The 57671-nt window shown below is 62.9% G+C and carries 53 protein-coding genes and 1 tRNA gene (1 of these 54 running past the window's edge); 30 read left to right on the top strand and 24 right to left on the bottom strand.

The window, feature by feature from the left end; genetic code table 11:
• From H2509_RS01950 to H2509_RS01925, 6 genes are all read left to right on the top strand, one after another.
• Positions 1–97: the end of a response regulator gene (locus H2509_RS01950; protein ID WP_182161749.1), read on the top strand. Its footprint begins 1019 nt before the window's first position; only the last 97 of its 1116 coding nucleotides appear in the window; its start codon lies beyond the left edge, outside the window; its stop codon occupies positions 95–97.
• A gap of 163 nt (positions 98–260) precedes the next feature.
• The gene (locus H2509_RS01945; RefSeq protein ID WP_182161747.1) at positions 261–773 is read left to right on the top strand and encodes a hypothetical protein; all 513 of its coding nucleotides are present in this window, start codon (positions 261–263) and stop codon (positions 771–773) included.
• Positions 774–810: 37 nt separating this feature from the next.
• On the top strand, positions 811–2085 hold the full coding sequence (locus H2509_RS01940; RefSeq protein ID WP_182161745.1) for an imelysin family protein: 1275 nt from the start codon (positions 811–813) through the stop codon (positions 2083–2085).
• 106 nt (positions 2086–2191) lie between these two features.
• The gene (locus H2509_RS01935; RefSeq protein WP_182161934.1) at positions 2192–3721 is read left to right on the top strand and encodes a di-heme oxidoreductase family protein; all 1530 of its coding nucleotides are present in this window, start codon (positions 2192–2194) and stop codon (positions 3719–3721) included.
• Positions 3722–3728: 7 nt separating this feature from the next.
• Entirely contained in the window at positions 3729–4835 is a 1107-nt protein-coding gene (locus H2509_RS01930; RefSeq protein ID WP_182161743.1) for an imelysin family protein, read from the top strand.
• The gene (locus H2509_RS01925; RefSeq protein ID WP_182161741.1) at positions 4816–5961 is read left to right on the top strand and encodes a DUF1513 domain-containing protein; all 1146 of its coding nucleotides are present in this window, start codon (positions 4816–4818) and stop codon (positions 5959–5961) included. The genes H2509_RS01930 and H2509_RS01925 overlap by 20 nt, the downstream gene beginning before the upstream one ends.
• Before the next feature lies 1 nt (position 5962).
• On the opposite strand, the gene H2509_RS01920 is transcribed toward H2509_RS01925, so the two are convergent.
• Entirely contained in the window at positions 5963–6769 is an 807-nt protein-coding gene (locus H2509_RS01920; RefSeq protein ID WP_182161739.1) for a 2-keto-4-pentenoate hydratase, read from the bottom strand.
• 258 nt (positions 6770–7027) lie between these two features.
• Here H2509_RS01920 and H2509_RS01915 point away from each other — a divergent pair, with 258 nt between their 5' ends.
• The 6 genes from H2509_RS01915 (at position 7028) to H2509_RS01890 (ending at position 14563) form a co-directional block, all read left to right on the top strand.
• On the top strand, positions 7028–7738 hold the full coding sequence (locus H2509_RS01915) for a Tll0287-like domain-containing protein (protein WP_235974611.1): 711 nt from the start codon (positions 7028–7030) through the stop codon (positions 7736–7738).
• Positions 7739–10459: a response regulator gene (locus H2509_RS01910; RefSeq protein WP_182161735.1), complete on the top strand. Its 2721-nt coding sequence runs from the start codon at positions 7739–7741 to the stop codon at positions 10457–10459. It begins immediately after the preceding gene.
• A 14-nt stretch (positions 10460–10473) separates the two neighbouring features.
• Positions 10474–10839: a response regulator gene (locus H2509_RS01905; RefSeq protein ID WP_182161732.1), complete on the top strand. Its 366-nt coding sequence runs from the start codon at positions 10474–10476 to the stop codon at positions 10837–10839.
• 6 nt (positions 10840–10845) lie between these two features.
• On the top strand, positions 10846–12381 hold the full coding sequence (locus H2509_RS01900; protein ID WP_182161730.1) for an adenylate/guanylate cyclase domain-containing protein: 1536 nt from the start codon (positions 10846–10848) through the stop codon (positions 12379–12381).
• Positions 12382–12429: 48 nt separating this feature from the next.
• Positions 12430–13200, top strand: a complete 771-nt coding sequence (locus tag H2509_RS01895; RefSeq protein ID WP_182161728.1) for an SDR family oxidoreductase — start codon at positions 12430–12432, stop codon at positions 13198–13200.
• Positions 13201–13393: 193 nt separating this feature from the next.
• On the top strand, positions 13394–14563 hold the full coding sequence (locus H2509_RS01890) for an SH3 domain-containing protein (RefSeq protein ID WP_182161726.1): 1170 nt from the start codon (positions 13394–13396) through the stop codon (positions 14561–14563).
• Between the two features lie 21 nt (positions 14564–14584).
• On the opposite strand, the gene H2509_RS01885 is transcribed toward H2509_RS01890, so the two are convergent.
• Entirely contained in the window at positions 14585–15358 is a 774-nt protein-coding gene (locus H2509_RS01885) for an HpcH/HpaI aldolase family protein (RefSeq protein ID WP_182161724.1), read from the bottom strand.
• Between the two features lie 231 nt (positions 15359–15589).
• Between H2509_RS01885 and H2509_RS01880 the strand changes: the two genes are divergently transcribed.
• From H2509_RS01880 to H2509_RS01870, 3 genes are read left to right on the top strand one after another with little or no spacing between them, the layout of a single operon-like run.
• Complete coding sequence (locus H2509_RS01880) at positions 15590–16585, top strand: sialic acid TRAP transporter substrate-binding protein SiaP (RefSeq protein WP_182161722.1); 996 nt, start codon at positions 15590–15592, stop codon at positions 16583–16585.
• A 25-nt stretch (positions 16586–16610) separates the two neighbouring features.
• The gene (locus H2509_RS01875) at positions 16611–17117 is read left to right on the top strand and encodes a TRAP transporter small permease (RefSeq protein WP_182161720.1); all 507 of its coding nucleotides are present in this window, start codon (positions 16611–16613) and stop codon (positions 17115–17117) included.
• Positions 17114–18409, top strand: coding sequence for a TRAP transporter large permease (locus H2509_RS01870; protein ID WP_182161718.1), 1296 nt, complete (start codon positions 17114–17116; stop codon positions 18407–18409). The genes H2509_RS01875 and H2509_RS01870 overlap by 4 nt, the downstream gene beginning before the upstream one ends.
• A 66-nt stretch (positions 18410–18475) precedes the next feature.
• On the opposite strand, the gene H2509_RS01865 is transcribed toward H2509_RS01870, so the two are convergent.
• Entirely contained in the window at positions 18476–19213 is a 738-nt protein-coding gene (locus tag H2509_RS01865) for a helix-turn-helix transcriptional regulator (RefSeq protein ID WP_209001747.1), read from the bottom strand.
• 9 nt (positions 19214–19222) lie between these two features.
• Here H2509_RS01865 and H2509_RS01860 point away from each other — a divergent pair, with 9 nt between their 5' ends.
• On the top strand, positions 19223–19615 hold the full coding sequence (locus tag H2509_RS01860) for a hypothetical protein (protein WP_182161716.1): 393 nt from the start codon (positions 19223–19225) through the stop codon (positions 19613–19615).
• Positions 19616–19619: 4 nt separating this feature from the next.
• Positions 19620–20741, top strand: a complete 1122-nt coding sequence (locus tag H2509_RS01855; RefSeq protein ID WP_182161714.1) for a DNA alkylation repair protein — start codon at positions 19620–19622, stop codon at positions 20739–20741.
• Between the two features lie 296 nt (positions 20742–21037).
• Here H2509_RS01855 and H2509_RS01850 read toward each other — a convergent pair whose 3' ends face one another.
• Both H2509_RS01850 and H2509_RS01845 read right to left on the bottom strand, forming a co-directional pair.
• Entirely contained in the window at positions 21038–21445 is a 408-nt protein-coding gene (locus tag H2509_RS01850) for a hypothetical protein (RefSeq protein WP_182161712.1), read from the bottom strand.
• Between the two features lie 250 nt (positions 21446–21695).
• A tRNA-Ser gene (locus H2509_RS01845) sits at positions 21696–21785 on the bottom strand.
• 313 nt (positions 21786–22098) lie between these two features.
• Here H2509_RS01845 and H2509_RS01840 point away from each other — a divergent pair.
• The 4 genes from H2509_RS01840 (at position 22099) to pabB (ending at position 26387) form a co-directional block, all read left to right on the top strand.
• The gene (locus H2509_RS01840; RefSeq protein WP_209001746.1) at positions 22099–22416 is read left to right on the top strand and encodes a hypothetical protein; all 318 of its coding nucleotides are present in this window, start codon (positions 22099–22101) and stop codon (positions 22414–22416) included.
• 298 nt (positions 22417–22714) lie between these two features.
• On the top strand, positions 22715–23374 hold the full coding sequence (msrA, locus tag H2509_RS01835; protein WP_209001753.1) for a peptide-methionine (S)-S-oxide reductase MsrA: 660 nt from the start codon (positions 22715–22717) through the stop codon (positions 23372–23374).
• 122 nt (positions 23375–23496) lie between these two features.
• Entirely contained in the window at positions 23497–24474 is a 978-nt protein-coding gene (locus tag H2509_RS01830) for a zinc metalloprotease HtpX (RefSeq protein ID WP_182161708.1), read from the top strand.
• Positions 24475–24566: 92 nt separating this feature from the next.
• The gene (gene pabB, locus H2509_RS01825; protein ID WP_182161706.1) at positions 24567–26387 is read left to right on the top strand and encodes an aminodeoxychorismate synthase component I; all 1821 of its coding nucleotides are present in this window, start codon (positions 24567–24569) and stop codon (positions 26385–26387) included.
• Positions 26388–26396: 9 nt separating this feature from the next.
• Here pabB and H2509_RS01820 read toward each other — a convergent pair whose 3' ends face one another.
• The 10 genes from H2509_RS01820 to H2509_RS01780 form a co-directional block, all read right to left on the bottom strand.
• Positions 26397–27056, bottom strand: a complete 660-nt coding sequence (locus H2509_RS01820; RefSeq protein ID WP_182161704.1) for a nucleotidyltransferase family protein — start codon at positions 27054–27056, stop codon at positions 26397–26399.
• A gap of 67 nt (positions 27057–27123) precedes the next feature.
• Positions 27124–29541, bottom strand: a complete 2418-nt coding sequence (pheT, locus tag H2509_RS01815) for a phenylalanine--tRNA ligase subunit beta (RefSeq protein ID WP_182161928.1) — start codon at positions 29539–29541, stop codon at positions 27124–27126.
• A gap of 77 nt (positions 29542–29618) precedes the next feature.
• Positions 29619–30284, bottom strand: coding sequence for a hypothetical protein (locus tag H2509_RS01810; RefSeq protein WP_209001745.1), 666 nt, complete (start codon positions 30282–30284; stop codon positions 29619–29621).
• A gap of 30 nt (positions 30285–30314) precedes the next feature.
• Positions 30315–31397, bottom strand: coding sequence for a phenylalanine--tRNA ligase subunit alpha (pheS, locus tag H2509_RS01805; RefSeq protein WP_182161702.1), 1083 nt, complete (start codon positions 31395–31397; stop codon positions 30315–30317).
• Between the two features lie 118 nt (positions 31398–31515).
• Positions 31516–31638, bottom strand: a complete 123-nt coding sequence (locus H2509_RS21065) for a hypothetical protein (protein ID WP_268925751.1) — start codon at positions 31636–31638, stop codon at positions 31516–31518.
• Positions 31639–31715: 77 nt separating this feature from the next.
• On the bottom strand, positions 31716–32774 hold the full coding sequence (locus H2509_RS01800; RefSeq protein ID WP_182161700.1) for an aromatic ring-hydroxylating oxygenase subunit alpha: 1059 nt from the start codon (positions 32772–32774) through the stop codon (positions 31716–31718).
• A 161-nt stretch (positions 32775–32935) separates the two neighbouring features.
• Positions 32936–33295, bottom strand: coding sequence for a 50S ribosomal protein L20 (rplT, locus tag H2509_RS01795; protein ID WP_182161698.1), 360 nt, complete (start codon positions 33293–33295; stop codon positions 32936–32938).
• 38 nt (positions 33296–33333) lie between these two features.
• Positions 33334–33531 (bottom strand): 50S ribosomal protein L35, encoded by a 198-nt coding sequence (gene rpmI / locus H2509_RS01790; RefSeq protein WP_182161696.1) that lies wholly within the window; start codon positions 33529–33531, stop codon positions 33334–33336.
• 244 nt (positions 33532–33775) lie between these two features.
• On the bottom strand, positions 33776–34318 hold the full coding sequence (gene infC / locus H2509_RS01785) for a translation initiation factor IF-3 (RefSeq protein ID WP_182161924.1): 543 nt from the start codon (positions 34316–34318) through the stop codon (positions 33776–33778).
• 222 nt (positions 34319–34540) lie between these two features.
• A complete protein-coding gene (locus H2509_RS01780) occupies positions 34541–35800 on the bottom strand; it encodes a glycosyltransferase family 4 protein (protein ID WP_182161694.1) in 1260 nt (419 codons plus the stop codon).
• A gap of 3 nt (positions 35801–35803) precedes the next feature.
• On the opposite strand from H2509_RS01780, the gene H2509_RS01775 reads away from it, so the two are divergent.
• The 4 genes from H2509_RS01775 to lepA all read left to right on the top strand — a co-directional run bounded on the left by H2509_RS01775 (position 35804) and on the right by lepA (position 40818).
• The gene (locus H2509_RS01775; RefSeq protein ID WP_182161692.1) at positions 35804–36604 is read left to right on the top strand and encodes an alpha/beta hydrolase; all 801 of its coding nucleotides are present in this window, start codon (positions 35804–35806) and stop codon (positions 36602–36604) included.
• A gap of 101 nt (positions 36605–36705) precedes the next feature.
• Complete coding sequence (locus H2509_RS01770; RefSeq protein WP_182161690.1) at positions 36706–37740, top strand: patatin-like phospholipase family protein; 1035 nt, start codon at positions 36706–36708, stop codon at positions 37738–37740.
• A gap of 132 nt (positions 37741–37872) precedes the next feature.
• Positions 37873–38868, top strand: coding sequence for a penicillin-insensitive murein endopeptidase (gene mepA / locus H2509_RS01765; RefSeq protein WP_235974609.1), 996 nt, complete (start codon positions 37873–37875; stop codon positions 38866–38868).
• A 144-nt stretch (positions 38869–39012) separates the two neighbouring features.
• Positions 39013–40818 carry a translation elongation factor 4 gene (lepA, locus tag H2509_RS01760; protein ID WP_182161688.1) on the top strand — a complete coding sequence of 602 codons (1806 nt, stop codon included), beginning with the start codon at positions 39013–39015 and terminating at the stop codon, positions 40816–40818.
• A 120-nt stretch (positions 40819–40938) separates the two neighbouring features.
• Here lepA and H2509_RS01755 read toward each other — a convergent pair whose 3' ends face one another.
• The 7 genes from H2509_RS01755 to H2509_RS01725 form a co-directional block, all read right to left on the bottom strand.
• Positions 40939–41601 (bottom strand): peroxiredoxin, encoded by a 663-nt coding sequence (locus H2509_RS01755; RefSeq protein WP_182161686.1) that lies wholly within the window; start codon positions 41599–41601, stop codon positions 40939–40941.
• A 144-nt stretch (positions 41602–41745) separates the two neighbouring features.
• On the bottom strand, positions 41746–43242 hold the full coding sequence (gene glpK, locus H2509_RS01750; RefSeq protein ID WP_182161684.1) for a glycerol kinase GlpK: 1497 nt from the start codon (positions 43240–43242) through the stop codon (positions 41746–41748).
• 162 nt (positions 43243–43404) lie between these two features.
• Positions 43405–44172, bottom strand: coding sequence for a DeoR/GlpR family DNA-binding transcription regulator (locus tag H2509_RS01745; RefSeq protein WP_182161682.1), 768 nt, complete (start codon positions 44170–44172; stop codon positions 43405–43407).
• Between the two features lie 147 nt (positions 44173–44319).
• On the bottom strand, positions 44320–44520 hold the full coding sequence (locus tag H2509_RS01740) for a cold-shock protein (RefSeq protein ID WP_182161680.1): 201 nt from the start codon (positions 44518–44520) through the stop codon (positions 44320–44322).
• 257 nt (positions 44521–44777) lie between these two features.
• Entirely contained in the window at positions 44778–45659 is an 882-nt protein-coding gene (locus H2509_RS01735; RefSeq protein ID WP_182161678.1) for an SDR family oxidoreductase, read from the bottom strand.
• Between the two features lie 8 nt (positions 45660–45667).
• Complete coding sequence (locus H2509_RS01730) at positions 45668–46510, bottom strand: TrmH family RNA methyltransferase (RefSeq protein WP_182161676.1); 843 nt, start codon at positions 46508–46510, stop codon at positions 45668–45670.
• Entirely contained in the window at positions 46507–47481 is a 975-nt protein-coding gene (locus H2509_RS01725) for a class I SAM-dependent methyltransferase (protein ID WP_408022657.1), read from the bottom strand. Before H2509_RS01725 ends, H2509_RS01730 begins: the two co-directional genes overlap by 4 nt.
• 218 nt (positions 47482–47699) lie before the next feature.
• Here H2509_RS01725 and H2509_RS01720 point away from each other — a divergent pair, with 218 nt between their 5' ends.
• The 5 genes from H2509_RS01720 (at position 47700) to H2509_RS01700 (ending at position 53724) form a co-directional block, all read left to right on the top strand.
• Positions 47700–48671 (top strand): GAF domain-containing protein, encoded by a 972-nt coding sequence (locus H2509_RS01720; protein WP_182161672.1) that lies wholly within the window; start codon positions 47700–47702, stop codon positions 48669–48671.
• A 360-nt stretch (positions 48672–49031) separates the two neighbouring features.
• A complete protein-coding gene (locus tag H2509_RS01715) occupies positions 49032–49718 on the top strand; it encodes an SRPBCC family protein (protein WP_182161670.1) in 687 nt (228 codons plus the stop codon).
• 127 nt (positions 49719–49845) lie between these two features.
• The gene (locus tag H2509_RS01710; protein ID WP_182161668.1) at positions 49846–50334 is read left to right on the top strand and encodes a (2Fe-2S)-binding protein; all 489 of its coding nucleotides are present in this window, start codon (positions 49846–49848) and stop codon (positions 50332–50334) included.
• Positions 50335–50487: 153 nt separating this feature from the next.
• On the top strand, positions 50488–52851 hold the full coding sequence (locus H2509_RS01705; RefSeq protein ID WP_182161666.1) for a xanthine dehydrogenase family protein molybdopterin-binding subunit: 2364 nt from the start codon (positions 50488–50490) through the stop codon (positions 52849–52851).
• Positions 52852–52920: 69 nt separating this feature from the next.
• On the top strand, positions 52921–53724 hold the full coding sequence (locus tag H2509_RS01700) for an FAD binding domain-containing protein (protein ID WP_182161664.1): 804 nt from the start codon (positions 52921–52923) through the stop codon (positions 53722–53724).
• A gap of 518 nt (positions 53725–54242) precedes the next feature.
• Here H2509_RS01700 and H2509_RS01695 read toward each other — a convergent pair.
• The gene (locus H2509_RS01695; RefSeq protein WP_209001743.1) at positions 54243–56513 is read right to left on the bottom strand and encodes a methyl-accepting chemotaxis protein; all 2271 of its coding nucleotides are present in this window, start codon (positions 56511–56513) and stop codon (positions 54243–54245) included.
• 477 nt (positions 56514–56990) lie between these two features.
• A partial coding sequence (locus tag H2509_RS01690; protein WP_235974607.1) for a methyl-accepting chemotaxis protein occupies positions 56991–57671 on the bottom strand: 681 nt, incomplete at its 5' end.

Below are 57671 nucleotides of genomic sequence, written 5' to 3'. Positions count from 1 at the left end.
CGATTCCCTCGCCGATACGGATCCGGCGGGCGACATCGCGCTGAAGGGCATGCGCCGCCGGGTTTCGGCTTTCCTGCTGCAGGGCCTGCGGAATTGATCGTCCGCCATTTCACCTTAGAATCATTTCACTTTAGAATTCTTATAAGGTATTGATTTATCGGGATTTTAAACTTGACTGTTTGCCTCAAGTATATTTTCTTGCCGACACCCTTTGATGACCGGATCTTGACCCCGGCCGATTGGAGGATGCCTTGTCATCTATGAACGCTTCCCGGTCCGGCGGGGGCGGGCGCGGCGATTTCGCCGACAGCCCCGTTACCGAGGACCTTGTGGTCGACGGCCTGCGCCATTGGCTGTCCGGCTATGCCACCGGCAGTATCGAATGCTGGGAACTGGCCTGGAACCTCTTCGCGACGAAGCTGGGGCCGGCGCGGGCGCGTCCCGCAGTTGCGGCGCTTTCCTGCTATGCGCGGGCGATCAACGGCCATTTCCGGGGCAACTTCTGTCTCTTCCCGCATGGCTGTCCGCGCCGCTGCGCCGACGAATGCCTGGCGCTGGAACTTCTCGCCGCCGTCCAGTCCGGCGACCGGCCGCGCGCAGCCGCACTTGCCGACCGGCTCGTGCGGGCTGACGGCCTCACCCTGACGCTCGATGCGGCGGCGGCGCTCGGCGCCGCCCTCAGCGCGCTGGGCCTCACCCTGTCTTCCCGTTCGTCCGACGATGCGCTGCAAGGCGCCGCGGATGTCGATGCTGCCAATTCCACCCGGCACTGAGCCGGACAATCTCGTTTCGAACTTGAAAGGACCCGGGATGAACCTGAAGAGAATGCTTGCGGCGGGTACCGCGATCCTGCTGACGACGGCGGCTTTCGCCCACGATGGCAATGTGCATGACGAAGACGTGCTGAAGACCTATGGCGACATCGCCGCCGCCGCCTATGGCGAGGCGCTGACGACCGCCAAAGACCTGGAAGCCGCCGCCGACAGGCTGATCGCCGAGCCGACCGAGGAAAACCTCGCCGCCGCCCGCGCCGCCTGGAAGGTTGCCCGCCGTCCGTACCAGCAGACGGAAGTCTATCGCTTCGGCAATGCCATCGTCGACGACTGGGAAGGCAAGGTGAACGCCTGGCCGCTCGACGAGGGCCTGATCGACTATGTCGATGCTTCCTATGGCTCGGAGTCGCCGGAAAACCCGTTCTACACGGCCAATATCATTGCTCATCCCAGCCTGACGCTCGGCGGCGAGACCATTGACGCGAGCGTTATCACGCCGGAGCTTCTGTCCTCCAAATTGCAGGAGGCCGGCGAGATCGAGGCCAATGTCGCCACCGGCTATCATGCCATCGAATTCCTGCTTTGGGGCCAGGATCTCAACTTCACCGACGCGGGCGCAGGCGCGCGTCCGGCCACGGACTTCGATCCGAAGGCCTGCACCGGCGGCAACTGCGAACGCCGCGCGGCTTATCTGAAGGCTGCGACCGGACTGCTCGTCGCCGATCTTGAAGAGATGGCCGCGGCCTGGAAGGCGGACGGCGCTGCCCGCAAGGAGCTCGACGAGTTGGGCGAGGATGCCGGTCTTGCCGCAATTCTCACAGGCATGGGGTCGCTTTCCTATGGCGAGCTCGCCGGCGAGCGCATGAAGCTCGGCCTGCTGCTGCACGATCCGGAAGAGGAGCATGACTGCTTCTCCGACAATACGCATATGTCCCATCTCGACGACGTTCTCGGTATTCGCAATGTCTGGCTCGGCCGTTACGAGGGCTTCGGCGGCGCCAAGGTCGAAGGCGTTTCGCTGAAGGATCTCGTCGCCGAGCATGATCAGGCCGTCGCCGATGAGGTGAGCGCGAAGATCGAGGCGACGGTCGAGAAGGCGCTCGCGATGAAGGCGCGCGCGGAGACCGTCGAGGCCTATGACCAGATGATCGGCGAGGGCAACGCGGAAGGAAACGCCACCGTCCAGGCGGTGATCGACGCGCTGGTCGAACAGACCCGGGCGATCGAGCGCGCGGTCGCGGTCTTGAAGCTCGACGGCATCGCCTTCGAAGGGTCCGACAGCCTCGACAATCCGGGGTCGGTTTTTCAATGAGCTGCAATCGTCATCCCGGACCAGCTTCGCTTCTCTGGTCCGGGATGGCGCCTGCGCGGCACAAAAGATACCGGAATGGCGGGGAATCCGAATTGATGGGCGAATGATGCACAAGACTTGTCCAATCCTGCTGTCCGGTTTTTTCGTGCTCGGGCTTTTTGTCGTTCAGGCCCATGCAGGCGAAGGCGCGCCGCTTTCCTGGCGCGACGACCTGAGCCCGAAAGACCGCGCGCGTGTCGCGGCTGTACTGAAACCCTCGTCCGACAGGGCCGCGGCCGAAGCCTTCGAGCGCATGAGCGCGGGTGCCGCGACCTCGCAGAAATACGTCAACGCCAACGCCTTTTCGCAGCCCTCGGCCAATCTCTCCTTCGAGGAGCAGCAGAAATTCGCGGTCGGCAACGGCCTGTTCCGCAAGCTCTGGGTCTCGGCTCCGTCTTCCACGCAGGCGTCCGACGGTCTCGGGCCGCTGTTCAACGCACGCTCCTGCCAGGGCTGCCACCTGAAGGATGGCCGCGGCCACCCGCCCCGCGAGGGCGAGGAGGCAGTCGCCCTGTTCCTGCGCCTTTCCGTGCCGCCAAGGACGGAAGAGGAGCGCAAGGCGCTGGCCGACGGGCAAATCCTGTCGCTGCCCGAGCCGACCTATGGCGGCCAGTTCCAGACCTTCGCCGTGCCCGGCCTGAAGGCGGAAGGACGCCTTGCGGTCGACTACGAGGAGATCGAAACCGCCTTTGCCGACGGCACCACGGTCAGCCTGCGCAAGCCGGCCTACCGGATGACCGACCTGGCCTACGGGCCGATGGCCGCGGATGTGCTGACCTCGCCGCGCGTCGCGCCGCAGATGATCGGTCTCGGCCTCATTCAGGCGATCCATCCGGGCGATATCCTGGCGCAGGCCGACCCGGAGGACGCCGATGGCGACGGCATTTCCGGCCGCGTCAGCTGGGTGTCGGACCCTGCGACGGGCGAGAAGGCCATTGGCCGCTACGGCTGGAAGGCCTCCACGCCTTCGGTGCGCGCGCAATCGGCCGGTGCCTTCGCCGGTGATATCGGCCTGTCGACGCCCGACGTGCCCCATAATTACGGCGACTGCACGAAGGCGCAGTCGGCCTGCTTCGCCATGGCCAATGGCGAGCAGGAGCATCTCGGTGTTTCCGAGGCGCCGGACCCGGTTATGGACCTGGTCGACTTCTATTCCCGCAACCTCGCGGTGCCGGCGCGCCGCGACTTCGATGATCCGCAGGTGCTGGCGGGCAAGGCGGTGTTCAACGATCTCGGCTGCGCTTCCTGTCACCGGCCGAAATATGTCACGTCCCGCAAGGCCGATATCGCCGCCCACCGCTTCCAGCTGATCTGGCCCTATACCGACCTTTTGCTGCATGACATGGGCGAGGGGCTGTCGGACCACCGTCCGGTGGGGTCGGCCTCCGGCGCGGAATGGCGCACCCCGCCGCTCTGGGGCATCGGCTTGACGGAAATCGTCAGCGGGCAGGAAAGCTACCTGCATGACGGGCGGGCGCGTACGCTGGAAGAGGCGATCCTGTGGCATGGCGGCGAGGCGGAAGGCGCGCGCGCCGGCTATGCCGCCCTTGCCGAAGAAGACAGGAAGTCGCTGATCCGCTTTTTGAGATCGCTGTGAGGCTGCAATGATGTTCCGGAAGTTCCGGCAAGCCGCGCTGCTCGCGGCTGCCGTCATTCTGCCGCTGGTCGGCGGAGCCATGGCGGAGCCCACCGCGGACTTTGCCCCGTTGGTGCGCAATGTCGTCGACGGCTATGCGGTGCCGAAGTCGCAGGCCCTTGCCGAAAGCTTCGCCGCCCTTCAGGCATCGATCACCGGGCTGTGCAGTGAGCGCCCGTCTATAGCGCAAAAGGAAGCATTCGACGCGCGTTTTAGTGCCAGTGTTGAAGCATATGCGCAACTGGCGATCCTGCGTTTCGGCGCGCTTGCCGACGAGCATCGGCTGGAGCGGCTGGCCTTCGTGCCGGATGCGCGCGGTGTCGTTCGCCGCCAGGTGGACCGCCTGCTGGCCCGGCCCGATGCGTCGGCAACCGACCCGGACCGCCTGCGCGACAAGAGCGTCGCGCTGCAGGGACTTTCGGCGCTGGAATGGATCGCCTTTTCGCCGGACGGTGCAGTAATACTTGCGCCTGAAGGCAAGAAGGGAGCCTTCACCTGCGCCTATGCCGAAGCGATCGCCGCGCGGCTGACGGCGACGGCGCGGGAACTGGCCGAGGCCTATCGGACCGGCAACGGACAGACGGGCCTGTTGCTTGCGCCTTCGCCGGAAAATGCGCTTGTCCACACGCCGCAGGAGGCAGTGGAAAGCGTCTTCAATGCCCTTTTCACCGGCCTTGCCGTGCTGCGCGACCAGGTGCTGGAACGCGTGCTGGAGCCGGGCGATCCGGCATTGCGGGCCGAGCGGGCACCGTTTGCCCGCAGCGGCAATGAGTTCACTTACCTTGCCGCGGGTCTGACCGGTCTCAACGAGGCGGTGACGGCGGGCGGATTCGTTGCAGCCGCCCCGCAGGAAGGGCAATGGCTCGCCAATTCGTTGGCCTTCGAGACGAAGCTCGCCACCAGTGCGCTCCATGGGTTCGACATGCCGTTGGCGCAGGTCCTTGCCGACGAGGAAAGCCGCAGGCGCCTGGAGGTGGTGGAGATCAACACTTCCAGCATCCGCGATCTGCTCGGACGCGAGCTGGCCGGTTATCTGGAACTGAAGGGAGGCTTCAATGCTCTCGACGGAGATTGACCGCCGCCACTTCCTCACCATGCTGGCGGCCGGTTCCGCCGGGCTTGTCCTTTCCGGTCGACAGGCAGCAGCGCTCGGCGTCTTCGACGCGGCGGCGGGCGAGCCACTCTTTGCCGGCGCAAGGCGCGAGGCGGATGGTTCGCATTCCATCGCCGTCGTCACGCCGGAAGGGCTGGAGGCACTGAAGATCCCGCTCCCCGGTCGTGGCCACGATATCGCCTTTTCTCCGGATGGCCGGCAGGCGATCGCGTTCGCGCGGCGGCCCGGCACCTTCGCGGTCGCCTTCGATGTCGAGGGGCGGCGCGAACCGGTGGTCGTCAGTGCTCCCACGGGGCGGCACTTCTACGGGCACGGCGTCTATTCGCCTGATGGCCGGCTGGTCTATGCGACGGAGAACGATTTCGCCTCGGCGCGCGGGTTGCTCGGCGTTTACGACGTCAGCGGCGAGACGCCACGCCGCATCGGCGAGATCGCGACCGGCGGCGTCGGCCCGCACGATGTGTTGCTGAGCGCCGACGGACGCACGCTGGTCGTCGCCAATGGCGGTATCGAGACCCGGCCGGAGACCGGTCGCGAGAAGCTGAACCTCGCCACGATGGAGCCGAACGTCACCTTCATCGACCGCGAGAACGGGGCAATTCTTGCGTCCCACAAGCTGGACAAGGCCCTGCATCAGCTGTCGCTGCGCCATATGGCGCTCGACCCCTCGGGCACAGTCTGGATCGGCGGCCAGTACGAAGGACCTGAAGGCGACCGTCCGCCGCTCCTGGTGCGTCTTTCCCGGGATGTAGGGCCGGCGTTGTTCTCCGCCCCGGATCCGGTTCAGGCATTGCTTGCCAACTACGTCGGCTCGGTTGCCGTCAATGCCAGCGGCGACGTGGTGGCGACCTCTCATCCGCGCGGCAACCGCATCCTCTACTGGTCGACCGCCGACGGCAGTTTCCTCGGCGCGCAGATCATGGTGGATGCCTGCGGCCTCGCGCCGATCGAGGAGACCGGTTTCCTGATTTCCGACGGCAACGGCCAGCTCAGCTACAGCGATGATCCCGCCTCGTCGCCCGACGCCCTGTCGGTTGCAGCCGGCATCTCCTGGGACAATCACCTGGTGCCGCTGAAGCGGGCGTGACTTAGATAAAGGCTTGCGTGAGGTCCGGCAGCGGCAGGTTGTGCAGTTCCGTCGACCATGTCTCGCCGGTTGAGACTGGCAGCGCGCGCGTGAGTGTGCCAGTGGAAATGATTTCGCCCGGCCGCAAGCCGGGTGAGCCGGGGCGGTCGGCGAGCACTTTCGCCAGATGGGCGAGCGCGGCAAGCGGCCCGCCGCCGAGCACGTTTTCCGCCCTGCCCTTGTCCATCGCCATGCCGTCCCGCTTCAGGGTGATGGTGAAGCTTGCCAATCTCGCCATCCAGTCGCCGCGCGCTTCCGACGCGATTTCCACGAAGGGCCCATGGGTCAGTGCGCCATGCAGGGCGAAGGCGGCGATCGTATCGGCGGCGCGGAATTTCCAGCCGGCAAACAGCGACTGCACGATCTCGAAGCCATGCGCCACATGGGAAATGCAGTCAAACAGCGCTTCGTCGTCCATTCCGGCTTCGGGCGTCGCGGATAGGCGGAGGACGATTTCCGGCTCGATGCGCGGCTCAAGCAGGTGGCCGAGCGGTTGAGGCTTGCCGGCCTCGGCTACGGTCGTGTCGTAGACCGGTCCCCAGATCGGCGCGTAGACCTTGTATTCCTCCCAGATGGTCCGGTTGGTGAAGCCGATCTTGCGTCCGACCGGCTTTTCGCCGCGTGCCACCCGCAGCCGCGTCACCTCGTGGGAGACCGCATAGGCGGCATCCTGGTCGAAGCCTACCAATTCGTCCGAAATGCAGGGGATCTGGCGACCCGTGTCGAGGGCCTCGAGGATCCTTCGGGCCAGCTGCTCGGTTTCGGTCATTGATTGTTTTCCGGTTATCGCTGGCCGCAGGCTGCCACGGATTTCCCGTTCGTCACAATCCCGCTCTCGTGGAGTCTGGCAAAATCAAACAGATTCGAAGATATTAATTTATAAGATCTTGTGTGAGTTGGCTCACAGCCTTGGTGGAAGCTCGCCCGCTAAAACGCCTATGTAGCATTACGTAAGTTTGCTAGTCTGCCGTCATCAATGAAGAGGTCTGTTATGCGATGCGGCCTGATATGCGGTGGCTTTCTGGCGATGGCTGTCCTTTTTGCCCCCGTGGATGTGGCGGTGGCGGACGATGACGACGTGGTCACCGGCGAGCGCCTTGCCGCCGTGCTGCGCGCCGGGCGCAGCGTCATTTCCAGCCACCAGGACCTGATCAACGACGAGACGATCGGCGAGAAGAACCTGACCGGCGACAGCGTCGTTGCCGAGGCGCTAGCCCTCTACACCGAGCGGGAAGGCAATCCGCCCGAAGGCGACGGCCTGACGGAGCGCGACAAGCTCCTCTTCGACGCCCAAATCGCCGCCATGCGCGAGATCGTGTCGGAGTACGAAGAGCTGATCGACACCGAAGGGGTCGGCTTCAAGGGCTTCATCCCCGCCATATTCGCCCGTCTCGTCAACGAACGCTTTTCCGAAAAGGTGGGCGATCTCGCGAAGACCAAGGTCACCGCCCCTGACGAGCTGGTGCGCAACCGCAAGGCGCGGCCGGACGAGTGGGAGCGGCAGGTGATCGAGGAGAAGTTCCTCACCAAGGACTGGCCGAAAGGTGAGGCCTATGTCGAGGAGATTGACAGGGATGGGCGCAAGGAATTCCGCATGCTGATTCCGGAATATTACTCGGCCTCCTGCCTGACCTGCCACGGTGGTCCCAAGGGAGAGGTCGATGTCACCGGCTATCCCAAGGAAGGGGGAGCTGAGGGCGATCTGGCTGGCGCCATCAGCATAACCCTCTACAAGTAGATGGCGGGGAAGGGAGGCATCGGGGCGTGGGTCGCCCGGCTTTCGGATCGCAAGATACCGCTTCGCCTGGTGTCGCTGACCTCGGCGCTGTTGTGCGCGCTGCTCGTCAGCATTGCCGTGATGACGCATAACCTGCGTGAAAACCAGCGGAGTATCGAGCAGGCCAATCTCCGCTTCCACCATCTGGACGTGGCCGCTCGCGCTCATCTTCATTTCGGCGACATGCGCTACTGGCTGACGGACTTGTCCGTCAGCCTGCTGACGCTTTCCGAGCGCAGGGCCCAGACCGCGCGCGCCGCGCTGATGGAGGATCTCGTCCTCATCCGCGACTATGCGCCGGACGCGGCCGGCCGCATCGAGGAAGGCGCGAACGGCTATTACGACAGGGCGATGCAGGCCGTCGACGCCTATACGGACGGTAACCGCGTCATCGGTAACACGATGCTTGCTGCCGCGCGGACTTTCAGCGACGAGGTCGATGGCGCGCTGCAGGATCTGCGCGGGCGGCTTGAAGATCAGGCTGACCGGGCGCGTGTTGCGGCGGAAGAAGCCGCGCGAAAGAACTATAATCGCGCGCTTATCGCCAGCGGCGTGATCACCGTGCTCGGCATTATCGCCACATGGCTCGTGCTGCGGTCGATCCTGCTGCCGCTCGCGCGGGTAGATCGCGCCATGGCGGGGCTCACGGAAGGCCGGGGGGATGTGGAGTTGCCGCCGGAGGGGCGGGACGAGTTCGGCCGGCTGGCCAGGACGCTGCGCCTTCTTCGCGATTCCCAGGCGGAGCGCCGGCGCCTGGAGGCGGCGGCCGAACGCCAGCGCGATACGGTGGTCACCGCCATCGAGACGATTCCCGACGGTTTCGCCCTCTACGATGCCGACGACCGGCTGGTGATGGTCAATCGCCGCTACCTGGAGATATTCCCCGAGCTTGCCGACCTGATGACGCCGGGCCGCGCCTTCGCGGAAATCGTGCGCGCCCAGGCGGAGCGCGGCACCAGCCAGACGGACGGAATGTCGGTCGACGACTGGGTGGCGGATGTCGTGTCCCGCCATCGCGAGCCGCAGGGCATGGTGGAGCGGTCTTTCACCAACGGGCTGTGGCTCAGGATCGCAAAGCGCAAGACCGCCGAGGGCGGCACGGTTGCCGTCTACACCGACATCACCGACCTGAAGAAGCGTCAGGCGGAACTGGAGGAGGCGCGCCGGGGTGCTGAGGCGGCGAACGAGGAAAAGAGCCGCTTCCTTGCCTCCATGAGCCACGAGTTGCGCACGCCGCTCAATGCCATCATCGGCTATAGCGAGATGTTGACCGAAGACGCACGCGATCTCGGCGAGCCGGGCTTCGTCGCCGACCTGGAAAAGATCATGGGCTCGGGGCGCCACCTTCTGTCGCTCATCAACGACATTCTCGATCTATCCAAGATCGAGGCCGGCAAAATGGAGCTCTATGTCGAGCGTTTCGACCTGATGGAGCTTATTGCCGACGTGGAAAGCACCATCGTGCCGCTGATCGCCAAGCGCGGAAACCGGCTGACCGTAAAGACGTCGGTCGATCCCGTCGAGGTGGAAACCGACAAGACGAAGCTGCGGCAGAACCTCTTCAACCTGCTCTCCAACGCGGCGAAGTTCACCGAGAACGGCGACATCGTCCTGAATGTGGAACGCCAGCGCAAGAAGCGCGGCGACATGCTGGAATTCTCCGTCACCGACAGCGGCATCGGCATGTCCAAGGCGCAGCAGGCCAAGCTCTTCCAGGCTTTCTCCCAGGTCGACGCCTCCACCACGCGCAATTATGGCGGCACTGGACTGGGGCTCGCGATCACCAAGCATTTCACCCGCATGATGGGCGGCACCATCGACGTCAGGAGTGCCACCGGCAAGGGATCGACCTTCCGCTTCTGCATTCCCGCCATCTGCAAGGGCAATGCGCTGGTCGAGCAAGAGACCGAGCAGGCTGCTGTGGCGGCTTCGGCCGTGAAGGCGGGCGGCACCGTGCTGGTGATCGACGACGAGGCGCGGGCGCGCAAGGCGATTTCGGACGCTGTCCGGACGGCCGGCTTCAAGGCGCTTGAAGCCGAGGGCGGGGCGGAGGGCATTGCCCTCATGCGTAAGTCGCGGCCCGATGCGGTGATCCTCGACGTCATCATGCCCGGGCAGGACGGTTGGTCGGTGCTGCGCGAGATCAAGTCCGATGCCGCGCTCTGCGACATTCCCGTGATCCTGGCGACCGTGGTCGCCGACCGGGAGATGGGCCTTGCCTTCGGCGCGGCGGATCATCTGATCAAGCCGATCGAGCCGCGCCTTCTCATCGAGACGCTGAACGCCGTTGCCGGCGAGGATCGCCACGATGTGCTCGTGGTCGATGACGACGCAGCGACGCGCGAGCTGTTCCGCCGGGTGCTGGTGCGAGAGGGCTGGCGGGTGCGCGAGGCGGCCAATGGCCGGCGCGGGCTGGAGCAACTTGAGGCCGGACGACCCTCCATCATGGTGCTCGACCTGATGATGCCCGAGATGGACGGTTTCGCGCTCCTGCAGGCGATCCATGAGCGCAAGGACCTTGCCGACCTTCCCGTGGTCGTCGTCACGTCAAAAGATTTGAGCCGCGAAGAGCGCGAGTGGCTCGGCAGCCACGCGGCGGATGTGGTGAAGAAGGGCGCGAAGGGGCGCACCGAGCTGATCGCGGCGCTGAAGCGCCACATGAACGTGCCGGAAAATGCTTAAGGGGAACGGAGACGATGGTTAGGATCCTCCTCGTCGAAGACAATGAGATGAACCGGGACATGCTGTCCCGCCGTCTGGAACGGCGTGGCTACGAGGTCGTCATCGCCGTCGATGGCAAGGCCGGCGTGGAGGCAGCCACCTCCGTCGATCCGGATCTGGTGCTGATGGACATGAGCCTGCCTGTCATCGACGGCTGGGAGGCGACCCGGCAGATCAAGGCGAACCCGGCGACCTCCGCCATTCCCGTCATTGCGCTTACAGCGCATGCCATGGCCGGCGACAGGGAAAAGGCGATCGATGCCGGCTGCGACGACTACGACACCAAGCCCATCGAACTGGCGGGGCTTCTCGACAAGATCGCCCGCCTGACCGCGAAATGAGGTGCAATGGCTGAAAGCCGGGACATCGGGAACCGCGCCTATGCCGCCATCATGGCGCAGAAGCTCGCCGACCCGGCGCGCGCCGTCCTCGGCTATCAGGAACTCGTGCTGGACGAAGTGCGCGAGCAGGGGCCGCATGAGGCGTTGGGCGACCTGGAAAAGGTGCTTGCGGCAGCGCGCCAGCTCAACGCCCTGATCGAGCGCCTGGCGGAAGGCGGCGCGCCGGTGGTCGACGCGCGGCTGAGGCACGATCTGCGCACGCCGATGAACGCCATTCTGGGCTATTCCGAGATGGTGGTGGAGGATTTCGCGGATGAGCTTTCGCCGCGCCTTCTGGCCGATATCTCGCGTATCATAGACGAAAGCCGGACCCTGCTCGAGCAGATCGACGAGCCGGTCGGGACGGCCGAGACCGACAAGGGCGGGCGACCGGACAACGACATCGACGTGACCATCGCCGCCGATCTCGCCCGTACCATGACGGCCCGGCCGAAGGCGCAGGCGCATGAAGCCGGTCGTATTCTCGTTGTCGACGATACGGCCTCGAACCGCGATCTCCTGTCCCGCAGGCTGACCCGTGACGGCCATGCGGTCACCGCCGCCTCGTCGGGTAACGAGGCGCTTGCCATCCTGCGCGAGCACAGCTTCGATCTCGTCCTTGCCGATATCCTGATGCCGGACATGAACGGCATCGAACTGCTCGGCCGGCTGAAAGCGGACGAGAACTGGCGCGACATGCCGGTGGTCATGATTTCCGGCCTCAAGGACGAGGACGCCGTCGTCCGCTGCATCGAGGCCGGTGCCGAGGATTACCTGCGAAAGCCCATCGACCCGGTTCTCCTGAAGGCCCGTATCACCGCCTGTCTCGAACGCAGCCGCTGGCGGGAGCGCGAGAGGCGCTATCTCGCCGAGATCGAATTCGAGAAGGAGCGGGCGGATGCGCTGCTGCATGCCATCCTGCCGGGCCAGGTGGTGCGCAGGCTCGCCAATGGCGAGGAGGTCATCGCCGACCGTATCGATATGGCGTCGATCCTGTTCGCCGATATCGTCAACTTCACCGAACTGGCGGCGCGCACGCCCGCTTCGGATCTGGTGAAGCGGCTGGGGGCGCTGTTCTCGCGTTTCGACGAGCTTGCCGACGAGCATGGCGTGGAGAAGATCAAGACGATCGGCGATGCCTACATGGCCGCGTCGGGCCTGCCCGAACCACGTTCCGACCATGCGACCGCGATCGTCGATTTCGCCAGGGCGCTGCTGGCGGAAACCGAAAACCCCGATGACGCCGGCGCGTCGCTGAAACTGCGGATCGGCATTCACAGCGGGCCGCTGATTGCCGGCCTCATCGGCCGCAAGCGCTTCGTCTATGACGTGTGGGGCCACACGGTCAATCTGGCGAGCCGGATGGAGTCCTACGGTTCGTCCGGCAAGATCCAGATCTCACAGGGCACCTATGAGGCGCTGGGCAACCGCTGTCCTGTCGACCGGCCGCGGGTTCTGGAAATCCGTGGCATCGGCAAATACACGGCCTATTTTCTCCTGTAGGAAGCGAATCACCGGAAAGATTTCAGGACCAGCGGAGAGGCCTCGCGCATGACAGACACTTCCCTATTCGCGCTGACAGGCAGGATCGCGCTCGTCACCGGCTCCACGCAGGGCATAGGCCTGGCGCTGGCGCGGGGCCTTGCCAAGGCGGGCGCTTCGGTGATCCTCAACGGCCGCGACAAGGGCCGGCTCGCCAAGGCCGCCGCCGATCTTCAGGCCGATGGCGCGACCGTCTTCCAGCTTGCCTTCGACGCGACGGATCACGCGGCGGTGAAGGACGCCGTCGACGGTTTCGAGGCGGAAACCGGCCCCATCGAGATCTGCATCAACAATGCCGGCATGCAGCACCGCGCGCCGCTGGAGGATTTCGAACCGGAGGCGTTCGAGCGCCTGCTGCGCACCAATATCTCGACCGTCTTCAATGTCGGACAGGCGGTGGCCCGACACATGATCTCCCGCGGCCGCGGCAAGATCGTCAATATCGCCTCGGTGCAGAGCGCGCTCGCCCGACCCTCCATCGCCCCCTACACGGCGACCAAGGGCGCGGTCGCCAATCTCACCAAGGGCATGGCGACGGACTGGGCGAAATACGGCCTGCAATGCAACGCGATCGCGCCGGGCTATTTCGACACGCCGCTCAACGCGGCCCTCGTCGCCAATCCGGAATTCAGCGCCTGGCTCGAAAAGCGCACCCCGGCCGGGCGCTGGGGCAAGGTGGAGGAACTGGTCGGCGCCGCCGTCTTCCTCTCGAGTGACGCCTCCAGCTTCGTCAACGGTCACACGCTCTATGTCGACGGCGGGATCACGGCCTCGCTTTGAGGTTTGGCAGGCTACTCGGACGGAGATCTCCTGATATTTGCTAGGTAAAAATGACAATATATCTGTGTTTTTCAGTCTTCGGACGGGTTATTCGAGTGTAGATTTTTGATTGTTGTTGTCGACAGGGTTTTATTGTGGCGCTACTCTGGTTTTGGGGTGGTGTGTCATGTTGAGTAGAGTATGCGTTAAATGCTTGTTGTTGCTGCTGTCATGCGGATTGCTGATAGCATCTACCCCAAGAATTGCTCATGCAGATCTTTCATTTAATCTCCAGCAAACCGGCAAGGGCTGGTCATTTATTGAAGTTTCTGGACAATTCGAAACGTCGGATGACATTTCTCAGCTCCGCTATCTGGCCATTTCCAGCGCGGCAAGGGTTGTCGTCTTCGACTCGCCAGGCGGGAATGTGCTCAAGGCCATGGAGCTTGGGCGGTTAGTTCGAAGCCTTGGCTTGGTAACCGTACAGATTCGCAATTTTGATTGTGCATCCGCCTGCGCCCTTGCCTTTATGGGTGGAGTGCAGCGCGTTGCCGAGCCGGGCTCGATTGGAATGCACAAGGCGTCATTTTCTGGCGAACTATCTTTTACTGCGCATGAAGCCGTGGCGGCAGTTCAGCAAATGACCGCCTTGATTATTGCTTACATGATCGAGATGGGTGTCGATCCTGGCCTATTGCAGGTAGCCCTCCAGTACGAAAGCAGCGACATGCGCTATCTGTCGGCGAGCGAGATGGAGCAATTCCGTCTGACGACTGATGCCGACAATGTGGCATCTGCGCCGGCTACAATCGCGCCAACTCCCTATGCCCCCGACCGAAGTTCGCAAAAAACAGCTGCATTACCGTCCTACAACCCGGCACTACGCCCTTCTCCCTCCACAGGACCCTATGGGCTTGCAAGAGCCGAAAGCGGACGCGTCAGACACAAGGACGGATACGCTCCGATGAAGTTGAGGCCGGAAGCCAAATCCACCGACATGACGAGCCTGCGCAATGGCCAGCCTGTGCAGATTCTCGGAAGCATCGAACGCTGGTATCAAGTCCGCTCAGGCACCATGACTGGCTATATGCATCATACTTGGATCTTCGTGGACCAATATGTCACCGGTCCTTTCGAGGCTCGCTATATCCAGATTAAGAGCTTCGACAACTTGGCCGATCTCGAAGCCTTTGTGAGGTCCTTCCCGATCAAGCTTTCGGCCTATCGGGCGAGCAACGGCTGGTACGCGGTGACGCTTGCTGGAACCTATGACAGGAATTCGGCAATTGAGATCACGCGACGTCTCAAGGCGGAGCGCTCGATTCCGCAGGATTCCTACGTCACCTATGGCAATACCTACATGCAACGGGTGTGTTGCAACTAGCTCCTGACCTTTTCCTTGAATTCACCCCTTCCGCGTATTCCACTTCCCGGCCTGGGCCAGCGCGCCGCGTCCAAGGATCGCCGCGTCGACATCGACGGCGGTGAACACGCTGCCGCCCTCGATCACATCTTCCAGGAAAAGCTGGTCGAGCGTCAGGATGCCGGCGGGCAGGCCAGCGGCGCGCACCCGCTTGATCGCGTCGAGCACGGCGGTCTTCACCGCCGGATGGCTGGGCTCACCCGGATAGCCCATGCTGGCGGCGAGATCGGCCGGGCCGATGAAGATCGCGTCGATGCCCGGCACGGCGGCGATTTCCTCGAGTTTGCCGAGCGCGTCGAGCGTCTCGATCTGCACGATGAGGCAGATCTCCTCGCGGGCATGCCGGTGATAGTCGGGGATCGCGCCAAAGCGGCTTGCCCGGGTGATGCCGGCGACGCCCCGGATGCCGGCCGGAGGATAGGCGACGGCGGCCGCCGCAAGATACGCTTCCTCCGCGTTCTGGACGTAGGGGATGAGCAGCGTCTGGATGCCGCAATCCAGCAGGCGTTTGATTTCCGGCGGGTTGAGCGAGCTTGGTCGCACGATCGGCGTTACCGGATAGGGCGCGACCGCCTGCAACAGCGCCAGCACGTCGCCGGTCGACATGGCCGTGTGCTCGGTATCGATCATCAGCCAGTCGAAGCCGCAGCCGGCCAGCATCTCGATGGTTGTCGGGTCGGGGATCGAGCACCAAAGGCCGATCTGCTGGCGGCCTTCCGTGATGGCGGCCTTGAAGGCGTTCTTCGGCAGATCCATGTCGCGTGCGCTCCCCTGCTCGTTCATCCGCTTGCCGGCGCAGCGTAATCCAAGCGGGCGGACATGGGCACCGTTAATCTGGGTTCGTTCGCTTTCCGGCGTGCTACCTGAAGCAACTGGCGCAGCATTCGGTTTTGACAGGCGCCCCTTCTCCCTGTGTAAATAGTGACGTAACGGTATTTTTGATTGCGGGCCGCGATACCGGTGCAAGAAGGCCCAGGGAGGAACGCCATGACAATCTCGATGACACGCCGTGGCCTGATGACGGCCGCAGCGGCCACCACCCTCGCGCTGTCGCTGGGGTCTGCCGCCTTTGCCCAGGACAAGATCAAGCTTCGGTTGTCGTCGCCCGCTTCGGAGACGGATCAGCGCGCCGTCGCGCTCATCGAGAAATTCGGCCCGGCCGTTGCCGAATTCGCGGAATTCGAGCCGCATTGGAACGGTACGCTGTTCAAGCAGGGCACGGAGCTCGAAGCGATCGCGCGCGGCAATCTCGAAATGTCGATTGCCTCCGCCCAGGAACTGGCGGTTTTCTTCCCCGAATTCTCGATCTTCACCGCCGGCTACGTGCATCGCGATGCGGCGCATCAGGTCGCCGTATTCAACGATCCGCTGATGGATCCCTTCAAGCAGAAGGCGGAAGACGAACTGGGCGTGAAGCTGCTGACCGTAATGTATCTCGGCCGCCGCCAGGTGAACCTGAAGGGCGACCGCGAGGTCAAGACGCCGGCCGATCTTGCCGGCGTGAAGCTGCGCATGCCGGGCACCGACGCCTGGCAGTTCCTCGGCAAGGCGCTAGGCGCCAGCCCGGTGCCGATGGCCTTCACCGAGGTCTATACCGCGCTGCAGACCGGCGCCATCGACGGTCAGGACAACCCGCTGCCGACGGTCGTGGATGCCAAGTTCTACGAAGTGACCAACCAGATCGTACTGACCAGCCATCTGGTAGACCTCAATTACCTCGCCATCTCCAAATCGTTATGGGACGGGCTGACGCCCGAACAGCAGGCGGCGCTGCAAAAGGCAGCCGACGATGCCGCCGATTATGGCCGGGCCAACCAGCTCAAGAAGGAGGAGGAACTTGGCTCCTTCCTGGTGGAGCAAGGGCTGAAGGTTTACGAGCCGGATGTGCAGGCTTTCCGCGAGCACGTACAGAAGGCCTATCTGGAATCCGACTTTGCGAAGAGCTGGCCGGAGGGCCTGCTCGACAAGATCAACGCGCTTTGATCCGCGGCTGGGGAGGCGCGAGGCGATGCCCGCCGCTCTCAGGGCGCTGAGGACAGGGGCAGAAGGCGTGGCGGCAGCGATGCTCGCCGCCATGTTCTTCACCTTCGTCCTGCAGATCGTGTCGCGTTATGTCTTCGCCGAGTCCTTCGGCTGGACGCTGGAACTCTGCCTGACGCTGTGGATCTGGATCGTCTTCTGGGGCAATGCGTTCATCCTGCGCGACAGGGATCACGTCACGTTCGACATTCTCTATCTCTCGGTGCCGCCCGGGGCGCGCCGGGTGCTGGCGCTGGTCTCTGCTGCGACCATCGTCGTCGGCTTCGCCGTGTCGCTATGGCCAACCTGGGACTATATCGACTTCCTGAAGATCAAGAAGAGCGCGACGCTGAAGATCCCGCTGCGCACCGTCTTTTCAATCTACGCCGTCTTCATCATTGCGGTTGCCATTCGCTATGCCTGGCGCTTCGTCTTGGTCGCCCGAAAGGGAGTGGCGGGCGAGGGGCACCATCACCTCACGGTGACCGACGAATGAGCGTCCAGCTCTTCTTCTGTCTCACGACGCTGTTCCTGCTCGCCGGTATCGGCACGCCGATCGCCTATTCGATCATTCTGTCGGCCATCGTCTATCTCGCCATTGCCGGGCAGGATATCGCGCTGGCCGGCGAACAGATCCTGCAGGGGCTCTACGAGAGCTTCATCCTGCTTGCCGTACCGCTCTTCATCGCCGCCGCCAACATCATGAATGCGGGCACGATCTCCGAGCGTCTGCTTGCCTTCTGCGTTGCCGCCGTTGGCCGCTTTCGCGGTGGCCTCGGCCATGTGAACGTCGTCTCGTCGCTGATCTTTTCCGGCATGTCCGGCTCGGCGGTGGCGGATGCCGCCGGCATTGGCAAGATCGTCATCGACATGATGACGAAGAGCCGCCATTACACGCCGGGCTATGCGGCGGCGATCACGGCGGCATCCGCCACCATCGGGCCGATCATCCCGCCCTCGATCCCCATGGTCCTCTACGCGCTCGTCTCCAATTCCTCGATCGGCTACCTGTTCCTGGGCGGCATCCTGCCCGGCCTCGTGATGGGCGTGGTGCTGATGGGCATGAATACCTGGCTTTCGGCGCGACGAGGCTTCGCGCTGGAGGAGCCCGTGCCATTGCGCGAGCTGCCCGGCCACGCGGTCAACGCTTTTCCCGCGCTGCTGATGCCGGCAATCCTGCTCTACGGCATCTATGGCGGCGTCACGACGCCGACGGAGGCCGCCGCGGTCGCCGCCGCCTATGCGCTGCTGCTTGCCGGTCTCTTCTACCGGGCACTCAGTTTTCGCGCGCTCTACCGGATCTTCGTGGAAAGCGCCCGCTCCTCGGCGGCCGTCGGCCTCGTCATCGGCGGTGCCTTGATCCTCAACTATATCGTGGCGTCGGAAAACATCCCGAACATGCTGGCCGGAGCGCTGGTCGGGCTCGACGTCTCGCCGCTCGCCTTTCTGCTGTCGGTCAACGTGCTGCTCCTGCTGCTCGGCTGCGTGCTGGATGCCACCACCATCATCCTGGTCATCATCCCGCTGTTCCTGCCGACCTGCCGGGAGCTTGGCATCGACCTCGTGCATTTCGGCGTCGTCGCCGTCGTCAATTGCATGATCGGCCTGATCACTCCGCCCTACGGCATCCTGCTTTTCGTCATCAACGCGGTCACCGGCATCTCGCTGCGCGAGATCATCGGCGAGATCTGGGCCTTCCTCGCCGTATTGATCTTCGCCCTGCTGCTGCTGATCCTGGTGCCGGAGATCGTGCTCTTCCTGCCCCGACTGCTGGGGTATGACGGGTAGGCCGACAAACCCTCGGCGTCCAGACATGCGACCGCGCCGTCTCTCCTTTTGCGCTTCAATGCGGGATCAGGGAGAAACCGCAGGAACCCCCGCGAAGACTTCCGCGAAATACTCAAAAGGCCGTAGCTTGAATTCTTCGCTCAGGATGTCTCCGTTATGCATGCGATCAAGGCGGAAGCTGCGTACTGCCTTGCGCTCATGGTCCCAGGCGACGAGATACCAGACGGGATAGCTCAGCAGCAGGTAGTGCGGCTCGACCTGCCGCCGGCTCCGGCTGCCTTCGCCGTCGGTATAACTGAAACGCAGCAGGCGCAGCTCGAGGAAGGCGCGGCAGAGCGCTTCGCCGGTCTTGCTGTCCGGCTGGACGAAACCTTGCAGCACGGCCGGCGATGCCGAAGGGCCGATCTTGATCCGTCTCGTCAGGCTGTCGACGCGTTCGCGCAATGTCTGGGAGAACGAGGCCGCAAGCTTCCGCCGAATGGGGGCGAGATTGGCAATGATCCAGGGCGCTTCCATTTGCTCGGCAATGGCAAGACTGATCAGTAGCTCCACAGCTTCGCGGTATGACAGTTTCAGCCGGCCGATTCCCCAGTTGCGCTCCAGCCGGATGCCACCGCCACGGCCACGGTCGGCCTCGATCGGCAATCCCCTTTCCCGAAGGAGCGCGATATCGCGAAAGAGAGTCCGGCGGCTGACCCCGAATTCCTCCGCCAGGCCGGCAACGGACATCGGTTCCTCCGCCTTCAGCCGGCTTGCGAGGAGGTCAAGCCGTGCGAGGCGGCTTGCTGTGTCTCTGCGGTCCATGGAAGAAATATGTCATTAAATGACACCAATTCCCATAGCACCGGAGGTAAGACACAAACCGACAAGGAGCTGCCTGTGTCCTCAACAATCGTTGAAACTGCCGTCATTGCCCTCCGGTCCGAAGTGAGCGAAGCCGACCTCGTTGCCGCATCCGACAGGTTCCAACGCGAGTTCCTGGATGGCCGCAGGGGATTCCTGCGACGCGAATTGCTCAAGGTCGCAGAGGGTGGCGGCTACATGGACCTGATCCACTGGGCGGACGAGGAAGCCGCCGAGGCTGTGATGGTCGAGGCCGCCACGTCGCCGGCGTGCCAGGCATATTTTTCCATTATGGAGATGGACCCGGCCAATCCGAACGAAGGTGTTCGTCACTATCGGTCACTCGCGGCCTACGAAGCCTGACCCGATGGAACCCTTCAAGGCCGTTTTCTCATCCGCGCTTGTCGATCTGATCGCCGGACATCTGGGCCGCCACTGTCCCGGTTTCGACCGGGCAGGTTTCGTCCATTCGATCGTATCCCGTCTCGACGGGATGGAGTTGATGGAACGGGCACGGTTGATCGCGGACGCACTCCATGCGGTTCTTCCTCGCGATCCGGCGATCCGGGCGGATGTGCTTCTGGCACTCCTTCACCCGGATCCGCTGCCGGACCTGGTCGCGCCCCCGACTGTCGACGGACTTCGTGGATGGGCGATATTGCCGCTGACCCTTTTGGTGGGGCGGCACGGGATCGGCGATTTCGACCGGTCCCTGATGCTGCTGAGGGAAATGACGAAACGGTTCTCGTCCGAGTTTGCAATCAGATATTTTCTGATAGCCGATCAGAACCGGACACTCGCAACGCTGGCGGCATGGGTTCACGACCCCGATCGGCATGTTCGCCGCCTGGTGTCCGAAGGCACCCGCTCACGGCTTCCCTGGGCGATGCGTCTGCCGGCATTCATGAAGTATCCGGGCCCCGTTCTGCCGCTGCTGACGGCGCTCCGCGACGATCCGGAGGACTATGTCCGGCGCTCGGTCGCCAACAACCTCAACGACATTTCGAAAGATCATCCGCACCGCATAGCGTCTCTGCTTGGCGACTGGATGGTGGATGCGGACCGGAGCCGCAAGGCCCTTCTCCGCCACGCGGCCCGCAGCCTTATCAAGGCCGGAAACGCGGAGGCGCTCGCCGCCTTCGGTCATGCCTCCCCGCAGCTGGCGCCTGCCAGGCCACAACTTTCCTCCCCGGCGCTTCGCATGGGCGAGGTGCAGACCTTTTCTCTGGCCCTCAAGTCTTTGGCGAGCAAGCCGCAGTCGCTCGTCATCGACTACGTGGTGCATTTCCGGAAGGCGAACGGGAAGCTTTCGCCTAAGGTCTTCAAGGGCGGAAAGGTGATCCTGAACCCGGGCGAAGCCCAATTGTTTCAGAGGAAGCACCATTTCCGCAACGTGACGACCCGCCGCCATTACCCGGGACCGCACGCTCTGTCATTCAGGATAAACGGACAGGATACCGAAGCTGTTGGCTTCGAGCTTCTGGCTTGATACTCGATCCCAGCGAACGGGTGGAGAATGGTCGACTGACTTCAATCGTTCCAGCGAAGTATCGTGGCGGCATATCGAACGCGCGAGATTGTAGTCAGGACCGTGCGCCAGCCAGTCAGCGCGTGCCTGCGAGGGCTATCAGCGAGCTGGTTTTCCGGGGAACGAAATAATGGCGGTTCATGGACTCAAAAATCACTGAAGAGTCTCTGTACCTATTTTGGCTAAGTGGTTGCCGTGACTGAAGAATGATTTATGCTGATGGCGTTCGCGTTTCCAATGGTGGGGATAGAAATAGATTATTGGATTTCCTGGCATTCTCCATCAAAAAAGCCATTATATAATTTCAAAGCAATTACCTTGCTAAGCATTGAAAAATTTCCAGCTATGGCTTTCTCTTTTTTACCTTGGGAATATTTAACATCGTATATCTGCAACTGGTCGCCTACTACTTCTATATGCTCATGATATTCTAAATTGCTATTTGGGACTTCAACCCATAAGCTTCCTGCGCTATCGCTCCACAACCCAACCCAAGGACGGTATTTATGTAATTTTACATAAATAGTTAGGTCCTCGTTTTGTTCAGCCATTTTAATGCTTCCCACACAAGAGAAACGAGTTTCTTTAGCAGAGAAGTTTACAACAATAACAAACCCAACTACTAAAATTGCAATAAATATCAGAGCTATCTTTATATATTTCATGGTTACTTACACCTGATTATTAGCGTACCATACAATCAAAAGTACGGGAAGCAAACACTATATTTTCCTGTACTTTAGAGGATTTTAGCAAAGCAGATTTTATAGGAGAATCTGTCTATAGAGAGGAAAAGACACGGAAAATCGAACCTTTTTCAAAATCTATAGTACGGGTTTATCCGCTCTAAACCGCTTGTAAATCAACGTTATTTTTGTTGCAACGCCATCCATAGATGGAGTTTTTTGTTGTAAATGGCGGAGAGAGAGGGATTCGAACCCTCGATACGGTTTCCCGTATACACGCGTTCCAGGCGTGCGCCTTCAACCACTCGGCCACCTCTCCACGCGCGCCGAAGGAAGCCCTCCAGCAGCAAGACGCGCAATATACTCATGCAAGGGCGGACTGCAAGCCATTGCGCGAGGATTTCCGCTTGTTTTCAACATTGCGGCCTGCAGCCCAAGGGGCGCGGAGTTTGCGGACTGGATTATGCCTGAACAAACAGACGGCTAGGGAACGGTGGCCGGGCGCCTTCAATGCAATCGGCGGCGGAGGCGCGCGTTGCAAGGGCGGCTGCGGGCGGCTATTGAGAGGAGGGTGGCAGCCTGGCGGACACGGTCCGTCGCGCGGCGCGAGAACGGAGTGGATAGCGGTCCAGATGGTGCGTTTCCTGTCGAAGATCCTCGGCCTCTGGCTGATCGCGATCGCGCTTGTGGCCGCGGTGCTCGACGGCACGCGCTCGATCGCCGCCGCCGCATGGACCACCAAGGCTCTCGGCCAGTACTGGTTCGACCTGGCACCAGCCTCGCTTAACACGGCGCAGGCAGCGATCCAGCGCCACGTGAATCCCTATCTCTGGGACCCGGTGATCTTCTGGTTTCTGGAGCAACCGGTCTGGCTGGTGGCCGGCCCGCTCGGCTTCCTGCTTCTGTGGCTCGGCGAACGCCGTCGCCGCCGGATCCGCTTTCCCGGTTAGGCCGAGGTTCTCCGATGCCAGCTGCAAGGAAGGGATGCCGGCGACGATAGGCACCGCAATGCCGTGATATTGATTGAGCAGCCGGTTGGCGTACCCTTGCTCTTTGAGCTGCCTTGACTATTTCATCTCCATTACGCCAGAGCGCTTTCCCTTCAGATGCGGCCATCTGAAGGGAAAGCGCTCCGGGAGAAATGCTTTGAGCACATTCTGGTCGTTCTGATCGGGTCGATTCGAGCGATAGAATTAGGCGCTGGCCGTGCGGACAGTCCACGTGGCGGAGGAACGTTTCATGTCATTCATGTCCATGCTTACCAAGAAGGTGTCGATGCCGGGTCGCGAGGAATCGCTGCCGGGTCGCGATACACCGATCATGCGTCCGGGCCTGCACACGGTGAACCGCCGGCCGATCGACGCCGCTGTTCCGGAAGGTCACGAGGAAGTGCTGCTCGGCCTTGGCTGCTTCTGGGGCGCGGAGCGCCTGTTCTGGCAGACGCCGGGCGTTTACGTCACCGCGGTCGGCTACGCGGGCGGCTACACGAAGAATGCAACCTATGGCGAGGTCTGCAGCGGCCGCACCGGTCATACGGAAGTGGTGCGCGTCGTCTTCGATCCAAAAGCGATCTCGCACGAGGAACTCCTGCGACGCTTCTGGGAAGGCCATGACCCTACACAGGGTATGCGCCAGGGCAACGATATCGGCACGCAGTACCGTTCGGCGATCTACTACGCTAGCGAGGAAATGCGCGAGGCGGCGGAGAAGACCCGCGCGGCCTATCGCGATGCGCTAAAGAAAGCGGGCCACGGCCGCGATATCACCACCGAGATCCAGCCGATGCCGCCCTTCTACTACGCCGAGGACGACCATCAGCAATATCTCGACAAGAACCCGCGCGGCTATTGCGGCCTCGGCGGCACCGGCGTCTCCTGCCCGGTGGGCCTAGGCGTCGACGCGAAGTAGGACGCGGGCAGGATCGATCGAGATGAAGGGCTGGCAGCCGCCGGCCCTTTTTCTTGCGCGGCGGCCTTTAATGTTCCGACCCCGCTGCTTTCAATGCCTGCCTGAACGCCTATATTCCCTGTATGGACAGTCTCACGCGCATCAATCCGGATGTTCAGGCCGAATACCGGCTGCGCAACCTGCTGCATACGCTGCTTCTTGCCGGCGGCAGCCTGTTTCTGCTCGGCCTTTGCGCCTATGTGCTGGCGGGGCCTCCGGGCGTGTTGTGGGCGGCGATCGGCGGCGGCGCCTCGCTCTACGCCGCCACGCATATGTCGCCGAAAATGGTGCTCGGCCTCTACCGCGCCCGGCAGTTGCCGGAGGACGTCATGCCGGATGCCCACCGCATCCTGCGGCTTTTGAGCGAGCGCGCCGGCCTGCCGCGCGCGCCGGATCTCTATCTCATCCGCTCCAGCATGATGAACGCCTTTTCCATCGGAAGGCGTGACGATGCCGCGATATGCGTCACCGACGGGCTGGTGCGCGGGCTGTCCGGCCGCGAGTTCATCGGCGTCATGGCGCATGAGATCGCCCATATCCTGCGTGAGGATATCCGGGTGATGGCGCTGAGCGATGTCGTCAGCCGGATGACGAGCGTCATGTCGTTCCTTGGCTTGATGCTCGCGCTGTTCCACGCGCCGAAACTGATGGCCGACGGCGGTCAGGCGCCGTGGCTGGTGATCCTGATCCTCATCACCGCGCCCACTGTCGGCACGCTGTTGCAGCTTGCCCTGTCGCGCACCCGCGAGTTCGAGGCCGATCTTACGGCGGTGGAAGTGACCGGCGATCCGGAAGGGCTGGCGGCTGCGCTCATGAAGCTGGAAAAAGCGCATGGGCGAATGTGGGAAGCGATGATGCTGCCTGGCGCGCGCATCCCGGACCCGTCGATCCTGCGTTCTCATCCCAAGACCGAGGAGCGGGTCAGACGAATCCTGTCCCTGCGCAAGCGTCCCGCGCCGCTGGTAGATGTGGAAGGCTGGCCTCATATTACCGCAAAGTCGATGCTGCCGGTCACCGGAAAGCCGCGCCGGCGCATGGGCGGTCTCGGCGTTTGGTATTAAGGACGGACCCGGGCACGTCGCAGCGCGTGCCTTGCCATGTCGCTCCTTAGGCGATAGCTCAACGCGATGACGGTTCATCCTGAAAGACGGCGATGACGGGGCCGAAGAAGCAGCCGGGCGGGCGCGTCCTCCTGCTGGACGCAAAGGAAAACGACGGGGCGCTGCTATTCGAGCGCCCGCGCACAGTCCTGTCCTGCGCGCGGCTTGAGGATGTCCGCTCCACGCTTGGCGAAGTGGAGGCGCAGAGCCGCGACGGTGCACATCTGGCCGGTTTCCTCGCCTATGAGGCGGGTTACGCTTTCGAGCAAAAGCTTCTAAAGGCTCCGCTCCCACCGCTTTCCGTGCCGCTGGTATGGTTCGGCGTTTTCGACGCGCCCCGCCGGCTGACGAAGGGGGAGGCCCTGGATTGGCTGCATACGGAAACGGCGGAAGCGGGTCCGCCCCGCATTGGCGACATGCGCTTCGACACCTCGCGCGAAGAATATGAAGCGGCCTTCGCCGCCGTTCGCGTGCATCTTGCCAGGGGCGATATCTATCAGGCCAACCTGACGATCCGCGCCCGCTTCATGGTCGAGGGCGATCCGTTGCGCCTGTTCCGCGATCTCGTATTGCGCCAGCCCGTCGGTCACGCGGCCTTCGTCGATACGGGCGACGTCCGCGTTTTGTCATTGTCGCCGGAGCTGTTCCTGGAGCGACAGGGCAGCCTCATCCGTACCCGTCCGATGAAGGGCACGGCCGCACGCGGACGGACGTTGCGGGAGGACCGGCGCATTGCCCGCTCCCTTGCCGCCGATCCCAAGTCGCAGGCCGAGAATGTGATGATCGTCGACCTGATGCGCAACGATCTTTCTCGGGTGACGGAAGCCGGCAGCGTCACCGTGCCATCGCTCTTTTCGGTGGAGACCTACCGCACGCTTTTCCAGATGACCTCAACCGTCGAAGGGCGTCTAAGGCAAGGCGCGGGCTTTGCGGAAATCGCGGAAAACCTCTTTCCTTGCGGCTCGATCACCGGTGCGCCGAAGCTCAGCGCCATGACCATACTGCGCGACCTGGAGCAAAGCGCCAGGGGCATCTATACCGGCTCGATCGGTCATGTTGCTCCCGGCGGCGACTTCCGTTTCAACGTGGCGATCCGCACTCTGGTTATCGACAGGGAAGGCCGGGGAGAGGCGGGGACGGGTTCCGGCGTGGTCTTCGATTCCGGGGCTGCGCCCGAATATGACGAGTGCCTGCTGAAGCTTCGCTTCATGACCGGGAGTTTCGAGCGCTTCGGCCTCATTGAGACCCTGCTGTGGACGCCCGAGGAAGGTTACTTCCTGCTGCAGCGGCATCTCGACCGGCTTGCGGAGAGTGCGGCCTATTTCGGCTACCCCTGCGATCCTGGTGCCGTCGAGGCTGCGCTCGAGGAGCACGCGGAAATATTGTCAGGCAGGCGGCGAGTGCGGCTGCAACTGGAGGCCGACGGCAGTTTCGAAATCTCGGATGCGCCCCTGGCTGGCGCGACTGGCAAACCCTGGCATGTCGCCATCTGCGAGACGCCGGTCTCCGCCGATGACGTGTTTCTCTATCACAAGACCACGCGGCGGACGTTCTTTGATCAAACCCGCAGGCAATTGGCCGGGAGCCATGACGTGGACGAAGTCATTTTCGTCAACACGGAAGGCTATCTCACCGAGGGCAGCTACACATCGCTCTTCGTCGAGCGGGACGGGCGGCTTCTGACGCCTGCGCTGCGACATGGGCTGCTAGCCGGCACTTTCCGTGCGGCACTGCTCGAAACGGGACGGGCAGTGGAAGCAGATCTCAAAGCGGTCGATCTTGAAGGGGCGACGATCTATCTCGGCAACTCGGTCAGGGGGCTCATCCGCGCGGAGGTTTCGCGTCGGACATTGAACGCGGAGGCAGCGGAGTGATTGTCGTGCTTAAATGCCAGCCACCTCCAGTTCCGGCCAATTTTCCTTGGCGGACATGGCTTTCCGACGATACGAGACGGGGTTTGAAAAGATTGGGTTTGGTACGATGCGCATTGCAAAGGCATTGGCCAATCCGAAAGGGGCGACGATATCGAGGTTGTCATCGTCTTCGAGCCTGACCGCGATCGCCTGCGTTGGCGACAGATAGCGGGTCAGCGACTCGTCCGAACAGGTCAGGGCCTTGTATTCGATGCCGAATTTTTGCGGATACCAGAGATGAACGCGGGCCTGATTGCGGATCTCGACGGGCTTGTCGGTAAACGAAAAATACTTCGCGGCTTTTGCAATAAGCCGGTCTTCAGCCTCGAAGCTTAGATCGCTGCCGTCGAAATAGATCAGATCGTAATCCTTGATGCCGTGACCTTGAGGGCGGCCGGTCAACACATTCCAGAGCGTCTGGTAAATCGCACCCGAAGCGACGCGCCAATCGGGCAGGCGAATGTCGCGAGCAGCCCGCAATACTGCCATCAATGCATGATCGGAGCGGATGACGGCACCAAGCACGGTTCGGCGCTCGTGTTCGCAAGTCCGCGCAGGGTCGCCGAGCAGATGACGATCAAGCGGAGAATTTGGTGTCGTTCCAATCGCTTGTGCTCTCTTTGACGACATCGCCCCTCTCATCGATCAAAGACGAATCCGATACGGAATCGCCTTTGACCAAGGTGGGCGACCACAATCAGCCACGCAAGGTGCCGCCGGTCGCCTTCTCGACGGCCGCGACGATCCGCGCGGAAACCGCGTCGATCTCCTCGTCGGTCAGCGTCTTCTGCCGTGGCTGCAGCGTTACGTCGATCGCCAGCGACTTCTTGCCGTCCGGCACGCCCTTGCCCGCATAGACGTCGAAAAGCGAGACGTCGGCAATCAGCTGCTTTTCGGCGCCACGGGCGGCCTTCAGCAGCTTTTCGGCACTCAAGCCGGCGTCGACGATGAAGGCGAAGTCGCGCCGCACCGGCATCAGTTCGGATATCTGCAGAGCGCCCTTGGAGCGGCTTGCCTTGGCCTTGGCTTCCGGCACCGCGTCGACGAACACTTCGAAGGCTGCGACCGGGCCGTCGATGTCGAGCTTCTCCAGCAGGCCGGGGTGCAATTCGCCGAAGCGGGCCAGCACGGTCTTGGGGCCAAGCCGCAACTCGCCGGACCGGCCCGGATGATACCAGGACGGCGCCTCGGCGAAGACCATCAGCTTGTCGACCGGCGCGCCGATTGCCGCGAGCACGGCCTCTGCATCCGCGCGGGCATCGAAGACGGTGACTTCGGGCGCATTGCCGGACCAGTGACGGCCGGCGCCGCTCATGATAGCCGTGCCCTTGCGGATGCCAGCGGCCACCATCGCCTGGCCTTCGGGCGTGTCGTCGGCAAAGACCTGGCCGATTTCAAACAGCGCCACATCCGCATAGCCCCGGTCGGCGTTGCGCTGGGCGGCGGCGGCCAGTCCCGGAATGAGGCTCGGACGCATGTCCGACATGTCCGAGGAAATCGGATTGGCAAGCTTCAGGACCGAAGCGCCGCCGTCGAAGGCCTCGGCCTGTTCGCGGGAAATGAAGGACCAGGTCACGGCTTCCTTCAGGCCGCGAACGGCGAGCGCGCGGCGGGCATGGTTGCGGCGAATCTGGCCCGTGGTCAGCACTTTCTGGCCCACATGGGTGCCACGCGACAGCGGCGTGGAGGGAATAAGATCGACGCCGGCGATCCGCATTACCTCCTCGACTAGATCGGCCTTGCCCTCGATATCCGGCCGCCAGGACGGCGGGGCGACCTTCACCGTGTCGCCGCTGCCGGCCACCCAGAAGCCCAGGCGGGTGAGGATGCCCTTGATTTCGGGAGGCGTCAGCGACAGGCCGGAAAGCCGCTTCACTTCCGAATAGGGGAAGTCGATGGTGAATTCGCTGTCGGGGATGGCGCCGGCCAGCACGTGCTCCGTCGGCGTGCCGCCGCACAAATCCAGGATCATGCGGGTGCCCTGCTCCAGGCCGGGCAGGCAGTAATTGGGATCGACGCCGCGCTCGAACCGATAGCGGGCGTCGGAATTGATGCCGAGCTTGCGGCCGGTCTGGGCAATGTTGAAGGCATCCCAGAGCGCGGATTCTAGCAGCACGTCCGTGGTGTTCTCGTCGCAGCCGGTATGCTCGCCGCCCATGATGCCGGCGATCGATTCAAGGCCGTTTTCGTCGGCGATGACACAGACGCTATCGTCGACCGTGTAGGTCTTTTCGTTCAGCGCCAGCACTTCCTCGCCATCGCGGCCGCGGCGCACGACGAGATCGCCCTTGACCTTGGCGGCGTCGAAGACATGCAGCGGGCGGCCCCGGTCGAAGGTGACGTAATTGGTAATGTCGACCAGCGCGTTGATCGGGCGAAGGCCGATGGCGGTGAGCCGCTTCTGCAGCCATTTCGGCGACGGGCCATTCTTCACGCCGCGCACGAGACGCAGTGCGAAGGCCGGGCAGAGCGACGGCGTATCGCCGAAGTCGAGACGCACATCGACCGGGCAGGCGCCCGACGTTTCGATCGGCGCGACGCGACCTTCCTTCAACTTGCCGAGGCCGGCGGCGGCGAGGTCGCGGGCAATACCGTGCACGCCGGTGCAGTCCGGCCGGTTCGGCGTCAGGCCGATCTCGATCACAGGATCGTCGAGGCCGGCATATGCGGCGAAGGACTGGCCGACGGGTGCATCCGAAGGCAGGTCAATGATGCCGGTATGCTCGTCGGAAAGCTCAAGCTCGCGCTCGGAGCACATCATGCCGAAGCTTTCGACGTCGCGGATCTTGCCGATCGACAGCGTCAGGTCGATGCCGGGCACATAGGCACCGGGCCGAGCCAGCACGCCGACGAGCCCCTCGCGCGCATTCGGCGCGCCGCAGACGATCTGCAGAGGTTCGCCACTGCCGCTGTCGACGGTCAGCACCTTCAGGCGGTCGGCATTGGGATGCGGCCGCGCGGCGACAACCCGGGCGATGGTAAAGGGCTTCAGCGCCTCCGCCGGGTTGTGGACCCCTTCGACCTCGAGGCCGATCAGGGTGAGCTTCTCGACGATCTCGTCGAGGCTGGCGTCGGTATCAAGGTGGTCCTTGAGCCAGGAGAGCGTGAATTTCATCGTCGCGGTCTCTTCGTCATTCGTCTCGTTCAGCACCTCTCCACCGCATCAGGTCGTGGGCGGGAGAGGGCCGTTGATCAGTTGTCCTGCTCGAAGCGGTCGAAATCCGGCGTTGCCGATCCCTCGCTGAAATGACCGGCGAAACGCCGCCCGATCTCGTGCATGCGGGCGGTCCATTTGCGCACGTCGTCGGTGGTCACCTGCTCGCCGCGTGCGATCCGCTGTGCCGCTTCCACCTCGATCTCGTCGCGAAGGAGGCCAAACTCGACCTGCGCGGAATGTTCCGCCCGGTATTTCCCGAGCCAGTCCACCGCGACGGCCGCGATCAGCACGAGCAGCGCAGCCGACACGGTAACGGTCGACCAGCGGGCGAGACCGGGGATACGGCGGTCGGCGGCAACCAGCACCATGGTGGCGATCGCCAGAAAGGCGGTGAGGTAGATTGCCGTCAGGAAGCTTTCGTATTTGGCTTCCGCCGCCGCCTCGTGCTGCGAACGCAATACCGTGATGCGGTCGCGCAGGTAGAGCACCGGATCGGCCCCCGCGCCCAGGCCCTGCACGAAATATTCGTCGCAAAACCGCAGGCGGCCGCGCTCCTTCGACTTGTCCGCGCAGACATCGACGAAGGACGCAGGCGATGACACTTCTCCGGCCGTCTGGGCATGGCCCGCAGGCGCGGCGATCGCCGCCATCAGAAAGAGCAGCGGTGCAAGCATTGTCATCAGCAAACGTGAAATCGCCATGCCCTGCCTCGTGAAATGTCTTGTCGTTCCTTATCGGCTCAGGCCGCCGAACAGCGTCGGCATGTCGAGCGGTCGGAACCCGTAATGGTCAAGCCAGCGCACATCGGCGTCGAAGAAGGCGCGCAGGTCAGGCATGCCGTATTTCAGCATGGCGATGCGGTCGATCCCCATACCCCAGGCGAACCCCTGATACTCGTCCGGATCGAGGCCGCAATTGCGGATGACGTTCGGATGCACCATGCCGCAGCCGAGGATTTCCAGCCAGTCGTTGCCTTCGCCGATCCGGATCTCGTCTCCGGAGCGATCGCAACCGACATCGACTTCCATCGACGGCTCCGTGAAGGGAAAGAAGGATGGGCGGAAGCGCATCTTCACATTGTCGACCTCAAAGAATGCCTTGCAGAACTCTTCGAGGATCCATTTCAGGTGACCGATATGGCTTTCCTTATCGATGACGAGGCCTTCCACCTGGTGGAACATAGGCGTGTGCGTCTGATCGCTGTCACAACGGTAAGTGCGGCCGGGAATGATCACGCGGATCGGCGGCTGCTGGCTCGTCATGGTGCGGATCTGCACTGGCGAGGTGTGCGTGCGAAGCAGCATGCGCTCGCCGTTCTCCTTGGGATCGAAGAAGAACGTGTCGTGCATTTCCCGAGCCGGATGGCCCACGGGGAAGTTCAGCGCAGTGAAGTTGAAATGATCGGTCTCGATATCCGGGCCTTCGGCAATGGCGAAGCCCATGTCGGCGAAGATCGCCGTCAGTTCGTCGATCACCTGGCTGACCGGATGGATGCGGCCTTCCTCGGCCGGCGGACGCCGCAGGGGCATCGTCACGTCGACGCGGTCGGCTTCGAGGCGGGCTGAAAGGGCGGCATCCTTCAGCACGTCCTTGCGGGTACCGAGTGCATCGGTGATGCGCGCCTTGAGGCCGTTGATCGCCGGACCCATCACCTGGCGCTCTTCGGGGCTCATACGGCCAAGCGTCTTCAGCTTTTCCGAAACGCTGCCTTTCTTGCCGAGGGCCGCGACGCGCACTTCCTCAAGCTGGGCCTCGGTGTCGGCAGCGGAGATGGCCGCCAGGATGTCGGATTCGAGGGTTTCGAGTTCGGACATGATTGCTCGTTGGTTGCCGGCGCCGCACGCAAGCCTGTCCATGCGGTCGCACCGAAAAGTCGAGGGGGTCTTTTAGCAGAATTGGCCGCGCATTCCAGTGGCGGCGAAGGGAAGCTTTTCAGCCCCTAAATCGGCCGCAGGCCGGGCCCCAGTAGACGATATCGCGCTCGCGCAGGCCGACGGCCAAGGCGGCCATCTGCAGCGGCATACCGACGATGTCTCCCGTTTCCGTGCGGCTCATGGTGCCTGTACCAGTTCTTTGTCAAGCCGCGCGGACGGTGCCAGATCGCATCCGGCTTGGCAAGTGGCGGTCTGCGCTCAACTCATCCAGCGCAGGGTGCGTTCCCTGACCGGGTTCTGAAAGTCCCTTCCTTCCGAGCCGGAGCGCGTCCACTCGTCCTTCAACTGCATCCACCAGCGGCCTTGCGTGTCGGCATCGTTGATGAGCATCAGCTTCGGATTGTATTCGAGGCCTTCGCGCTGCTGGATCACGACCCGGCGGTCCTGGTCCAGGAAGGTTGTCATCAGCCGCCGCAGCAGCGGCTTGAACGGGCTCACCCAGCCCATCGTTGCCCAGAACATCTGCCTGACTTCCGTCTTGTCTTCATCGACCGGCGTGATGGTGGTGAGGCCGACGACCGAATGCCTGTCGCCCTTGATGTGCTCGATCCGCAGGCCCGGCAGGCTGTAGCGGATCTCGGTCGTCACGTCGTTGCCGAGGAGTTTGTAGGCGATGTTCTGCGGCGGCAGCTTGTGGCGCACCATGGCCCAGCCGAGTTCGCTCGGCGCGAAATGCTTTTCCTTCGGGCGAAGCTTCGTCGCGTTCTTCTTGAACCACCAGGACGTGTGCACGAAGGCGGCGTGAGTCGGGTCCATCAGGCCCAGGGCCGCATGGTCGACCGAGCAGACGAAGGGCAGCATGATGGCGAGACGCGGGCCCTGGTCCAGCCCGAAATCGGGCAGCAATGGGGGCTCCGGCTGACGGCCGTCTTCCGGACGCTCGGTGCCATCGGCGAAATAGACCCAGACCAGCCCCTGCTGCTCCTTCACGGGAAAGGCGCCGCAGGAGATCTTCGAATAGTCGATCGTCTGGTATTCGTGGGTGGAGGGAATGTCGACGCAAGTGCCGGACGTATCGAATTTCCAGCCGTGATAGCAGCATTGCACCGTCTCGCCGTCGAAGCGGCCGTAGCGCAGCGGAATGCCGCGATGCGGGCAGATGTCGCGGATGGCGAAGGCTTTGCCATGCCGGTCGCGGCCGAACAGGACCGGTTCGCCCATCAGCTTCTTCGCCATGGTCTTGCCGGCTTTCAGCTCCTCCGACGTGCAGGCGACATACCACAGGCCGCGCAGGAGTTCGGCTTTCAGGTTGTTCATCGGGCGACTGTCTCCGGGAGAGCGAGAGAGGTAAGGTCCGGCAGAAGGGGTTTAGCGACTCCGCGCTCAGGGCTCAAGACGGGCGGAAGGAAGAGGTGCCCGAAACAAAAAAGGCGCGCCGATGACAGCGCGCCTTTTGCAATCACTCAGTTTGCCAAAGCTCAGGCAGCGAGAGCACCCTGAGCCTTTTCGACCAGCACCTTGAACGCGTCCGGCTGACGGATGGCGAGGTCGGAGAGAACCTTACGGTCGACCTCGACGCCGGCCTTGTTCAGGCCGTCGATGAAGCGGCTGTAGGTGAGGCCGAATTCGCGCACGGCGGCATTGATGCGCTGGATCCAGAGACCGCGGAAGTCACGCTTGCGGACCTTGCGGTCGCGATAGGCGTACTGTCCGGCCTTCTCGACTGCCTGCTTGGCGATGCGAATGGTGTTCTTGCGGCGGCCGTAGTAACCCTTGGCGGCCTTGAGAACTTTCTTGTGACGGGCGTGAGCGGTTACGCCCCTCTTGACACGCGACATATCGGAAACTCCTTGAGGTCTTTAAAGACGCTGCGTCTTCAGGCGTAGGGCAGGAACTGCTTGACGATACGTGCATCCTGCTCGCTGAGCACCGTGGTGCCGCGTGCCTTGCGGATGAACTTCGCCGTGCGCTTGATCATGCCGTGGCGCTTGCCGGCCTGGGCGGTCTTGACCTTTCCGGTCGCAGTCAGTTTGAAGCGCTTCTTGGCGCCGGATTTCGTCTTCAGCTTGGGCATTTCGGATCCTTTCTTGTCCGGCGCACCTTCGGTACGACCAGTGGGTTTTTGGAGCCTTCGTGAGCCGCCGCGGCATGCCCGTTGAATGCAGGCGTTCCGGCACAGGCCAGAGATCCCGCAAAGCCGGGCGGCTCGGGACGCGGCGTTATAGCGGCGGGCAATCTCAAATGCAAGCGGCGCTAATGAAAAGGCCCGGCGTGTGTGCCGGGCCTTGAACGGTTCGCCAACCTGATGAAGCGGCGTATCAGCGCGCGATCGGCGCGAGCACCATCACCATCTGCCGACCTTCGAGCTTGGGGTGGGATTCCACCTTGGCGATGTCCTGCGTCTCGTCGCGAACCTTGTTAAGGAGCGCCATGCCGAGATCCTGGTGTGCCATTTCGCGGCCGCGGAAGCGAAGCGTGACCTTCACCTTGTCGCCTTCGTCGAAGAAACGCTTCATGCTCCGCATCTTCACCTCATAATCATGGGTGTCGATGTTCGGACGCATCTTGATTTCCTTGATCTCGACGGTCTTCTGCTTCTTGCGGGCTTCCGCCGCCTTCTTCTGCGACTGGTACTTGAACCGGCCGTAATCGAGGATCTTGCAGACAGGCGGTACCGAGTTCGGAGCGATCTCGACAAGATCGAGACCTGCTTCCACTGCAATCGCCATGGCCTCTTCCGTAGGCACGGTGCCGCGGTTCTGGCCTTCGTGATCGATCAGCTGAACTTCGCGAACGCGGATCTCTTCGTTGGTGCGGGGGCCTTCCTTGGTCGGAGGCGGGGCACGAAATGGACGGCGAATGGTCGCTATCTCCTCTATGGTTTCCGATAAATTCAATCTGCCGGCATCCGGAGCACCAGGCACACCGACATCAATAGTCCGCCGGAGCGTGCTGGGCCCTTTCTCTCATGATCCGACCCCGCCAGGGCCATCCATAAGAGAAAGCCCCCGTACGCGAAGCGCCGAGGAAGCCAAGTCTCAAGCGGAACTGTGTCATGAAAATCAAGCGAAACCGCCGCAAAGTCAACCGTCAACCTGCATCGTACGCTTGAACGAGCCGCTTCGGCCGGGCAACCGGTCGTAGACGTTCAATGTGGCCGTGCACATGGCCTCGACCGAGAAATGAGCATGGACGTGGCTGCGGGCGGATTCCGCGAGCAGTTGCCGGCCGGTTCCGCCAAGGCCCAATACGAAACCGAGCGTGCGCGCGAGCGCCGCCGCATCGCCCGGTGGTACGCGCCAGCCGGTGCGTTGATCCTCGGGAACGTCGGGCGGGCAAAGGACCGTTTCAGGGGCCGCACCGAGGTCGGTGACGATGACCGGAACGCCCGCCGCCTGCGCTTCGACCGCGGCGCGTCCGAAGGCCTCCGGTTCTATTGATGCAACGACAGCGACGCTTGCAAGCGCAAGTGCTGCGGCGACATCGTCGCAATGACCGACGAGGCGCACCTTGCCGAACAACCCGCTCGTGCGGATGCGTTCCTCCAAATCGGCGCGGTAATCCTCCCGGCCCTGATGACTGCCCGCCAGGACCGCGGTCCATTGATCATTGCCAGCCGATTTCAGCTGGACAAGGGCGTCGATGAGGATGCGCTGGCCCTTCCAGGGCGTCAGGCGGGCGACGTTGAGGATGACCGGAGTGTCCGATGCCAGCCCCCACGCCTTCCTGAGGCAATCGGCTCGTTCTTCGTTGATGGAGCCCTTGTCGTAGGCTGCCAGGTCCGAGCCGCGATGGATGACGTTGATACGGTCCGCGACGAAAGGATGGCGTTCGCGGATGAGCCGCGCCGTATAGTGCGAGTTGGCGATCACCCTGTCTCCGCGCGCCATGACGGAATTATAGAGCGCCTTGAGCCGGGATTTCTGATTGTAGATGCCGTGATAGGTGGTGACGAAGGGGATTCTGGTCAGGCGAGCTGCAATCAGCGCCGACCAGGCCGGCGCGCGCGACCGTGCGTGAATGATGTCGACGCCTTCGCGGCGGATCAGCCTGGCGATCCGCCAGGCGTTGGCGAGGATCGTCCAGGGGGCCTTGGCCGCAGCCGGAAAGACGATGTGATCGGCGCCGACCTCCTTGAGTTCGCCAACCAGCCGGCCGCCCTCGGACAATACGATCGCCCGGTCGCCGCGCTGGACGAGCGCGCGGGCGATATCGACCGTGGTGCGTTCCGCGCCGCCCGTTTCCAATTCCGGAATGATCTGCAGGATGGTGCGTCTGGCCAAGGGCGGCTTTCCTCGCGGCGTCGGCTGTGCCAAATCGGAAGTCTGAGATTGTGGAGGCATAGTATGAGCGCGCAGGAACCGCAATTCATCACCGTCGGCGAAGACAGCGAAAGGCGCGAGATCGCCGTCCTGCGCCGGGACGGTCGAGGCAAGGCTCCCGGTATATTCTGGCTCTCCGGGTTCAAGTCCGACATGGCGGGAACCAAGGCGGAAGCGGTCGCCGAATGGGCGGTCGCGCAGGGGCGTCCTGCAACCCGCTTCGACTATTCAGGGCACGGCGTTTCCGGCGGCGATTTCGAGGACGGCACCATCTCGCGCTGGGCGGAGGAGGCGCTTGCCGTCTTCAACCGCTTTTGCAAGGAACCGACCATAGTCATCGGCTCGTCCATGGGCGGCTGGATCGCGCTGCTGCTCGCCCGCGCCCACCTGAAGGCTGGCGGCCGCGATGCAAGTCGGATTGCGGGCATGGTGCTGATCGCGCCGGCGCCCGATTTCACCGAGGAACTGATGTGGAAGCATGAGTTCACCGACGAAATCCGCCGCACGATCATGGAGACCGGGCGTTACGAGCGGCCGTCGGACTACTCCGAAGATCCCTATGTGATCACGCGCAAGCTCATCGAGGACGGGCGTGGCAACCTGCTTCTCGACAAGCCGGTCGAAACGGGTTGCCCGGTAACCATCCTGCAGGGGCAGCAGGACGATTCCGTACCGTGGCGCTATGCAGTCCGTCTTGCAGAGGCGCTGGCCAGCGACGACGTGGTTCTGACCCTGATCAAGGACGGCGATCACCGCCTGTCGCGCGAGGAGGATATTGCCCGCCTGATCCGGGCGGTATCCGATCTTGCCGAAAGGGAAGCCTGATAGCGGCTATCGCAAATAAACCTTTTCGGTCATCGCTTTGTCGCAATTTGCTTGAACGCTTGGCACCAATTGCAGGACACGAATTTTAAGGAGGGGGCGGCATGGATGCGCGCAAGCATTTCATACTGGCGATCGACGGGGGCGGCGTGCGCGGGCTCATTCCGCTGCGCATCCTCGAAACGATCGAAAGCCGCCTCAAGGCGCGCGGCAAGACCGAGCCGCTTCATCGTTATTTCGACCTGATCACGGCGACGTCGAGCGGCGGCATCATCGCCGCGGGGCTTGCCGCGCCGAAGCCGGACGACATGTCCGGAATGCCGGCCGCCACGATCGACGAATTGCGGAAGTTTTTCGAGGTCGACGCCCGCGAGGTTTTTGCCCGTCGGGGCTTTCTCGCAAAGCTTTTCAGCAGCCCTCTCAGCCTCTTTGACGAGCGCTACGACGAAAGGCCGCTCGAGCGTATCCTCAAGGAGCGACTCGGCTGGACTTCGCTTGCCTCGGCGCTCACCGGCATCGTCCTTACCGCCTATGACATCGGGGCGCGCAAGGCGACTTTCATGACCAATGGCCGCAATCGCGATGGCGATGCGGAGGACGACTATTATTTCTGGCAAGCCGTACGCGCTACGACCGCGGCGCCGACCTATTTCGAGCCGGCGCGCGTGGAGAACCTCACGACCGGCAAGGAGGAGGTTCTGGTCGATGGTGGCGTCTTCATGAGCAATCCGGTGATTTCCGCCTATATCGAAGCCCGCAAGCTGGGCTGGGAGGCGAAGGACATCGTCATCCTGTCGCTTGGCGCCGGCCAGCGCATGGAGCGGGGCTACAGCTTCCACGAGGCCGCGAACTGGGGCTCGCTCGGCTGGCTTTCGCCGAAGAACGATCACCCCCTGATCTCGATCCTGATGCACGGACAGGCCACGACCGCCGCCTATCAGGCGGAATGGCTGTTCTCGGAATTCGGCGAGGTGGATTACATCCGCCTCGACGGCGTGATCCCGAAATCCGCCGCCGCTCTCGATAACACCCGCCCGGGCAACATCATCGAGCTCAATGGCGTTGCGGACCGGATCATCCGCGACAATACGCTGCTGCTCGATTCGCTTGCCGAAAGGCTCGAGGCGCGCCCCCTGTAATCGGGCCTTCTGACCGGGCCTTGTAATCGGGCCTTGTGATTGGGCGCCCGACTGCCGTCACGTTTCTTGGTTAACCCACCATTGACGGGAGGCGGCATAGGCTCGTCCGGCAAGTCGGGAATTGGAGGCGGTATGTTGCGGCGCATGATGGTCCTGACCGGACTGGCCTGCCTGATGGTTTCGGTGCAGGGAGCTATTGCCGCTCCGCTGCCGGAAGCCAAGCCGGGATCGACGGCCGCTGCCGTCCCGCTGAAGACCGCGCCAATTCCGCCCGCCAGTGCCGGCGCTCCAAAGAAGATCGCCGCGAGGCCGAACGCAGTCGCCAAGGACCTTTTCGGCGCCATGCGTGAGCCGGCGCCGCTTGCCGCCCGTTCGATCGGCTCCTATGCGCGCGGTTGTCTTGCAGGCGGGCAAGCGCTTCCGGTGAACGGTCCGACCTGGCAGGTCATGCGCCTCTCCCGCAACCGCAACTGGGGGCATCCCGAACTCATCGATTTCATGGAAGATCTCGCAAATGACGCGCCGGCGCTTGGCTGGAACGGTTTGCTGGTCGGCGACCTGGCGCAGCCGCGCGGCGGGCCGATGACTTCCGGCCATTCAAGCCATCAGGTAGGGCTCGACGCGGATATCTGGCTTACGCCGATGCCAAACCGCGAGCTGACCTACCAGGAGCGCGAGACAATCGAGGCCGTCTCGATGCTGAAGGGAAATTCGGAAAAGAAGGGTGCAGATCGCGGCGTCGACCCGAAGAAATGGACTGACAGTCGCGCACGGCTAATCCGCCGTGCCGCGCAAGACAAGCGCGTTGCCCGGATCTTCGTGCATCCCGGCATCAAGCAGGCGCTGTGCCGCTTCGAGAGAGCCGACCGCTCCTGGCTGAGGAAGGTCCGACCCTGGTGGGGGCACCATTACCATTTCCATGTCCGCATGGAATGTCCGCCCGGCAGCGCCGGCTGCAAGGATCAAAATGCGCCGCCGGCGGGTGACGGTTGCGGCTCCGAGCTGACCTGGTGGCTGTCCGACGAGCCGTGGGTGCCCAAGAAGAACGCCAAACCCACGAAGCCGAAACCGCCGCTGCAACTCGCCGCGCTGCCGAAGGAGTGCACGCAGGTGCTTGTGGCGGAGTGAGAGGTTCCGGAACTCCTGCTTCGTTCCCGATCTTGCGACCGGGACATCTGTCCCGACGCAGTCATCGCCAAATGCAGCCAATTTTCGTAAATCCCGAGCGTTATTCCCTTTGCGCGCGTGAGGGCCAATGCTAAACGGGCGCGCATGACGACCGAACCGATTTCCAACATCCGCAACTTCTCCATCGTGGCGCATATCGACCACGGCAAGTCGACGCTTGCCGATCGTCTGATCCAGATGACGGGCACGCTGACGGAGCGCGAAATGAAGGAGCAGGTGCTCGACTCGATGGATATCGAGCGTGAGCGCGGCATCACCATCAAGGCGCAGACCGTACGCCTGATCTACAACGCCAAGGACGGCAAGCAGTACAAGCTGAACCTCATCGACACGCCGGGCCATGTCGACTTCGCCTATGAGGTGTCGCGTTCGCTGGCCGCCTGCGAGGGCTCGCTCCTGGTCGTCGACGCGTCGCAGGGCGTCGAGGCGCAGACACTTGCCAACGTTTACCAGGCGATCGACAACAATCACGAGATCGTTTCGGTCCTGAACAAGGTCGACCTGCCCGCGGCCGAGCCGGACCGCATCAAGGAGCAGATTGAGGACGTGATTGGCCTCGATGCGTCGGACGCGGTGCTTATCTCGGCCAAGACCGGCCTTGGCGTCGACCAAGTGCTGGAGGCGATCGTCACCCGCCTGCCGGCGCCCAAGGGCGATTTGAACGCGCCGCTGAAAGCGCTGCTGGTGGACAGCTGGTACGATGCCTATCTCGGCGTCATGGTGCTGGTGCGCATCATCGACGGGCGGCTGAAAAAGGGCCAGAAGGTCAAGATGATGGGCACCGGTGCGGTCTACGAGATCGACCGCGTCGGCGTCATGACCCCCAAGTTCCTCGCTGTCGACGAACTCGGCCCGGGCGAGATCGGCGTGCTGACGGCTTCCATCAAGGAAGTGGCCGATACGCGCGTCGGCGACACGATCACCGACGACCGCAAGTCCTGCGCCGAAGCGCTACCGGGCTTCAAGCCGGCCCAACCGGTGGTGTTCTGCGGACTCTTCCCGGTCGATGCGGCGGATTTCGAAGACCTGCGCGCCGCCATGGGTAAGCTCCGGCTCAACGATGCCTCCTTCTCCTTCGAGATGGAGACGTCGGCGGCGCTCGGCTTCGGCTTTCGCTGCGGCTTCCTCGGACTTCTTCACCTGGAGATCATTCAGGAGCGGCTGGAGCGCGAATTCGATCTCGATCTGATCGCCACCGCGCCGTCGGTGGTCTATCGGATGAACATGACGGACGGCTCCGTCAAGGAACTGCACAACCCGGCCGACATGCCGGACGTGGTCAAGATCGCCTCCATCGAGGAGCCGTGGATTCGGGCGACGATCCTGACGCCAGACGACTATCTCGGCTCGATCCTCACCCTCTGCCAGGAGCGGCGCGGCATTCAGGTCGATCTCAACTATGTCGGCTCGCGCGCCATGGTCACCTATGACCTGCCGCTCAACGAGGTGGTGTTCGACTTCTATGACCGGCTCAAGTCGATCTCGAAGGGCTATGCCTCCTTCGACTATCACCTGTCGGATTACCGGGAGGGCGACCTCGTCAAGATGTCGATCCTCGTCAATGCCGAACCGGTCGATGCGCTCTCGGTCCTCGTTCACCGGTCCCAGGCGGAACGTCGCGGCCGCGCCATGTGCGAGAAGCTCAAGGACCTGATTCCCCGGCACATGTTCAAGATCCCGATCCAGGCGGCGATCGGAGCCCGGGTGATCGCGCGCGAGACGATCGCGGCGCTGCGCAAGGACGTGACGGCCAAATGCTACGGCGGCGACGCCACCCGCAAGCGCAAGCTTCTGGAAAAGCAGAAGGAAGGCAAGAAGCGCATGCGGCAGTTCGGCAAGGTCGAGATTCCCCAGGAGGCCTTCATCAAGGCGCTCAAGATGGATGAGTGAGCTTCCCTTCTTGCCCTAATAATCCTGGTTGCGCCCGGACCACACCCGGGCACCCATAAGGCGCCCGGGCTTGCCGTCATCGCCCGGCAAGTAGCCGAAGCCCGCTCACCTCAGCATCGCTCACTTCGGCTGCGGCACGATCCTCAGATAGGGTTTCGGCGCCTTCCAGCCACCCGGAAACAGCGTTTTCGCTTCGTCGTCCGATACCGAACCGGCGATAATCACGTCGCCGCCCGGCCGCCAGTTGGCAGGCGTCGCCACCTTGTGCTTCGAGGTGAGTTGCATGGCGTCGATGACGCGCAGCACCTCGTCGAAATTACGGCCCGTGGTCATTGGATAGATCAGCATCAACTTGATGGTCTTGTCGGGACCGATGACGAAGACCGTGCGCACGGTCTGGTTGTCGGCCGGCGTGCGGCCGGCGGACGTCGAGCCTGCCTCTTCCGGCAGCATGCCGTAGAGCTTGGCAACCTTCAGTTCCGGGTCGCCGATCATCGGATAGTTTGGGGCGGTGCCCTGCGTCTCTTCGATGTCTTTCGCCCAGCCCGCATGATTGTCGACCGGGTCGACGGAAAGGCCGATGATCTTGACGTTGCGCTTCTCGAATTCAGGCTTGATGCGGGCCATGTAGCCCAGTTCGGTGGTACAGACCGGCGTGTAGTCTTTGGGATGGGAGAAAAGTATGCCCCAGGAATCGCCGAGCCATTCGTGAAAGCGGATGCGGCCCTGCGTCGTCTCCGCCTCGAAATCGGGCGCGATGCTGCCGATACGTAACATGGTCATGACAATACTGGCTCCCTCATATCATGCAGTCTTCCGGAGAAGCCGGAGCACATCCGGAAAACCCACGGGCAGATGGTTTTCCCTGCCGAGGGACAGACTAACAGGGCCAAGATGCCGTTACGACATCAAATCTGGGGCGTGTTGTCACGCTGCGGATTTCGTGCGGCGTACGGCTTCCCTCCAGCCTTCGACAAGCTGTGCGCGTGTCGAAGCCGCCATTTGCGGTTCGAAGCGGCGGTCGAGCCGCCATCTGGAAGCGAATTCGGCCATGTCCGGCCACACACCCGCCTTACGCGCAGCAAGCCAGGCGGCGCCGAGAGCGGTCGTCTCCAGCACCTGAGGCCGGTCGACGGGGGCACCCAGGATGTCGGCCAGAAACTGCATCGTCCAGTCGGAAGCCGTCATGCCGCCGTCGACGCGCAGGATCGTGGCTGTCCTAGCGTCACCACTCCAATCCGCATGCATCGCATCGATAAGATCGAGCGTCTGATAGCCGACGCTTTCAAGGGCGGCGCGGGCGAAGTCTGCCGGACCGCTCGCCCTCGTCAGGCCGAAGATCGCGCCGCGCGCATCCGGGTCCCAATGGGGCGCGCCAAGGCCGACGAAGGCCGGCACGAGGTAAAGTCGGTTCTCCTCGGCTGCCGATGCAGCAAGCGCCTGCGTCTCGGCGGCGTTAGAGATGATCTTCAGCCCGTCGCGCAGCCACTGCACCGCGCTGCCGGCGACGAAGATCGAGCCTTCCAGTGCGTATGTCGTCTGGCCGTCGAGACGATAGGCGATAGTCGAGAGCAGCCGGTTCTGCGAAGCGACCGGCGTCTTGCCGGTGTTGATCAGCGCGAAGCAGCCGGTGCCATAGGTCGACTTCACCATGCCGGGCTCGAAACAGGCCTGGCCCACCGTGGCGGCCTGCTGGTCGCCCGCCACGCCAAGGATGGGCAATGGCGTGCCAAAGACCTCGACTTCCGTCATACCGAAATCGGCAGAGGAATCCCTGACGTCCGGCAGCATTGACATCGGTATGCCCAGGAGACGGCACAGGTCGTCGTCCCAGCGGTTTTCGATGATGTTGTAGAGGAGGGTCCGCGCGGCATTGGTGGCGTCGGTGGCGTGCACCCGGCCGCCCGTCAGCCGCCAGATCAGCCATGTGTCCACCGTTCCGAACAGGAGGTCGCCGGCATCGGCGCTCGCCCTTGCGCCTTCCACATTGTCGAGGATCCAGGCGAGCTTGGTGCCGGAGAAATAGGGATCGAGCAGCAGACCGGTTCTGGCGGTAACCATCGCCTCATGGCCTTCGGCCCTGAGCCTTGCGCAGAGGTCGGCGGTGCGCCGGTCCTGCCAGACAATGGCGCGATGGACCGCCTTGCCCGTATGCCGGTTCCAGACGACCGTGGTTTCGCGTTGGTTGGTGATGCCGACGGCAGCGATGTTCGAGAGCGGTTGTCCCGACTTTTCAATCGCTTCCCGGCATACCGCAACCGTCGAGGTCCAAAGGTCCTCGGCCTCATGCTCCACCCATCCGGAGCGGGGGAAATGCTGGGTAAATTCCTGCTGGGCGACTGCTGTCGGGCGGAAGCTTTCGTCAAAGAGGATGGCCCGGCTCGACGTGGTGCCCTGATCGATTGCAAGTATGGTTCCGCTCATGATCCCCATGGGGCGAGTGACTTACAAGGACGGCGGTAAATCCGCCGGACTGGCAAGCGCACGCCTCTCCTCCCGGCTTTCGCTTTCTTTTGTTTCGGTCGCGACTGAATTTCATACGAAGGTATTTCGTCGTCAATCGAAAATCAGGCGGGCGTGCTGAACCTAACCGGCTTTGCCCGTCTCTATCAAATGCACGTCGTTTTCCGTTGCAATCTGCCTGATCCTGTCGCTGTCGCAGCGATCGGTGACGAAGGTGTCGATCTGCGCAAGATGGGCCATGCGGACCGGTGCGGCGCGATCGAATTTTGAAGAGTCGGCGACAAGGATCGAACTGCGGGCGTTCTCGATGATCGCCTGCGCCACCTTGACCTCGCGAAAGTCAAAATCGAGCAGCGCGCCGTCCTCGTCGATGGCCGAGGTGCCGATGATGGCGAAGTCCACGCGGAACTGGCGGATGAAGTCAACCGCCGCCTCGCCCACGATGCCGCCATCGGCGGGGCGAACGAGGCCGCCGGCGATCACCACTTCGATCGACTGGCACGGACGCAGGATATTGGCGACGTTGATGTTGTTGGTGACGACCATCAGGTTGGCGTGATGAACGAGCGCGCGGGCGACCGCCTCCGTCGTCGTGCCGATATTTATGAAGAGCGAGGCCGAATTGGGAATGAGCGCCGCCGCCGCCCGGCCTATCTCTGCCTTCTCGGCTTCAGCCAGCGTGCGGCGAGCCTCGTAACCGACATTGTGAATGGCGGTAGAAAGGACTGCGCCGCCGTGCACGCGCGCAAGCAGATTCCGGTCGCACAGGTCGTTCAGGTCCTTGCGAATCGTCTGTGGCGTAACTTCGAAACGCGCGGCAAGCTCCTCCACGGTGACGCGACCGAACTGTCGGGCAATGTCGAGGATGATGCCGTGGCGGGCCGATATCATTGAGGTGTCTAATTATCTCTCGAAAGGACGGGAGACAGAATAGCCACGGAAATTTCTGATTGGCAGCCGCAAAATGCTGTTTCGCCGCCAGAAATGCAAAAGGGCGGTCAAACCGCCCTTTCCATCTCAAGCCATCGGATGGCTTTTTTAGAGTACACGCAGATCCGCCGCGACCTGTCGGCCGTTGGTATAGGCGAGATCATAGGCCACAAGCTGGCCCTCCCGAAGCGTGCGACGTCCGGCCTTGCGGACGACATCCATGGCGACGAGGACATCCTCGCCCTGATCCGGTTCGATCATGCCGATCCCCTGGACGGCGTCGAACCATTTTACGTTTCCATGCTGCATTGTTTTTCCTTGTTTTTGTCAAATGCGTATCAAACACGGATTCCGAGTCGGTTTGATGACGTCCGCTTCCGGTCCGCCTCGCCGATTGTTCGGAAAACGTGAACCAGTCCGGTCGACCCGCACAAAAAACCCGGAATGAAAAAGCATTCCGGCGGGTCGTCGCACATCGGACTTTGCGTTTACTATATGGGGTGTAGATTCAACTATTCAAGGGGAGGCGGGATTCTGCAACCCTTGATCGATTGATCTGGCGAAAATCAGCGCCAGCCATCGCGATGGAGGGCGTCAAGCGCCTCGCGATAGGTTGGAAATCGGAAAGTGTATCCGAGGTCCGACTTGAGCCGGCAGTTCGAGACGCGCTTGTTCTCGCCGTAAAAGGAGCGGGCCATTGGGGAAAGGTCGGCATCCTCGAACGCCACTTCCGGTGGCGGCTCGATTCCGAGGAGCCCTGCCGCATAGGCGACGACATCCTGAGGAGGCGAAGGCTCGTCGTCGCAGACATTGTAAATGCGCCTTGATGGATCGCGAAGTGAGGCGGCAAGAGCGCCGGCAATGTCGGCAACGTGGATGCGGTTGAAGACCTGTCCCGGCTTGACGAGGCGGCGCGCCGTCCCGGCTTCCAGATTGACGAGAGCGTTGCGCCCGGGGCCGTAGATGCCGGCAAGGCGGAAGATCATCAGATCGAGCAACCGGGCGCCGGCGAAATCGAGCCAGGACTGCTCGGCGGCGGCGCGCAGGACCGAGCGCCGCGAAACTGGCTTGAGGACCGTTTCCTCATCGACCCAGCCGCCATCATGATCGCCATAGACGCCGACTGTCGACAGATATCCGATCCATCGGGGGCGGGAGGCTGCAATTGCATCGGAATAGAGACGCAAGACCGGGTCGCCACGCTCATCCGGGGCGATCGACAGGAGGATGTGGGTTGCCGAGGCGAGGGCCTCCGCGATTGCCGGATCCGGACTTTCGGTCGTAGCGCCGTCGAAGATGAAAGGTTCGATGCCGCGCGGCCTGAGTGCGGCCGCCTTGTCGGCCGAACGTGTCGTGCCGCCGATCCAGTCGAAGCGATCCTTCACCTCTTCGACGAAAGCGCGCGAGGAATAGCCGAGACCGAAGATGAAGAGGCGGGAGCTGGACATGGCCGTGGTCAGAGTTTCAGGTTCGGGCGCTGGATCTCGAAGAGCATGACGGCGGTCGCGACGGCAAGGTTCAGGCTGTCGGCCTGGCCGGCCTGCGGAATACGCACAAGCTCGGTGCAGGTATCCGCCATGTCATCCGGCAGGCCGGCCTGTTCATTGCCCATGAGAAGGAGTGTCGGGGCCTTGTAGGCAACTTCGCGGTAGTCCCGGCTGCCCTTCAAGTGAGTGCCGACGACGGTGCCCGGCCAGTTTCGCGCGAATGCCTTAAAGGCATCACGGCTCATTTTCACAAGCGGTACGTGGAAGAGCGAACCCATCGTCGCGCGCACCGTTTCGACGGCAAAGGGATCGGTTGTCTCGCCGACCAGCATCACGCCGCTGGCGCCGACGGCGTCGGCGGTGCGGATGATGGTGCCGAGATTTCCGGGATCGCGGACGTGATCGAGAGCGATCCAGACCTGCGCGTCGGCCGGGCGGATCGCCGCCGGCTCAAGCAGCTTCTGCTCGAAGACGCCGACCACCATCTGCGGGTTGTCGCGCCGGGTGATGTTGGCAAGCACCGCGGTGGAGATTTCGAGGATCATCGCCCCGCGCGCCTTGGCGCGTGCGGCGGCCTGCTGGGCGTGCGGGTTTTCCCGCGCCTCGGGCCCGATCGCGAGATAGCGCACGCCCCAGCCCGCATCGAGGGCATCGGTTGCAAGTTTCAGTCCCTCGCCGACGAAAAGGCCGGACTGGGCGCGATGCTTGCGCTGGCCCACCAGCCCCTTGATCTCCTTGACGATCGGGTTGGAATGCGAGGTGATCTGCTTGACCGTGCCGACGCGCGGTCGGTCGGAGCCATGCGCGCTCATGCGGCACTCCAGCGGCTGAAAAGGGAAGTTGAAAGGGCTCGCGACCTGGCCGCACCCTGCCTCTGCTCGCGGATGACGAGTTCGCCGGATTCCAGCAATCCGCCACGCTTGCCAAGCGCCTCGGCCATCAGCTCATGCGTGGCGATGAAGCTGGAGCGGATCGCATAGGCGGTGAGGATCATGAAACGCGCGTCGGGCGCCAGGAGCTTTTCGAGGTCGGCGAGCATGCCCGGCAGGCTGGTGTAGAGATCCCAGACTTCGCCCTTCGGGCCGCGCCCGTATTTCGGGGGGTCGAGAATGATGCCGTCATAGGTGCTGCCGCGGCGCACTTCCCGCTGGACGAATTTGGTCGCGTCCTCGCAGATCCAGCGGATCGGCAGATGGTCGAGGCCGGAGAGCGACTGGTTCTCGCGGGCCCAGCCGATCGCCTTCTTCGAGGCGTCGATGTGGGTGACTTCGGCACCGGCAAGAGCCGGCAGCAGGGAGGCAAGGCCCGTGTAACCGAAGAGGTTCAGCACCTTGAGCGGGCGTTTTTCGCGGCGGATCACGCCCGTGATCCAGTCCCAATGGGCGACCTGTTCGGGAAAGACGCCGACATGGCGGAAGGACATGAAGCGGCCGAGATATTTCACGCCGTCGTAGCTCATCGGCCATGTCTCGGGCAGGTCACGCGAGAAGCGCCAGCGTCCGGGGCCTTCCTCTTCCACGTCGCCGGTGAAGACGGCGTCGGCGGCCTCCCAGCGAGCTTCGGAGAGGCGGGGGGCGCCCATCGCCTGCGGCTCGGGACGTACCAGCGTAATCTTGCCGTAGCGCTCCAGTTTGCGGCCGTGCCCCATGTCGAGCAGCGCATAGTCCTGCCAACCGGAAGTCTCCAGAATGACCGGCCAGCGCTCCGCCGGAGGCTTGCCGCGAGGGGCGGATGCTGGGATATCCGGGGCGAGGGCGTCCTGGGCCTTTGCGGCGTCCGTCACGGGAATGCTCGTTTCTTGCGGGTCGATCGATCGCAATGCCATTAGGCCCGCTTGAGCCAATGGTCAATGAATGCGCCCGTGAAGCGGGCAATTCTTTTGAAGGGCGTCATCCGAATTGCGCAGGGGCGCCGCGTGCGAAATCTTTTGACTTCGAGGGGAAGGTCTGGTCGGCTTCGGGAAAAGACGCAGCTATGGCGCTCATGTATTGGGAGGAATAGATGGTGCTGCCGGCTCATATGGGCGTTCGCCGTCATGCGGATCTGGTCGAGACCATGGTACGCGAGAGCGCCAGTGCGACCCGCTCGATCGTCGCGGCTTCCTGGCGCAGGTCGATGATCTATCACGGGCTCAACCCCGCGTCGCCGCGCCGGACGGCGCGCGTGGAGGCGCGGGAACTGGGGAGGGCGCGGGCACGCAACGGCGAGCTTCTCGAAGTCGCCGCGCCAACGCTGCGGCGGTTGTTTGCGACGGCCGGAGATGGCGGCTGCTGTGTCGTGCTTACGGATGCCGACGGGCTTATTCTGCAAACGAACGCCAATGCCGGAGACGAGCGCACGTTCAGCGAATGGGGGCTGAGTGCGGGTGCGGTATGGAGCGAGGCGACCGAAGGGACTAACGGCATCGGCACCTGCGTAGCCGAAAAGCGCCCGGTGGTGATCTACCAGAACCAGCATTTCAGCGAGCAGAACATCGCCATGAGCTGCATGGGCGCGCCAATTTTCGACCACAAGGGCGAGATGGCCGCCGTTCTCGACGTTTCGAGTTGCCGGCGCGATCTTTCCCGATCCTTCGCCCAGGTACTCGGAGCGCTGGTGACCGAAAGTGCGCGGGCGGTTGAAAGCGATCTTTTCCGCGCCGCCTATCGCAATGAGCGGATCATCGTCGCAGACGGACACGGGATGGCGGGCGCTTCGCTTCTTGCGGTCGATGACGACGATCTCGTGGTCGGCGCGACCCGGCAAGCGAGACGGGCACTCGATATCAGCGAGGAGAAGTTGCGGCAAACGCCGCCCCTTCGCGATTATCTGAGGGGCGCTGAATCCAGTAGCGGGAAGACGCGCGCCGAGAGATCGGAGATCGTTCGGGCGCTGAGGCACAGCCGCGGCAATGTTGCGGCCGCGGCGCGCGACCTGGGGATCAGTCGCGCGACCATGTATCGCCGTATCCAAAGACACGGGATCGAGGTGTGAGGCGACGCAGAGATTTGTGGGGCGCAGGCCGCCGGCTCCCGCGAAGGATCGTCTGAAGATGCGTGCCGTTCATCAACTGTCTCAGCCTTGAGACACTTGACGGGCGCAAAATCGGAGCGCCTCTTTTCATCCCGGCTCCGGCTTGGCACTCTTCGGAATGAGGGGAAGGGTCTTGCCCGCCGTTGCTGCAATACCGCATTGCAGGCCTTGGGCTTTTTCTTTTCCCATGCGCTTGTCATGCGCCCTGCGCTTCGACAATGTATTGGAAAGCAATGGGAGAATTGCGAAAGCCGCATTCCGTATCCGGCGCAACGCGCCGCTTTGGGAGTCGGCACAAAAGAACGAGAGGTCGATAGCTCCATGGATATGACGGGCGAGTATCGGATCGCCGCGCCGCGCCAGCGCGTATGGGAGGCGCTGAACGACCCGCAGGTGCTGAAGGCTTGCATTCCGGGCTGCGAGACGCTGGAAAAGACGTCCGATACCGAAATGAATGCGGAGGTGACCGCCAAGATCGGACCGGTCAAGGCCAAGTTCAAGGGCGAGGTCACGCTGCAGGATATCGTGCCGCCGCAGAGCTATCGTATTGTCGGGGAAGGCAAGGGCGGCGTCGCCGGTTTCGCGAAAGGCTCGGCCGATGTTCATCTTGCCGAAGATGGCGCGGAAACCATCCTGCGCTACGACGTGAAGGCGCAGGTCGGCGGCAAGCTCGCTCAGCTCGGTTCGCGGCTGATCGATTCCACCGCGCGCAAGATGGCCGATGAGTTCTTCGGGAATTTCCGCGATATAGTCGGCAGCGAGGCGGCGGCCGAAACGGCTGAGCCAGACCCCGGCGTCATCGAGGAAGCGCAGTCGATCGCCAACGAGCATCTGGCCGAGGATGTCGGCACCTTTGCCGAGAAGGTGGAACACACGGTCGGCGATGCCGTGCACAAGGCAGAGGAACGTGTGGAGGAAGCCGCCGCCAAGGGGGCGTTCGGCGGACCGCTCGTCTGGGGCATGATCGCGCTGGCTGCGATCATCGTCGTGCTTGCACTCGCCAGCTAGGGAGAAAATGCGGCGCTCCGGCATTGGCGCGCCATGGATGTTTCATCGGATTCATCTATTACTATCAGGGATTTGCAATCAAACGCCGGGACCTCTCGGTACCCGGCCTGTGATGAGGGAGGTAGGAATGGCGACTGTCACCATCACGGTGAACGGAAAGAAACGCTCGGCCGCAATCGAGGACCGGACGCTGCTCGTGCAGTTCCTGCGCGAAACTGCAGGGCTGACAGGCACGCATGTGGGTTGCGACACCTCGCAGTGCGGCGCCTGTGTCGTGCACGTGGACGGCAAGGCCGTAAAGTCCTGCACCATGCTCGCCGCCCAGGCGGACGGCGCGCAGGTGACGACCATCGAAGGGCTTGCTCAGGATGGCGCGCTTCATCCGGTTCAGGCGGCTTTTCGTGAGCACCACGGCCTGCAATGCGGGTTCTGCACGCCGGGCATGATCATGGCGGCTGTCGACATGATCAACCGCTATCCGGCTGGTCTCGACGAGGAGACGATCCGCAAGGAACTGGACGGCAATATCTGCCGCTGCACCGGCTACCACAACATCGTCAAGGCGATCAAAGCCGCCTCCGACACGATGCGCGGCATGGCACAGGCAGCCGAATAAGCCTCCCCCTGAAAGGCCCGGCAACAAGAAGAGCAACAGCCGGGATGGTTCAGGAAGAGGAATGGTTTCGTTTGATCTGACATTTTCTATGGGGACCGGCCGTTAGACCATGCCCGCTGAGGCACTGGTCCGGTTGGTCAGGGAGAGAGACCTATGGGAGCTGAGGGTATCGGTGCGCGGGTTCTGCGCAAGGAAGACCGCCGTTTCATCACCGGAAAGGGCAGGTATACGGACGACATGACGGCGCCGGGCATGGGCTTTGCCGCCTTCGTGCGCTCGCCGCATGCCCATGCGGCGATCAAGTCGATCGACACGTCGGCGGCAGCCGACATGCCGGGTGTCACCGCCGTCTTGACTGGCGACCAGCTTGTCGGCGACGGCGTTGGCAACCTCATCTGCGGCTGGATGATCCATTCCAAGGACGGCACGCCGATGAAGATGGGCGCCTGGCGCGCCCTGGAGGCGGAGCGGGTACGCCATGTCGGCCAGGCGGTTGCCGTGGTGGTGGCCGATACGGCCGCCCAGGCCCGCGATGCGGCAGAAGCGGTGATGGTGGACTACGAGGAACTGCCGGCCGTCGTCGACGCGATCGACGCGATGAAGGAAGGCGCGCCGCAGCTTCATCCGGAAGCCGAGGGTAATCTCATCTACGACTGGGAGATCGGCGACGAGACGGCCACGAACGAGGCTTTCGCCCGCGCGAAACACGTCACGCGAATGGAGATCTTCAACAACCGCCTGGTCCCGAACGCGATGGAGCCGCGCGCGGCCCTTGCGGCCTATGACGAGGCGGAGGAGCACTACACGCTCTGGACGACCTCCCAGAACCCGCATGTCGCCCGTCTCGTATTGTCGGCCTTCTACAATATCGCGCCGGAGCACAAGCTTCGCGTGATTGCGCCGGATGTCGGCGGCGGCTTCGGCTCGAAGATCTACATTTATCCGGAAGAAATGGTCTGCCTGTGGGCGTCCAAGCGAACCGGCCGGCCGGTCAAGTGGGTGGCCGACCGCACCGAGGCCTTTCTCACCGACGCCCATGGCCGCGACCACCACACCGAAGCGGAAATGGCGCTCGACGAGCACAACAAGATCATCGGCCTGCGCGTCAAGACGGTCGCCAATCTCGGCGCCTACATGTCGCTGTTCTCCTCCTCGGTGCCGACGTATCTCTATGCCACGCTGCTGTCGGGCCAGTACGACATCCCGGCGATCCACTGCAACGTGAAGACGGTCTACACCAACACCACGCCGGTTGATGCCTATCGCGGCGCGGGGCGTCCGGAAGCCACCTATGTGGTGGAGCGCATGATGGAGACGGCGGCGCGCGAGGTCGGCATGGATCCGGCCGAATTCCGCCGTAAAAATTTCATTCGCTCCTTCCCGCACCAGACGCCGGTGATCATGTGCTACGACGCCGGCGACTACGAAGCCTCGCTCGATGCGGCGATGAAGGCTGCCGACTATGCAGGCTTTGGGACGCGCAAGGCGGAGGCGGCCAAGCGCGGCAAGCTGCGCGGAATCGGCTTCTCCTCCTATATCGAGGCTTGCGGCATCGCGCCTTCGCAGGCTGTTGGCTCACTGGGGGCCGGTGTGGGCCTGTGGGAGTCGGCGGAAGTGCGCGTCAATCCGGTCGGCACGATCGAAGTGCTGACGGGCTCGCACAGCCACGGCCAAGGCCATGAGACGACCTTTGCCCAGCTTATCGCCGACCGCTTCGGTGTGCCGACCGACAGCGTGTCGATTGTGCATGGCGATACGGACAAGGTGCAGTTCGGCATGGGCACATACGGTTCGCGCTCGGGTGCGGTTGGCATGTCGGCGGTGGTCAAGGCGCTGGACAAGGTCGAGGCAAAGGCCAAGAAAATCGCCGCCCACTTGATGGAGGCTGCCGAGGGCGACATCGTCATCGAGGGCGGCGAACTCAAGGTCGCCGGCACTGACAAGTCGCTGCCTTTCTTCCAGGTGGCGCTTGCCGCCTATACGGCCCACAACCTGCCGGCAGGCATGGAGCCGGGCCTGAAGGAGGGGGCCTTCTACGACCCGACCAACTTCACCTTCCCGGCTGGTACCTATGTCTGCGAGGTGGAGATTGACCCGGACACGGGCCGGACGGAGATCGTCAACTTCGTAGCCGCGGACGACTTCGGCAAGATCATCAATCCGATGATCGTCGAGGGGCAGGTCCATGGCGGCCTGACGCAAGGCATCGGCCAGGCGCTGCTGGAAAACGCCTCCTACGATGAAAGCGGCCAGCTGCTCACGGCGTCCTACATGGATTACTGCATGCCGCGCGCCGACGATGTGCCCTCATACAAGTTGACGACGACGGAAACGTTGTGCCCCGGCAACCCGCTCGGCATGAAGGGTTGCGGCGAGGCAGGCGCCATCGGTTCGCCACCGGCGGTCATCAACGCGATCACCAACGCGATCGGCACCAACGAGATCGACATGCCTGCGACGCCGGAGAAAGTCTGGCGTGCGATCCAGGCTGCGAAGATGCCCGCGGCCGCCGAATGACGAGACAACGGGCGCCGGAGAGATATCCGGCGCCGCCAGGTTCAGCCGAGATAAACGGGAACTCTTTCCATGTACGAGACCACCTATCATCGACCGAAGACGCTGGCCGAAGCCGGCTCGCTTCTGGCCAAGTCCGATGAGGCCAAGCTTCTTGCCGGAGGCCAGACCCTGATTCCGACGATGAAGCAGCGGCTTGCCGCTCCCTCCGACGTCATCGACCTGCGCCATATCGAGGATTTGAAGGGCATCACCGAAACGCCGTCGGGCGGCGTGCGCATTGGCGCCGCTGTTACCCATGCCGAGGTTGCGTCGTCAGACATCGTGAAGCGTCAGCTGCCGGGCGTGGCGACCCTCGCCGGCGGAATCGGCGATCCTCATGTGCGGCATATGGGAACGCTTGGCGGGTCGATCGCCAACAATGATCCGGCGGCAGACTATCCTGCAGCTTTGCTGGCGTTGGGGGCGACCGTCGTCACCAACAAGCGTGAGATCGCTGCGGACGACTTCTTCACTGCTCTGTTCGAGACGGCACTCGGGGAGGATGAAATCGTCACTGCCGTTGTCTTCCCGAAGGCGGAGAAGTCGGCTTACGCCAAGTATCCGAACCCCGCTTCGCGCTATGCCATGGCGGGCGTCTTCGTGGCCAAGCTGGGAGACGGTTCGGTTCGTGTTGCGGCGACAGGAGCGGGCCAGGGCGGCGTCTTCCGCATCGGCGCGATGGAACAGGCTCTCGGCTCCAACTGGTCAGCCGACGCGGTTGCCGGTGTCAAGGTTTCGGACGGAGACCTGCTTGCCGATATCCATGGCTCGGCCGCCTATCGTGCCAATCTGCTGACCGTCATGGCCAAACGCGCGGTTGCCGCCGCCGGTTGAACGACGGCAGGCAATCTACTCCGGTAAATCGGTGGAGCGGCGGGAGAAAGTCTCCCGCCGCTCTTTCTTATTTTCATTCTGTCTCCGGCAGATGCGACGCGCGTCAGGAAGTCGTCGACGGCAGAACGCAGACTTTGGATCGTGTGCGAAACGTCTTGGTCCAATGCTCCGCCTCTTCCGTGCGCTGGGCCGTGTCGTTCGTGCGTGTGGGGGGGCGGTTGCGAGGATGAAACGACGGCGCCCAAGCGGGCGCACTGTGGCGCTTATGCAGCGCAACTTTCGGCGAAGGGCGGAGTTGTTCCTGCAGTTACCTGCTGATTTCTAATCGTAAAAGACAATCTGCCGAATTCCGCTTGCAAGGCCGCATGCATTAGGCGCAGGCCGACTTTCTTTTTGGCTTCTGTGATCCTGAGAGGCGGCCGAAGGTTCCTGCTATCCGCTCCGGGCGGAGCTTTAAAAAAAAGCCTGCGCGGGGGATGCCCGCGCAGGCCTCGTTCCGGTTCGCGATCCTTGTCCGATCAGGCGGCAGCGACCTGTTGCAGGAAGCGATCGATTTCTCGGGCAAGCTGCTGCGTCTTTTCGCCAACCGCGCCGGAGGCTGCGAGCACCTGGTCGGCGGACTCGTTGGTATGCGCCACCGCCCGGGACAGATCGGCCATGTTGGAACTGACCGAGGTGGTGCCTTGCGCCGCGCGCTGGACGTTGCCTGAGATCTCGTTCGTCGCCGCACCCTGCTGCTCGACCGCGCTGGCTATGGCCGAGGTATAGGTGTCGACTTCCGACATCGTGGACGTGATGGCCGAGATCGCTTCGACGGCTTCGCGCGTGGAAGCCTGGATGGCTGTGATCTGCGCGCCAATCTCCTCCGTGGCCTTGGAGGTCTGGTTGGCGAGTTCCTTGACTTCGGCTGCCACGACCGCGAAGCCCTTGCCCGCTTCACCTGCGCGGGCCGCCTCGATGGTGGCGTTCAGCGCCAGCAGGTTGGTCTGTTCGGCAATCGCCTGGATCAGGGTAACGACCTCGCCGATCTTGCCGGCGGCGGAAGCAAGGCTTCCCACCTTTTCGTTGGTGGCGCGGGTGCCTTCGGAGGCTCGTGCCACGACTTCCGTGGTCTGCCCTACCTGGCGGGCGATCTCGGAGATGGAGGCGGAGAGTTCTTCTGCGGCGCTGGCAACGCTTTCCACATTGCCGGTCGCCTCGTCGCTCGCCATGGCCGTTTCGGAGGCGCGGTCGGCGCTTTCGCTGGCAATCGACGTGAGCGCACGGGCGGTGGCTTCGAGCCCGCCGGCGGTTTCTCCGACCGACGTGGTCAGGCTTTGCACGGTCGCCCGGAATTCGGCGATCAGTTTTTCGATATGAACCTGCCGGCTGTCGCGGGCTTCCTGTTCGCGGGCCTGTTCAGACTGCAGTCGCTCGCGTTCAATGGCGTTGTCGCGGAAGACCTGGACCGTGCGGCTCATGTCGCCGATTTCGTCCTTGCGTTCGATGCCGGCGATCTCGACGTCCGTGTCGCCTTGCGCCAGTCTGCGCATTACCTCGGTGAGCTTGCGGGTCGGCCGGGTGATGGCAAGGGAAAGGATCACGGCAAGCGCGATGCCGGCCGCCATCGCAACCAATACAGTGACGCCGATCGTCCACAGCGAGGCTTGGCCCTGGGCGTTCGCTTCCCGCGCCTGGGTCGCTGCGAGATCGACGATCTTGCCACCTACCTCGCCCGAGAGAGAGGAGAGCAGAGCCTGCTTTTCCTTCAGCGCCTCTCCGCTATCGATCATGGCATTGAAGGCTTCTTCATAGGCAAGAACCTCGGCGATGATCACATCGCCGGATTCCGACAGTTCCTTGAAATTGGCAGCATCTTCCTTCATGCGATGCGCGATCTGCTCAAGTTCGGTCAGCCGGCTGTAAACCGTCGTCGAGCTGGCGTTGCTCGTGCGGCCGATGATCTCAAGCGTTGCCGCCTTCACTTCCAGTGCCTTGCGCGTCAGGTTATCCGTATTGACGGACATGGCCGCCGCCGACGCAAGTTCGGCCCGCGCCTCGGCTTCCTGCGTCTGCGCCTTCTGGATTGCCTGATAGGCGGCCTGACGCACGAGGTTCGTGTACTGGCTGACATCGGCAAGCGCCGTCTTCACCTGCTCTCGCAGGCTGTAAACCTTGGTGAAGTCCTTTGTGGCCAGCAGCTCCGCCAGCAGCGATTCCAGGTTGGCGGCCTGTTCGGCAAGAAGTTCGACGGCGTCGTGGTTGATGCCCTCGACATGGCTTCCCGTAAGCTTCGCGGTGATCTTGTTCAGATCCTTGGCCTTTGCGAGGGCCTCGCCCATGGCGCTACCTGCGGTCGTCGCCGTGGCCTGGATGAAAAGGTATTGCACTGTCAGGGCATGTTCGTTGGCGTCTGCGATGGTGCGGCCGATCTCGCTTGCCGCGCGCTGTGTGTCTGCCGCCTGGCGCGCGCGCCGCTCCGCCGTATCGCGGATGCTTTGGGCGTGCTCGTCGAGTTTGACCGCAATACCCTCAAGCTTCGCCACCGACTGCGAAAGGTTTTCGACGAGCTTCTGCTGTTGTGAAATGACCGTCGTGACGTCGGTAAAGTTGCTCTGAAGGCGGTTGACCGCATCCAGTGTATCGCTGACGGCCGCGGCTTTGACGGCGTCCGAGCCGACGATCGACTTCAGGCTTTCGAGCTCCGAAAGCAACGTATTGGCCGCTTCCGCATGCTGCTCGGCGGTCTGTAGGTCGGGGCTTCCGAGGTAGGCTTCGCGTTTTGCCGAAACCGCCTGCAGATCCGCCATGACGGTGGTCGCCTTGCCGGAGGCGTCCATTTGCGTGGTCAGGCTGCGGATGGCTAATGTTCCTGCACCGCCAACGGCCGCTGTAAGCAGGAGGACAGCAGCAAAGCCGCCGCCAACCTTGGCAGAGAACCGAAGGTTATTGATTGAATTTACGACCCGGAACATCCTTCCTCCCCCAGGCAAACTGGCACTTCCGAGGTTCACCTTAAGGCTGTGAAGTGAAGGACTGGTAAATGGCAGAGGGATGATTTCCAGTATTCTTTGTGCCGGGAGCGATCTTTGGATTTCTTCTCGTCACCAAAAATATAAATTTACGTAAGGTAAGTTTAATTTGGAAGTCGATCGTAATTGAATTGAGCGCCGATCGTTGTATTGAGGGTTGAGAGTATCGAACAATTCCTTCCCCGATCAAGGGGATGAACGTTAGAGGACAATGACGCGCCCGGGCTGTTTCACAGCCCGGGCGCGTCCGTCTGATCAGGCTGCTGCGACGTCCTTGAGGAAGCCGTCGATCTTCTCGCGCAGGGCACCGGTCTTGGAGGCCATGTCGGCGGAGGCGCGCAGCACCTCGTCGGCGGCCGCCGAAGTCTGCTCCACCGTGGTGGACAGGCCGGTCATGTTGGCGGTGACCGAACCGGTGCCGCGGGCAGCCTGCGTCACGCTTTGCGAGATGTCGCTGGTGGCCGCGCCCTGCTGCTCGACCGCGCTGGCGATCGAGGAGGTATAGCCGTTGACTTCCTCCATCGTCTCGGTGATCTCGGCGATCGCCTCCACCGCGTCGCGGGTCGAGGCCTGGATGGCGGCGATCTGCGCGCCGATTTCCTCGGTGGCCTTGGAGGTCTGGTTGGCGAGTTCCTTCACCTCGGCCGCCACGACCGCGAAGCCCTTGCCGGCTTCGCCGGCGCGGGCCGCCTCGATGGTGGCGTTCAGCGCCAGCAGGTTGGTCTGCTCGGCGATCGCCTGGATCAGGGTGACGACCTCGCCGATCTTGCCTGCGGCTGCGGCCAGGCTCGCCACCTTGTCGTTGGTGGCCTGGGCACCGCGGGTGGCCTGATCGACAACCTTCATGGTCTGGCCGATCTGGCGGGCGATTTCGGAAATGGAGGCGGAGAGTTCTTCTGCGGCGCTGGCCACGGTTTCGACGCTCTGCGTGGCTTC

Source organism: Stappia albiluteola (assembly GCF_014050225.1).
In the GTDB taxonomy this organism is placed as follows: domain Bacteria; phylum Pseudomonadota; class Alphaproteobacteria; order Rhizobiales; family Stappiaceae; genus Hongsoonwoonella; species Hongsoonwoonella albiluteola.
This window is presented reverse-complemented; position numbering and strand designations above follow the sequence as displayed.

Bases quoted from the DNA above. Each gene is read 5' to 3' on its own strand.
- H2509_RS01945 (WP_182161747.1), top strand. From the start codon at position 261: ATGAACGCTTCCCGGTCCGGCGGGGGCGGGCGCGGCGATTTCGCCGAC.
- H2509_RS01940 (WP_182161745.1), top strand. From the start codon at position 811: ATGAACCTGAAGAGAATGCTTGCGGCGGGTACCGCGATCCTGCTGACG.
- H2509_RS01935 (WP_182161934.1), top strand. From the start codon at position 2,192: ATGCACAAGACTTGTCCAATCCTGCTGTCCGGTTTTTTCGTGCTCGGG.
- H2509_RS01930 (WP_182161743.1), top strand. From the start codon at position 3,729: ATGATGTTCCGGAAGTTCCGGCAAGCCGCGCTGCTCGCGGCTGCCGTC.
- H2509_RS01925 (WP_182161741.1), top strand. From the start codon at position 4,816: ATGCTCTCGACGGAGATTGACCGCCGCCACTTCCTCACCATGCTGGCG.
- H2509_RS01920 (WP_182161739.1), bottom strand. From the start codon at position 6,769: ATGACCGAAACCGAGCAGCTGGCCCGAAGGATCCTCGAGGCCCTCGAC.
- H2509_RS01915 (WP_235974611.1), top strand. From the start codon at position 7,028: ATGGCTGTCCTTTTTGCCCCCGTGGATGTGGCGGTGGCGGACGATGAC.
- H2509_RS01910 (WP_182161735.1), top strand. From the start codon at position 7,739: ATGGCGGGGAAGGGAGGCATCGGGGCGTGGGTCGCCCGGCTTTCGGAT.
- H2509_RS01905 (WP_182161732.1), top strand. From the start codon at position 10,474: ATGGTTAGGATCCTCCTCGTCGAAGACAATGAGATGAACCGGGACATG.
- H2509_RS01900 (WP_182161730.1), top strand. From the start codon at position 10,846: ATGGCTGAAAGCCGGGACATCGGGAACCGCGCCTATGCCGCCATCATG.
- H2509_RS01895 (WP_182161728.1), top strand. From the start codon at position 12,430: ATGACAGACACTTCCCTATTCGCGCTGACAGGCAGGATCGCGCTCGTC.
- H2509_RS01885 (WP_182161724.1), bottom strand. From the start codon at position 15,358: ATGGATCTGCCGAAGAACGCCTTCAAGGCCGCCATCACGGAAGGCCGC.
- H2509_RS01880 (WP_182161722.1), top strand. From the start codon at position 15,590: ATGACAATCTCGATGACACGCCGTGGCCTGATGACGGCCGCAGCGGCC.
- H2509_RS01875 (WP_182161720.1), top strand. From the start codon at position 16,611: ATGCCCGCCGCTCTCAGGGCGCTGAGGACAGGGGCAGAAGGCGTGGCG.
- H2509_RS01870 (WP_182161718.1), top strand. From the start codon at position 17,114: ATGAGCGTCCAGCTCTTCTTCTGTCTCACGACGCTGTTCCTGCTCGCC.
- H2509_RS01865 (WP_209001747.1), bottom strand. From the start codon at position 19,213: ATGGACCGCAGAGACACAGCAAGCCGCCTCGCACGGCTTGACCTCCTC.
- H2509_RS01860 (WP_182161716.1), top strand. From the start codon at position 19,223: ATGTCATTAAATGACACCAATTCCCATAGCACCGGAGGTAAGACACAA.
- H2509_RS01855 (WP_182161714.1), top strand. From the start codon at position 19,620: ATGGAACCCTTCAAGGCCGTTTTCTCATCCGCGCTTGTCGATCTGATC.
- H2509_RS01850 (WP_182161712.1), bottom strand. From the start codon at position 21,445: ATGAAATATATAAAGATAGCTCTGATATTTATTGCAATTTTAGTAGTT.
- H2509_RS01840 (WP_209001746.1), top strand. From the start codon at position 22,099: ATGGTGCGTTTCCTGTCGAAGATCCTCGGCCTCTGGCTGATCGCGATC.
- msrA (WP_209001753.1), top strand. From the start codon at position 22,715: ATGTCCATGCTTACCAAGAAGGTGTCGATGCCGGGTCGCGAGGAATCG.
- H2509_RS01830 (WP_182161708.1), top strand. From the start codon at position 23,497: ATGGACAGTCTCACGCGCATCAATCCGGATGTTCAGGCCGAATACCGG.
- pabB (WP_182161706.1), top strand. From the start codon at position 24,567: ATGACGGGGCCGAAGAAGCAGCCGGGCGGGCGCGTCCTCCTGCTGGAC.
- H2509_RS01820 (WP_182161704.1), bottom strand. From the start codon at position 27,056: ATGTCGTCAAAGAGAGCACAAGCGATTGGAACGACACCAAATTCTCCG.
- pheT (WP_182161928.1), bottom strand. From the start codon at position 29,541: ATGAAATTCACGCTCTCCTGGCTCAAGGACCACCTTGATACCGACGCC.
- H2509_RS01810 (WP_209001745.1), bottom strand. From the start codon at position 30,284: ATGGCGATTTCACGTTTGCTGATGACAATGCTTGCACCGCTGCTCTTT.
- pheS (WP_182161702.1), bottom strand. From the start codon at position 31,397: ATGTCCGAACTCGAAACCCTCGAATCCGACATCCTGGCGGCCATCTCC.
- H2509_RS21065 (WP_268925751.1), bottom strand. From the start codon at position 31,638: ATGAGCCGCACGGAAACGGGAGACATCGTCGGTATGCCGCTGCAGATG.
- H2509_RS01800 (WP_182161700.1), bottom strand. From the start codon at position 32,774: ATGAACAACCTGAAAGCCGAACTCCTGCGCGGCCTGTGGTATGTCGCC.
- rplT (WP_182161698.1), bottom strand. From the start codon at position 33,295: ATGTCGCGTGTCAAGAGGGGCGTAACCGCTCACGCCCGTCACAAGAAA.
- rpmI (WP_182161696.1), bottom strand. From the start codon at position 33,531: ATGCCCAAGCTGAAGACGAAATCCGGCGCCAAGAAGCGCTTCAAACTG.
- H2509_RS01780 (WP_182161694.1), bottom strand. From the start codon at position 35,800: ATGCCTCCACAATCTCAGACTTCCGATTTGGCACAGCCGACGCCGCGA.
- H2509_RS01775 (WP_182161692.1), top strand. From the start codon at position 35,804: ATGAGCGCGCAGGAACCGCAATTCATCACCGTCGGCGAAGACAGCGAA.
- H2509_RS01770 (WP_182161690.1), top strand. From the start codon at position 36,706: ATGGATGCGCGCAAGCATTTCATACTGGCGATCGACGGGGGCGGCGTG.
- mepA (WP_235974609.1), top strand. From the start codon at position 37,873: ATGTTGCGGCGCATGATGGTCCTGACCGGACTGGCCTGCCTGATGGTT.
- lepA (WP_182161688.1), top strand. From the start codon at position 39,013: ATGACGACCGAACCGATTTCCAACATCCGCAACTTCTCCATCGTGGCG.
- H2509_RS01755 (WP_182161686.1), bottom strand. From the start codon at position 41,601: ATGACCATGTTACGTATCGGCAGCATCGCGCCCGATTTCGAGGCGGAG.
- glpK (WP_182161684.1), bottom strand. From the start codon at position 43,242: ATGAGCGGAACCATACTTGCAATCGATCAGGGCACCACGTCGAGCCGG.
- H2509_RS01745 (WP_182161682.1), bottom strand. From the start codon at position 44,172: ATGATATCGGCCCGCCACGGCATCATCCTCGACATTGCCCGACAGTTC.
- H2509_RS01740 (WP_182161680.1), bottom strand. From the start codon at position 44,520: ATGCAGCATGGAAACGTAAAATGGTTCGACGCCGTCCAGGGGATCGGC.
- H2509_RS01735 (WP_182161678.1), bottom strand. From the start codon at position 45,659: ATGTCCAGCTCCCGCCTCTTCATCTTCGGTCTCGGCTATTCCTCGCGC.
- H2509_RS01730 (WP_182161676.1), bottom strand. From the start codon at position 46,510: ATGAGCGCGCATGGCTCCGACCGACCGCGCGTCGGCACGGTCAAGCAG.
- H2509_RS01720 (WP_182161672.1), top strand. From the start codon at position 47,700: ATGGTGCTGCCGGCTCATATGGGCGTTCGCCGTCATGCGGATCTGGTC.
- H2509_RS01715 (WP_182161670.1), top strand. From the start codon at position 49,032: ATGGATATGACGGGCGAGTATCGGATCGCCGCGCCGCGCCAGCGCGTA.
- H2509_RS01710 (WP_182161668.1), top strand. From the start codon at position 49,846: ATGGCGACTGTCACCATCACGGTGAACGGAAAGAAACGCTCGGCCGCA.
- H2509_RS01705 (WP_182161666.1), top strand. From the start codon at position 50,488: ATGGGAGCTGAGGGTATCGGTGCGCGGGTTCTGCGCAAGGAAGACCGC.
- H2509_RS01700 (WP_182161664.1), top strand. From the start codon at position 52,921: ATGTACGAGACCACCTATCATCGACCGAAGACGCTGGCCGAAGCCGGC.
- H2509_RS01695 (WP_209001743.1), bottom strand. From the start codon at position 56,513: ATGGCGGATCTGCAGGCGGTTTCGGCAAAACGCGAAGCCTACCTCGGA.